The organism is Candidatus Propionivibrio aalborgensis (assembly GCF_900089945.1).
Classification (GTDB): Bacteria; Pseudomonadota; Gammaproteobacteria; order Burkholderiales; family Rhodocyclaceae; genus Propionivibrio; species Propionivibrio aalborgensis.
This window is the reverse complement of sequence record NZ_FLQY01000212.1, coordinates 1-57671: the sequence shown is the minus strand read 5'-3', so window position 1 is coordinate 57671 and position 57671 is coordinate 1. Positions and strand designations below refer to the sequence as shown.

The window sequence follows — 57671 nt, the reverse complement described above, 5'->3', positions numbered from 1 at the left end:
CGACCCGCATCAGGTAGGCGGTAACTTCCTTGCGGATGCGCTTGAACTCGGGCGAATGATTGATCCCGGTGCGATCGCGCGGGCGCGGCAGGGTAACTTCGAACTTCGGCCCGAACGTCGCGCCGGGGCCGGGGTTGAGCGGAATGATGCGGTCGGCCATGATGATGCCTTCGTCCACATCGTTGGTGATGAGCACGACGGTCTTCTTCTCCTGGCTCCAGATGCGAATGATTTCGTCCTGTAGATTGGCTCTGGTAAGCGCATCGAGCGCCGAAAGCGGCTCGTCGAGCAGCAGTATCTCGGGGCTGGCAGCCAGCGCACGGGCAACAGAGACGCGCTGGCGCATACCCCCCGACAGTTCGGCGGGACGCTTGTCCATGGCCGGGGTGAGATTCACCATGGCGACGTATTTTTCGACACGGGCCTCGCGCTCGGCCTTGGGGGAATCCCTGAACACCTGATCAACGGCGAGCGCGACGTTCTGCCGCACGGTCATCCAGGGCATCAGCGAATAGCTTTGAAACACCACCCCGCGATCCGCACCCGGCCCATCGACTGGCTGGCCATTGAGGAGGACGGCGCCGCTGTCGGCAGCGATCAGCCCGGCGATCAGCGAAATCAGTGTCGTTTTCCCGCTTCCGGAAAATCCGACGATGGCGACGAACTCACCGTCCTTGATCTGCAGGTTGATGTCCTTGAGTACGGACGTGACATTTGCGCCGGTTCCGTAGGATTTGGACAGGTTCTTCAGTTCCAGGATCGGAGTACCCGTCACGGCGGCCGGGGTCGCATTGGCCGGCTCGGCGACAGCCAACTCGGGCTCCACGATTTTCAGTTGCAGATTAGACATGGTGAGTCCTTGTTGTGATGGCTGGGTTCTTTAGTGTGATTGCCCGCTGAAACTGACCATTTGCTGCAGCGTGTACATCACCCGATCCAACAGGAAGCCGACGAAACCGATGGTGAATACGGCGACCATGATGCGGCCGAGCGAGTGTGAACTGCCGTTCTGAAATTCGTCCCAGACGAACTTGCCAAGGCCGGGGTTCTGCGCCAGCATTTCGGCGGCAATCAGCACCATCCAGCCCACCCCGAGCGACAGGCGCAGACCCGTGAAGATCAGCTCGAGCGATGACGGCAATACGATTTTCACTACCTTGGTATACCACGGGAGGCGCAGCACCTTGGCAACGTTGATCAGATCCTTGTCGATCGACGAAACGCCCAGCGCCGTATTGATCAGGGTTGGCCACAAGGAGCAGAGCGTCACGGTCACTGCCGAAGTGATGAACGACTTTTCGAACCAGGCACCGTCGGATGTAACGTACACCGCGCTGACGACAAGGGTGACGATCGGCAGCCAGGCGAGAGGCGATACCGGCCGAAAGATCTGGATCAGCGGATTGATCGCGAGCTGAAAGGTCGGTGACAAACCGCACAGGATGCCAAGCGGAACGGCCACCAGCGTAGCCAGCGCAAAACCGGTGAAAACCGTGTACAGGCTGGTAATGATCTGGTCGAGATACGTCGGTTTGCCGGTCCAGGTGCGCATCGTGACTTCGGCCGTCGGGTCTTCAGCCAGGGCCGCGGCAACGCGAGCTTCCTGGCGCTCGTAAAACCCAGCTGCCTTTTCGCGCTCGCTGTAGTGTTCCTCGACCAATCCCTTGGCCTCCGCAACCACCTGCATCGGGCCGGGAATGGTTCCGAGGCTGGTATGCACACCGGCGGCGAGGACGTTCCACACTGCCAGGAAAAGCGCAAATGCGAGAACCGGAACGCCGATCTGCAACAGAATTTCCTTCATCTGCTGGCGCGGGTCTTCACCTGCCGCCAGTCGCAAAAAGGGAACGAACCAGGTCAGGCCCGTCTTGGTCAGAATACTTGCCGTTTCGTTAATCATGACAGTGGTCCTCAAAGTCCAAAAGTTTCGTTCCTATCATTCGGAGTTCACATCGCCGGGGCTGCGTCACAGTCTCGCGGTCTCGCAGACCCACATTCCCGGCGACAGAAGTCATTCCAGCAAAACTACTTCACCGTTTCCTTGCCTTTAAGGCCGATCTTCAGGCTATCGATGTAGGCGTTCGGCTTTGTGCCGTCGTACACCACGCCGTCAAGAAAATCCTTCGCTGGCGGTTTGAATCCGGTTTCCTTGTCGAAGTCGGGGAAGTCGGACGCCTTCATCTTGCCTTCGGCGATCAGCTCCTTCGCCGCGCTGGCGTAAACCTCGGGGCGGTAGACTTTTTTCGCCATATCGAGATACCAGGAATCCGGTTTGTACTCGGGAATCTGGCCCCAGCGGCGCATCTGCGTGAGGTACCAGATGGCATCCGAGTAGTAGGGATAGGTGGCGTTGTAGCGGAAAAAGACGTTGAAGTCGGGAACCTTGCGCACATCACCCTTCTCGTATTCGAAGGTGCCGGTCATGCTGTTGGCAATAACCTTGTAGTCGGCGCCGACGTAGTTGGATTTGGCGATTATTTTCGCCGCTTCCGCGCGATTCTTGTTGTTCTCGGCATCAAGCCAGTAGCCGGCACGAATCAGCGCCTTGACAACGGCCTTGTGCGTGTTCGGATTCTTGTCGGCCCAGTCCTTGTTCACCCCGAAGACCTTCTCCGGATTGTTCTTCTGGATCTCGTAGTCGGTAATGACCGGGGCGCCAATTCCCATGAACACGGCCTGCTGGTTCCACGGCTCGCCAACGCAGTAGCCATCGATGGTGCCGGCTTCCATGGTGCTTGGCATCTGTGGCGGCGGAGTGACCGAAAGCAGCACGTCGGCATTGATCTGACCCGTCGTGTCGCCCTTCAACGGTGCGTAATAACCGGGTTTGATACCGCCCGAAGCCAGCCAGTAACGTAGCTCGTAGTTGTGGGTGGATACCGGGAACACCATGCCCATCTTGAAGCTCTTGCCCTGCTTCTTGTAGTCGTCCACGACGGCCTTCAGATACTCGGCCTTGATCGGGTGCTCCGGCTTGCCGTCCGCCTGCTTCGGCAGCTTCTTCTTCAGTTCGTCCATGACCGCATTCGAAACGGTGATGGCGTTGCCATTCAGGTCCATGCTGAAGGCGGTGATGATGTGAGCCTTGGTGCCGTACCCCATGGTGGCGCCAATCGGCTGTCCAGCGAGCATATGGGCACCATCAAGTTCGCCCGAGATGACGCGGTCAAGCAGCACCTTCCAGTTGGCCTGGGCTTCCAGGGTGACGAACAAACCTTCGTCTTCGAAATAGCCTTTTTCATAAGCAATGGCCAGCGGCACCATGTCGGTCAGCTTGATGAAGCCGAACTTGAGATCCGGCCGCTCGATCTTCGCCTTGGCCGCCATGGCGGGTGCGCCGACGACGAATGTCGCAACGACGGCTGAGGTCAGCGCGCAACGGACAAACCGTGCCGCCCGCAATGACCATTTGTTTTGCATCGCGTACTGTTTCATGAAGTTAGCTCCTGATGAAAAAATCGGCATCCGAGACGCTCTTGCATCTCGACTCATGCCTCTCAACAGCAGACTTCGTGCCAGTTAACTTTTATCGTTTATTTTCAGCGCATTACAAATAGTTTGTATTTTTGCGCAGTACATGCAGCTACCCTGCATGCACTATCCGGGTGCAGATATCGGTGAATTTCCAACAATGGGGAGCCGCACTCACTTGGGGACAGCGTTCGCCAGTGCGTAATGAGCGATCAGGGATTGCGGAGTCATCAAAAACCGCGGGGGCACTCCATCAACATATGATGTTCAACCGGGACCAATATTTCGCGCGCTGGCAGTTCGTGCGCGCTGGTGCTCGATCGAAACGATCAGTCGCTGCCGAGAGTCGCTTTCTGCTGAACCAGGCAGAAGAGCAAATCTCTTGCAGCGATTGCCATCTGAATGTCATCAGCCTCACTCAGACTTTGATCGCCGACGTCGTGCATGTAATGCAGGCGGAATGCCCGTTCCGAAGCTTCCGGCAGGCTCGGATTGTAGCCTAACGCGGCCAGCGCAAGGCCAGAGTCGAAACCGTCCGGAGCCAGCGGATAGGGTGGCGCGCACCACAGGCCGAAGCCGTGCGCGGCAAGCGCCACCCAGGGGAAGAAGTCGCTCGGGTCGACCTTGCGCCCCGGTGCAACGTCCGAGTGGCCGACAAAATTGGCGGTCGGTATGCCGTTGCGCTCTTTGATTTCGGCGAGCAGCACAAGCAGCGCGTCAATCTGCACATCGGGGAAAGGTTCGCTGCCGGTGTTATCAAGTTCGATACCGATCGATGCCGAGTTGACGTCGCTCTGCCCGTTCCACCATGACAGTCCGGCATGCCAGGCACGGTCTTTTTCGTCAACGAGCTGAAAGACCTTGCCATCCCGGCCGACCAGATAGTGCGAACTGACCTTGCGCTCCGGGTTGGTCAGCGTACCCAACGCTTCTTCGGCTGTTTCGTCGGTGGTGTGATGGATGACCACCAGATTTGGCCGGCGTGCGTCAAAGTTGGGCGACGGACGCCATTCGATGCCGGTCTGCGGTGCGGGTGCAGCGCAAGCAGCAAGCAGCGCGGCCATGACGATGGCCAGCGACGGAGTGCGAAGAGAAAAGCAGTACGAGCTCAAGTCGGCGAATCCAACAGGTCGTAATCAGGCGACCAATGCGCTATTTTCGCCGCGAAGGGATGTGATACGCAAATTCCCGTACCCGGCAGAACATGAAAAGAACAATCAGGCCTGCGCATCGCGTTCAGTCTGCTTCGCTTCGCCTAACAGCCATGTGGCAAAACGCTCGACCTCGGGTCGCGCCGATGGCTGCGTGCGAACCAGGTAGTAGCCGCGCGCGGCGACCCGCAATCGCGTGCCGCCGATCAATTGTAGTTTTCCTTCGGACATCATCTGCGCAACCAGCGGACCACGCCCGAGTGCGATGCCACGGCCATCTTCGGCGGCCCGAATCAACTGATCGTACTGATTGAATTGCATCACGGCCTTCGGCGGCGCATTCGCCAGACCCATTCCGGCTAGCCATGGATCCCATGAGAGCCAAGGCGCCTGATGGCCGTGCTCAAAGGCGAGCAGCGATACCTGGGCCAGATCTTCGGGACGCAGTGTTGCAGGCAGACGAGCGGCCAGTTCGGGCGCCGCCACAGGAAAAACCTCCTCTTCGAAAAGCAGCACAGAGCCCGATGGTGCATTGTCAGGCGATACATAGCGCAAAGCGAGATCGATATCCTCGTGGTCGAGGTCTACGATGCGGTTATCCGCCGAGAGCCGCACACCGACATCGGGCTCGATTTCCTGAAACGCAGAAAGACGCGGCACCAGCCACAGCGCGGCGATTCCGACGGCGGCAGAAACGGTCACGCGCGGTCGCCACCGACCAGCACGCAAGCCGGCGCAGACTTCGGTCAGTCGCGAAAGTATCTCGATCACGACGCGATGCAGCAGCTCGCCTTCCGGCGTCAGGACCAGTCGCCGCGTTTCACGGCGAAACAGCCGGACGCCGAGTTGCTCTTCCAGCGTCTGTATCTGGCGGCTGACCGCAGACTGGGTAAGAAACAGCTCAGCCGCGGCCTTCGTAAAACTCAGATGGCGCGCGGCGGCGTCGAAACCCTTCAGCGGATCAAGCGATGGCAAGCGTTGCAAGCGGCTATCCATGCGTTTTTCTCATGCGATACATTCGTAATGATCGTTTGTCAGTATGTAGGGTACGTCCTATCTTTGCAATCAATGCAGAGGCATTCTGTCTATGCATAAAACGCATGGGGGAAAGGATCATGGCACAACAGGCGCAACAAACCAGTTATGAACTTGCCAAGCGCGAACTGCTGGCCCTGGATCGGGCCGCTGGAAATCGCCTGCATTGCACATCCGGGAAAATCTGGATCACACGAGAGGGCAGCCAGCAAGACATCATTCTCAAGCCGGGTGAAAGCTGGCTGATCGGGGATGACGCCGCGGTCGTCGCCTCGGCACTCTGCGCATCGAGGCTGGTTGTCACGCATCCGCAGTCGACCAAGCCAAGAGTGGCGCCTCGCCAGCTGGCCGCTTCGATCTTGCTGCTGGTGCGACGCTGGCAGCACCGACCGCTTTCAGGCTATCCCTCCACGATGTTGCGCTAAGCGCCATTACTTCGCGCAGCGGAGGAGCAATCCGGGACAATGATCAGCAAAGCATCTTTCTGTAGGGGAGTGACGCCCTGGCTGGCCTTCGCCGCCTCGGGGGTGTCACCGCGCGCGGCTACATGGTAAATTTGGCCCTTGATACCGGGCTGGCGGACTGTCCCGTCTGCGGAGTACATACCATGGAGGATTTGGCTTTGAAACGGATGCAAGAAGGCTTCATGAGCGGCGGCGTAATGACTATTCTGATCGGCGGCCTCGCACTCGGCGGCCTGCTTCTATACGGCTCCAAGTCCGGCCAGGAATTACCCCTCTGGCCAGCCCTAGCCGTGTGCCTGGTAAATCTGGTGGCTGCGATAAAGATCATTCTGGATGTGAAAAAGGCCAAAAAGCTAAGGCAAGAGACCTCGTCTAACAAGGCCAAATCGATTCACCCACCCCGTTAGCGTCCATGATCATTGCCATCCCTTCCGTCAGTTTTCTCCAGGAAATTTTCCAGCGCTTCCCGAAGAGATGGAAAGAACTCCGAGGCGCCGATGCGCGCTGAGTAATCCGCGTGCTCAGAAAATGGCGTTTCATGGGGATTGACTTCGATCAAAAGGGCGCCGTACTCCTTCGCTGCCATCGCCAGACTCGCCGCAGGCTGGATGATCGCCGAGGTACCCACGGTGAAGAAAACGTCGGCGTCAAGCGTGGCTTGTGCCGCCAGTGAGAACACTTCCTCGTCCAGAGCTTCGCCGAACCAGACGACATCCGGACGCGCCGGAGCACCGCAGGAGGGACAGCGCCGATGTGGCGTCTGGCCGGCCTCCCATGCTTCGACAAATCCGCAATGATCATGGCAGCGAACGCGCAGAGCACTCCCATGAATTTCCAGGACCCGAGTGCTCCCGGCGGCCTGATGCAGGCCATCAATATTCTGGGTGACTACAGTCACCCGGGCATTCGGCAACAGGCTTTCGAGTTCCGCGATCTCATCGTGTCCGGCATTGGGACATACATCGGCGACAAGCGACCGCATTGACTCGTGCCAGGCCCAGACCTTGTCCGGATCCCTCTCGAAGCCCTCGATGCTCACGACTTCCTCGGGGTCAATGTTGGCCCACAGGCCGGTGGCGCCATCTCTGAAGGTCGGGATGCCGCTGTCCGCCGAGAGGCCGGCACCCGTGAAAACCACCACCTCCCGCGCTTGCGCCAGCGGTTGCAGGAGGTCTGCAATTGTATGCGTCATGGAATCAGTCTCCTTCGGCCGGTATTGTCCGTGCTGCAGGGATAATGCTACACCCACCCGGAAGAACGATAAGCGCCATCCCTATGGAGCCCGTTCAGGCGTAGGGCAGAACCGGTATTGCATTGCGGATCCCTACCAGCCGGAACGCAGGACTTTTTCTGCCCAGAAGAGAGCCGCGATGGTTTTTCCGTCGGTGACATCACCGCGGCGAATCGCGTCCAACGCCTCGTCCAGGCTCAGGTTCAGCACGTCAAGAAACTCGCCGTGATCAAGCTGCTGGTCTGATTCGCGTCGCAGGCCTTGCGCGATATAGATCTCGATGCGCTCGTTGGAATAGCCAATGCAGGGATGCACCACCCCCAGGTAGCGCCACTGGCTTGCGCTGTGCCCCGTCTCCTCAAGCAGTTCCCGCGTTGCGGTTTTGAGGATGTCTTCACCGTCCTCAATCTTCCCGGCCGGCAACTCAAGAAAGGCTCTGCGCAGCGGATAGCGATACTGCCGTTCGAAGATCAACTCTCCACTGTCGAGCACGGGAATGATGACCACAGCACCCTGATGGATGACATACTCCCGTGCGCTTTCGTGCCCATCCGGCAAGCGCACTCGATCAAGGCGCACATCGAGCAGTTTTCCGCGATACACCTGTGTGCTTTCGATCTGGGTCTCTTCCAGGTGTGCGTGCTCATTGGCGAGTTGTTTTTTCATCTGTATCCCCACAAATGAAAACGCCCCGGCCAGCGGGGCGTCCATTGCGTCAAAGTGTAGTAAGCAGACTGATTACAGCGAACGCAACAAGGAAAATGCACAGAGCGACATCAAGGTCTGCGGGAAAACTCCAATCAGGGCGACGGCCAGACCGTTGGCCGAAAGCAGAATTTTTATATCCATTGGCGCTTCGATGCGCGACTTGTCTGCCGGGGGGTCGAAATACATGACCTTGACCACGCGCAGGTAATAGTAGGCACCCACAAGAGAGAAGAACACGGCGGCGATGGCCAGCCACAGATAACCGGCGGCAACGACGGCCTGCAGTACAGAGAACTTGGCAAAGAAGCCAACGAAGAACGGGATGCCGGCCATCGAGAACATCATCATCATCATGAGAGCTGCATACCACGGGTTGCGCTTGTTCAACCCGGCGAAGTCACTGATTTCATCGGATTCAAAGCCGGCACGGGCAAGCAGCAGAATCATTCCGAAAGTACCGGCGCTGGTCAGCACGTAGGTGATGACATAGAACATTGACGAGCTGTAGGCATTGAGGGCGAAGCGCGCATCGCCTCCCACGACACCGGTCACCAAACCAAGCAGCATGAAGCCCATGTGCGAAATGGCCGAATAGGCGAGCATGCGTTTGAGATTGGTTTGCGCGATGGCGGCAAAATTGCCGACAGCCATCGATAGAACCGAGAGGATAAGCAGCATCGTCTGCCAGTCCTGCGCAGCGACAAGCAGCCCGTTCACCAGCAGGCGGATGACCATGGCGAACGCAGCGAGCTTTGGTGCACTGGCGATGAACAGCGTTACCGCCGTCGGGGCGCCGTGGTAAACATCCGGGATCCACATATGGAAAGGAACGACACCGAGCTTGAAGGCAATACCGGACACCAGGAAGACAAGCCCGAAACCGAGGATTGCCTTGTTGACCTGCCCGCTGAACAGATGCTCGGAAACTGCAGAAATCTCCAGCGACCCTGTGGCGCCATAGATCATCGACATGCCGTAGAGCAGCAAGCCGGAAGCCAGTGCGCCCAGTACAAAGTACTTCATCGCGGCCTCGGTTGCAGGGATTGAATCGCGATTGAGCGCGACCAAAGCGTAGAGCGACAACGAAAGCAGTTCAATACCGATATATACCGTCAGGAAATGATTCGCTGAAATCATTACCATCATGCCCAGCGTGGCAAACAGGGTCAGCGAGTAGTACTCGCCCTTGGCCATTTGCGGACGATCCTGGAGATAGCCGCGTGAATAGACCAGCACGACCATCACGGTCACGTAAAGCAAGAGCTTGAGCAGGTCGCCCATCAGGTCGCCGACGTACATGTTGCTGAAGGTATAAACGATCTCTCCGGAACTTGTCAGGATCGTGGCGGCTGCCGCACCGACCAGCGCCAGCAGCGTAAGAAAGAAAGTCACTGTGCGTTTCTTGTCCTTGACGAACAGATCGACGATCAGAATCAGGCAAGCCATCGCCAGCAGGAAAATCTCCGCGCTGGCCAGACGAAGGTCAGGCGGTACAAATTGCATTTCGGCAAGCGTCATAGCGGATACCAATTATAGGATCTTGCTTACAGCGATGTGACGCAACAACTCATTGACGGAGCTGTGCATGACTTCAGTGAAAGGCTGCGGGTAGATACCCATGCCCAGCGCGCCAGCGGCGAGCAGGAGCAGAACGAAAAATTCGCGTGCATTGATGTCGGCAAGCTCGGCCACATGATGATTGCCCACCGCACCGAAAACCACGCGCTTGTACATCCATAACGTATAGGCCGCGCCAACGATCATCGTCGTTGCCGCCGCAAAAGCGACCCAGAAGTTGAACTTGACCGCTGCCAGAATGACCATGAATTCACCGACGAAACCCGACGTCGCCGGGAGTCCGGCGTTGGCCATGGCGAACAGCATGAAGAAGGCGGCAAACTTCGGCATGGTATTGACCACGCCACCATAATCGGCAATCTGGCGCGAATGTACCCGGTCGTACATGACACCGATACAATAGAACATGGCACCGGCAATGAAGCCGTGCGAAACCATCTGCACCAGCGCTCCTTCCAGACCGAGCGCGCTGAACATGAAGAAACCCAGCGTCACGAAGCCCATGTGGGCAATCGACGAATAGGCCACCAACTTCTTCATGTCTTCCTGAACCAGTGCAACCAGACCTATGTAGATGATGGCGATCAGCGACAGGCCGATGATCAGGCCAGAAAGCTCTTGCGAGGCATCCGGTGCGATCGGCAGCGAAAAACGCAGGAAGCCGTAGGCACCCAGCTTTAGAGCAATGGCAGCCAGCACGATCGAGCCGCCGGTCGGTGCTTCAACGTGCGCGTCCGGCAACCACGTATGTACCGGCCACATCGGCACCTTGACGGCGAAGGCGACAAGGAAAGCCAGGAAGATCCACATCTGGGGCACCATGGCGATCGGCATCTGCTGCCAGTCGAGAATCGAGAAACTGCCGCCCGAATGAACAAAAAGGTAGATCAGCGAAATCAGGAAAAGCAGCGAACCCATCAACGTAAACAGGAAAAACTTGAATGCGGCATAGACGCGATTCGGCCCGCCCCAGACGCCGATGATCAGATAGAGCGGGATCAGCGAAGCCTCGAAGAACACATAGAAAAGCATGCCATCGAGTGACGCGAAAATGCCGTTCAGCAGACCCGACATGATCAGGAAAGCGGCGTTGTACTGAGCCACCTTGTTGTCGATGACCTGCCATCCAGCGAGAACGACAATGATGGTGATAAAGCTGTTGAGGATCACGAACAGCATCGAGATGCCGTCAACGCCCAGATGGTAGTTGATGTTGAAGCGCGGTATCCACGGCGACAGTTCGACGAACTGCATCGCCGGCGTCGTCATGTCGAAGCCGGTATAGAGCGGGATGGTGACCAGCAGGCCGGCAACCGCGCCGAGCAAGGCAAGCATTCGCGCCAGCGGTGCATTGCGATCCGATCCGGTCGCCAGCACGACAATGCCGGACAGAATCGGAACCCAGATGGCGAGTGAGAGAAGCGGCAAACCTGACATATCGTTCCCAGTCTCTTTATACAGTTCAGGCGCGCAGCAGCCAGAAGGAAAGGAGCGCGCAGACACCAAAAATCATCGTGAAGGCGTAGTGGTAAATGTGCCCCGACTGGAAGAAGCGAACCATCGTCGAGACCCAGCCCACCAATCGCACCGCACCACCGACGACAAAACCGTCGATTACGCCCGCGTCGCCGCCCTTCCAGAGCCCTCTGCCGAGCAGGCGCGCGCCGCCGGCAAAGACCACCTCATTGAACTTGTCGAAGTAGAACTTGTTTTCTAGCAGGGTGTAGATCGGCCCGCTGGCCACCTTGAGCGCAGCCGGGATGGCGGGCCGCTTCAGGTAGAAGAACCACGACAGTGCAACGCCCGCGAATGCCAGCCAGAACACAGGCGTACTGACGGCGTGCAGTGCCATGGCAGTAGCGCCGTGGAAGTGGTGCGCAAGCTCTTCCATTACCGGATGGGCTTCGGCATTGACGTAAATGGCGTCCTTGAAATAGTCGCCGAACAGCATCGGTTCGATGGCGATGTAACCAATAACGACCGAAGGAATAGCCAGCAGTACGAGCGGAAGGGTCACCACCCAGGGTGTCTCATGCGGTTTCTGGCCGGGCGCCAGACCATGATGCTCTTCATGCGTGTCATCGGCATGATGGTCGTCATGCGCATCCTGCTTGGCATGACTGTCGTGCGCAGCGTGTGCCGCGTCGTGCGGCTTGCCGAATCGCTCCTCGCCATGGAACACCAGAAAGTACATCCGGAAGGAATAGAAAGCGGTGATGAACACACCGGCCATGACCGAAAAGTAGGCAAATCCCGAGCCGGCAATGTCCGACAGCGCAACCGCCTCAATAATTGAATCTTTCGAGTAGAAACCGGCGAAGAATGGCGTACCGATCAGCGCCAGCGAACCGATCAACGATGTCAGCCAGGTAATCGGCATGTACTTGCGCAGACCACCCATGTTGCGGATGTCCTGATCGTGGTGCATGCCGATGATCACCGAGCCGGCGCCAAGGAAGAGGAGCGCCTTGAAGAAGGCATGGGTCATCAGATGGAAGATCGCCACCGAGTAAGCCGAGACGCCCAGCGCCACGGTCATGTAACCGAGCTGCGAGAGCGTCGAATAGGCCACCACACGCTTGATGTCGTTCTGGATGATGCCGAGAAAGCCCATGAACAGCGCAGTGATCGATCCGATGATCACGACAAAGGACAGCGCCGTATTGGAGAGTTCGAACAGTGGCGACATGCGTGCCACCATGAAGATACCGGCGGTGACCATGGTCGCTGCATGGATCAGCGCAGAGATCGGCGTCGGACCTTCCATCGAATCAGGCAACCAGACATGCAGTGGAACCTGCGCCGACTTGCCCATCGCACCGATGAACAGCAGGATGCAGATGGCGCTCATCAGGGAAACGGTGCCTCCCTCGCAACCTTCGTATAAGGTGATTGTGGAACTTGCCAGCGAGGGCGCGTGCTCAAAAACGGTCTTGTAATCGAGCGATCCGAAATGCGCCAGCACCAGGCCGATCCCGAGAATGAAACCGAAATCGCCAACGCGATTGACCAGAAAGGCCTTCATGTTGGCCAGAATCGCGGTCGGGCGTGTGTACCAGAAGCCGATCAGCAGGTAGGAAACCAGGCCCACCGCTTCCCAACCGAAGAACAACTGCATGAAGTTGTTGCTCATCACCAGCATCAGCATCGAGAAGGTAAACAATGCGATGTAGCTGAAAAAACGGTTGTAGCCCGGATCGTCCTGCATGTAGCCGATGGTATAGATATGCACCATCAGCGAAACGAAGGTAACGACCAGCATCATCGTTACCGTCAGTTGGTCGATCAGGAATCCGACCTGAAAACTGTAATCGCCGGAAGTCAGCCATTCATAGACCGGACCGTTGAAGGTATTGCCGGCCATCACATCCTTGAAGATCACTACCGATGCGATGAAGGCAATCGCCACGCCGGAAATGGCGGCCGTATGTGCCACCCAGCGCGGAATCACGCGGCAGAGAAGACCGGCGATGGCGGCTCCGACGAGTGGCGCCAGGGGGACGAGCAGGTACAGGCTTTGCATTTCCATGGTCAACCCTTCAAGCTGTCCAGATCATCCACGTGGATGGTCTTCAGGTTACGGAACAGCACGACGAGAATCGCCAGACCGATCGCCGATTCGGCGGCGGCAACGGTCAAAATGAAGAAGACGAAGACCTGCCCGGCAAGATCCTGCATGTAATGCGAAAAAGCGATGAAGTTCATGTTCACCGCAAGCAGCATCAGTTCGATCGACATCAGGATGATGATCAGATTCTTCCGGTTAAGGAAAATACCGACGATGCTGATTGCAAACAGGATCGCGCCTAGTATCAAAAAATGGGACAGTGTAAGCAAGGTGCCTCCCTGGTTCCTTCTTCATGTGATGGCGCCACGCGCCAGCACGTCGTATTCTTGAATCCCGAATGCTCGGGGATTCGATTTCAATTCTTCAGTAACTCAAACTCAACTCGCTAAAAGACAGTCCGTCTTCACTCGCGCTTCTCGGCCGGCATTTGCAGCACACGAACACGATCCTTCGCTTTGACGAAAACCTGCTGCGACGGACTGACCGATTTGCTCATCCTCTTGCCACGCAGTGTCAGCGCCGCTGCGGCTACGATAGCGACCAGGAGGATGACCGAGGCCAGCTCAAACGGATAGACGTATTCGGTAAACAGCAGGCGGGCGATCGCCTGGACGTTGCTGAAGTTGGCATCCGTCTGTGGAACATTGCTCTCGAACAAATTGAAGTAATTGCCCCAAAGAACCAGGCTCATTTCGGCAACCATCAGCAGTGCAACGATAGCGCCCATCGGCAGGTAGCTCCAGAAGCCCTCGCGCAGCCGATCCAGATTGATATCGAGCATCATGACGACAAACAGGAAGAGGACCATGACGGCCCCGACATAGACGAGAACCAGGGCAATGGCCAGAAATTCCGCCTGCAAGAGAACCCACACGCCGCTCGCACTGAAAAAAGCAAGAATGAGATGCAACGCGGCGTGAACCGGATTGCGCAGGGTCACGACACGCAGACTGGCGTAGACCAGAATCGTGGAAAGAAAGTAAAAAACGAAGGTCTTGAATTCCATCGAGTCAGTGCCTGTTAGCGGTATTTCGAGTCAAGTTCGCGGTCCTCGGCGATCTGCGTTTCGTAGTGATCGCCATTGGCCAGCAGCATTGGCTTGGTGTAGTAAAGATCGCCGCGCTTTTCGCCGTGGTACTCGAAAACGCGCGTCTCGACAATCGCATCGACCGGGCAGGCTTCTTCACAAAAGCCGCAGAAAATGCACTTGCTCAGATCGATGTCGTAGCGCGTCGTGCGGCGCGATTTCTGCCCATTCGCATCTTCGCGTTCCGCCGATTCGATAACGATGGCCATGGCCGGGCACACCGCTTCGCAGAGCTTGCACGCAATGCAACGCTCCTCACCATTCGGGTAGCGGCGCAAGGCGTGGAGACCACGGAAGCGGAAACTCTGCGGCGTCTTCTCCTCGGGATACTGGACGGTAATCTTGCGCGCAAACATGTAACGCCCGGTCACCGACATGCCCTTGAACAACTCCTTGAGCAGGAGGCTGTTAAAAATATCTTTCATTGAACCCATGACTGGCCTCTTACTTCCAAATGTTCCACGGCGACATCATCCAGCAACCGACAACCACCAGCCAGATGAGGCACACGGGTATGAACACTTTCCAGCCGAGACGCATGATCTGGTCGTAGCGATAACGCGGGAAGGTGGCGCGAATCCAGAAGTAGAAGTAGATGATGGCGAATATCTTTGCAAACAACCAGAAGATGCTGTCCGGCAGGAAACCGACGGGCGACAACCAGCCGCCAAGGAACAGGAGCGAGGTCAATGTCGAACACAAGAGCATTGCCGAGTATTCGGCAAGAGAGAATACGGCGAACGCCATCCCCGAATAGTCGACATGGAAGCCGACGATCTCGGATTCGCCCTCTGCCATGTCGAAAGGCGCGCGGTTCGTTTCAGCCACACAGGAAACCAGATAGACAACAAACATCGGCAACAGCGACAACCAGTTCCATGACAGGAAGCCCAGACCCATTTCGGCAAAACGGCCCTGGCCCTGGCCTTCGACGATGTCGCCCAGATTGAGGCTGTTCGAGACCATCAGAACGACCACCAGCGCCAATCCCATCGCTATCTCATAAGAAATCAACTGCGCGGCGGAACGCATACCGCCCAAAAATGCGTACTTGGAATTGGACGCCCATCCGGCAAGGATGATCCCGTAAACGCCCAGTGAGGAAATTGCCATAATGTAAAGCAGACTGGCATCGATATTGGCCAGCACCAGCGTGCTGTTGAAAGGTATCACTGCCCAGGCCATCAGCGCCGGAGCAAAAGCGAAGGCCGGCGCCAGCAGGAACACGCTTCTGTCTGCTCCGGCTGGGATCACAACCTCTTTCAGCATCAGCTTGAGGCCATCGGCAATCGGCTGAATCAGGCCCCAGGGTCCGACGCGATTCGGGCCAATACGCACTTGCATCCAGCCGATGATCTTGCGTTCCCAGAAGGTCACATAGGCGACGATCAGGAGCAGCGGCCCAATGATCAGCATGACCTTGATCACCGTCCACACCACCGTCAGAATGTTCGGCCAGGCGGCGCCGAAGATGTCATGGCCCAAGTCCATCAGCCAGTTCAAATACGGAATCAAGAAGCCCGGCAGCAATTGCTGTAGCGTATCAATCATCACGCACGCTCCACGCTGATCGCACCAAACATGTCACCCAGCGCGGCAGTCGATACGTGCGCCGTTGCGACTCGTACACAACCCGCAGGGACAGTCTCATCCAGGCTGGCTGTCATCAGCGCCTCACCCTGCGCTTGCCTGACACGCACCGATTCGCCGTCGACGAAGCCCGCTTGTGCCAGAGTCGATGCGCACATGCGCGCCGTTGGAGCCGCAGCGTCATGGGTCTGCTGCAGCGAGGCCGCACGGCGCACAAGCGGATCGGTCGCGTAGATCGGTACATCGGCAATGCGCTGCAGGTCCTTGCCGGCTTTGCCGGCCAGTGCATAGCCGCCGATGTCGTTGAGGCCGTTATTCAGGCCGTCAACGAATTGCTGGTCCGGAGCAAGCATCTCGTCACGAACTTGTTCGCTGGATTCGTAATCGAATCCAGGCAGCGCCAGCGTATTCCCCAGAACGCGCAGGACTTTCCAGCCCGGACGGGAATCACCCAGCGGTCGACAGACGCCGACTGTTCCCTGCACACGGCCCTCCGTATTGACATACGAACCCGATGTCTCGGTAAAAGGGGTAACCGGCAACAGCACGTCGGCGTATTCAAGGGCTGCTTCATGCCTGAAAGGTGTCAGCATCACAACAAGCTCAGCCTGCCTGAGTGCTGAAACCGCGAGTTGCGGGTTGTGGCAATCGAGTTCAGGTTCGACGCCAAACAGGACATAGGCCTTGCGCGCTTGCGCGAACATATCGTAGGCATTGAGAGCCGTCGGCAAAGCCTTGGCAACATAGCCACCGACACTGTTTGCTGCTTCGCCGATAAAACCGAAGCTGGCTCCAGTAAGCCTCGCGAGTTCGGAGGCCAGTGCATGAAGTTGAGCTGCCTGCGTGCTTTGCTCGGCAGCGTTACCCAGGAAGATGGCATGCTTCTCGCCCGATAACAGGCTTTCCGCAATGGCTGTACTCGCTGCACTGGGCTCGACGGATTCCAGTCCGGCCGGAGGCGTGGCGCTCTTGAGCTGAGCCACAGCTTTCACAATGCCGGCCAGTGCGAGCGGCAATTCGGCCGGCGACACTGTAATGCGCTCATGCAGCTTGATCAGGGGATCATCACCGGTGACAGAAACAAGGCTGACTTTGCCCGATTTCTTGGCCAGTTGGCGCAGCCGCTGGGTAAATAGTGGATGATCCTTGCGCAAAAAGCTCCCGACAACCAGCGCTGCGTCAAGCTCATTGATCTGTGCAAGCCTGAGGCCGAGCCAGGGCGTGCCGGCCAATTGACCATCGGCTGAAAAATCGCGGCGACGCGGACGAAAATCGACGTTCCCCGAACCCAGACCACGGGTCAGTTTCTGTAACAGATAGATTTCTTCCAGTGTTGCATTAGGCGCCGCGAGCGAAGCGATCTGCTCGCCGCCGTGCTGTGCGGCGATATCCTTGAGTCCATGCGAAACGTAGTCCAGCGCGACATTCCATTCGACTTCACGCAGAGCGCCGTCGACACGAATCATCGGTTTCTGAAGACGATCACCGACGTTCAGCGCTTCATAGGAAAAACGATCCTTGTCGGATATCCAGCATTCGTTGACCTCTTCATTCTCGCGAGGAAGAACTCGCATCACGCGATCACTCTTCACCTGCACCGTCAGATTTGAACCCAGGCTGTCGTGAGGGCTGACCGACTTGCGGCGCGACAGCTCCCAGCTGCGGGCCGAGTACCGGAATGGCTTCGAAGTCAATGCGCCAACCGGACAAATGTCGATCATGTTGCCGGACAATTCGGAATCGACCGTGCGGCCAACGAAGGTTTGGATCTCCGAATGCATGTTGCGGTTGGCCATGCCAAGCTCCATTACGCCGGCTATTTCCTGGCCAAAACGGACACAACGCGTGCAATGGATACAACGTGCCATTTCCTGCATCGACACCAGCGGACCCACGTCCTTGTGGAAAACGACGCGCTTGGCTTCCTGATAACGTGAGGCGCTCCCGCCATAACCCACTGCCAAATCCTGCAGCTGACACTCGCCACCCTGATCACAGATCGGGCAATCGAGCGGGTGATTGATCAACAGAAACTCCATAACGCCCTTCTGGGCATTGACGGCAAGCTCCGAGTGGGTAAACACCTTCATGCCACTGGTGACCGGCGTTGCGCAAGCCGGCAAGGGCTTCGGAGCTTTCTCGACCTGCACCAGGCACATCCGGCAATTGGCCGAGATCGAGAGTTTCTTGTGGTAGCAGAAATGCGGGATGTAAGCGCCGACGAGCTGGGCGGCATCCATGATGGTGCCCCCCGCTGGTACTTGGACCTGTTTGCCGTCGATTTCAATATCAAGCATATCGCTACCTTAGACCGTTGCCTTGAAGAAGCCGCTTCCCGCGCGCTGAACATCCAGCGGAACAAGGCACTTCTTGTGTTCAATGTGGTACGCAAACTCGTCTCGAAAATGCTTGACGAAGCTCTGCACTGGCATCGAGGCGGCATCACCGAGCGCACAAATGGTGCGGCCCATGATGTTGGTGGTCACGCTGTTGAGCAGATCAAGGTCTTCCGGGCGCCCCTGTCCGCTTTCAATGCGGTGAACGATCCTGTAGAGCCAGTTGGTGCCTTCGCGGCATGGCGTACATTGTCCGCAGGATTCTTCGTAGTAGAAGTAGGACAAGCGCTCAAGCGCCTTCACCATGCAGGTCGTCTCATCCATGATGATGACCGCGCCAGAACCGAGCATTGAGCCGGCTTTGCTGATGGAGTCGTAATCCATCGTGCACTCCATCATGATGTCGCCCGGCACCACGGGGGATGATGACCCACCGGGGATGCAGCCCTTGAGCTGGCGACCGCCACGCATGCCGCCGGCCATCTCGAGCAGCGTTGAGAAGGGCGTACCGAGCGGAATTTCATAATTTCCCGGCTTGTTGACGTGGCCGGAAATCGAGAACAGTTTGGTGCCGCCGTTGTTGGCTTTGCCGGCTTCGAGATAAGCCTCGCCACCCAGCTCAAGAATGAACGGAATGGCGCCAAACGTCTCGGTGTTGTTGATCGTCGTCGGCTTGCCGTAAAGACCGTACGATGCAGGAAATGGCGGCTTGAAGCGCGGCTGCCCTTTCTTGCCCTCGATCGATTCGAGCAGTGCGGTTTCTTCGCCGCAGATGTAAGCGCCGTAACCATGGTGCGCAAAGAGATCGAAATCAAATCCCGAGCCCAGTATGTCTTTTCCCAAGAGGCCGGCTGCACGGGCTTCGTCCAGCGCATCTTCGAAACGCGTATAGACTTCCCAGATTTCACCGTGAATGTAGTTGTAACCGCGTGAAGCTCCCATGGCATAGGCGGCAATTGCCATGCCTTCAATCACCGAATGCGGATTGAAGAGCAGGATGTCGCGGTCCTTGAAGGTTCCCGGTTCACCCTCGTCCGAATTGCAGACCACGTATTTGTCGCCCGGAAAGGCACGCGGCATGAAGCTCCACTTCAAGCCGGTCGGGAAACCGGCACCGCCCCGACCGCGCAGTACGGATTTCTTGACTTCGCCGATCACTTGGTCCTGAGGCATTTTCTCGGCAAGAATTCTTTTCAGCGCCGAATAGCCGCCACGCTCGACGTAGCCATCCAGTCGCCAGGCACGATCGCTTTCATAGTCGAGGCCGACGGTGAGCATCGGGTTGATTGCACCGAGGATCGCCATTATTCGAGCTCCGCCAGCAGTTTGTCGATTTGCTCCGGCTGCATAAAGCTGCACATGCGACGGTTATTAACCAACAGCACGGGCGCATCGCCACAGGCGCCCATACACTCGCCTTCCTTGAGCGTGATCTTCCCATCGAGCGTCGTTTCATTGAAACCAACGCCCAGCTTGTTCTTCAGGTACTCGGCCGCATCGACACCACCGGACAACATGCACGGCAGGTTGGTGCAGACAGTCAGCTTGTATTTGCCTACCGGGGTCAGGTCATACATGCTGTAGAAGCTGGCCACTTCGTAGGCAGCCATCGGCGCCATGCCAAGATAGTGGGCAACAAACTCAATCGCTTCGCTCGACAACCGGCCCTGTTCTTCCTGGGCGATCGCCAGCGCTGCCATCACCGCCGACTGCTTCTGGTCAGCCGGATACTTGGCGATCTCTCGATCAATTCTTTGCAAGGATTCTGTAGTCAGCATCAGCGGTCAATCTCGCCAAAAACGATGTCTATCGTGCCGACCATCGTTACTACGTCGGCAATCATGTGGCCACGCGTCAGTTCATTCATTGCCGACAGATGGACGTAACCCGGCGAGCGTATCTTCAGTCGGTAAGGCTTGTTCGCGCCATCCGAAATCGCGTAGATGCCGAACTCACCCTTCGGGTGCTCAACGGCCGAGTAGACCTGGCCTTCCGGGACATGAATGCCCTCGGTGCACAACTTGAAGTGGTGGATCAACTCCTCCATATTCGACTTCATGTCCGCTCGCGACGGCGGCGCCACTTTGTGGTTATCGGTAATTACGGGACCCGGGTTGACACGCAGCCAGTCGATGCATTGCTTGATTATGCGATTCGACTGACGCATTTCCTCGACGCGAACAAGGTACCGGTCATAGCTGTCTCCCGTCACGCCAACCGGAATGTCAAAATCGAGTCGGTCATAAACCTCGTAGGACTGCTTCTTGCGCAGATCCCAGGCGATACCCGAACCACGGAGCATCGGGCCGGTAAAACCAAGCTGCATGGCGCGCTCGGGAGAAACAATACCCACGTTGACCAAACGCTGCTTCCATATCCGGTTGTCGGTCAGCAGGGTTTCGTACTCGTCGAGTATTTTTGGAAAACGGCTGACGAAATCCCCGAGGAAGTCCAGCAGAGAGCCGCTGCGCACTTCATTGATCTTCCTGACTTCTGCCGCGCTCTTCCACTTCGACTCGCGATACTGCGGCATGCTGTCCGGCAGGTCACGATAGACGCCCCCCGGCCTGTAATACGCCGCGTGCATCCGGGCGCCGGACACGGCTTCGTAGCAGTCGACCAGATCTTCACGCTCACGGAAGGCGTAAAGCACCATGGTCATCGCGCCGACGTCAAGGCCATGCGCGCCAATCCATAACAGGTGGTTCAGAATTCGCGTAATTTCGTCATACATCACACGGATGTACTGGGCGCGAATCGGCACCTCGATTTCCAGCAGCCGTTCAATCGCCATGCAGTAGGCATGCTCGTTGCACATCATCGACATGTAGTCGAGACGATCCATGTACGGCACGGACTGCACCCAGGTCTTGGTTTCCGCCAGCTTTTCAGTCGCGCGATGCAGCAACCCAATGTGCGGGTCGGCACGCACGACGACTTCGCCATCGAGCTCCAGCACCATGCGCAATACGCCGTGTGCGGCCGGATGCTGTGGCCCGAAGTTGAGCGTGTAATTCTGGATATCAGGCATTGTCGACTTCCCCGTAACCCTCTTCCCTGACAATTCTCGGCGTGATCTCACGCGGCTCGATCGTCACGGGCTGATAAATGACGCGTTGCTGATCGGGGTCGTAGCGCATCTCGACATAACCGGATATCGGAAAGTCCTTGCGGAAAGGATGCCCGATGAATCCGTAATCAGTAAGAATCCGGCGCAGATCGTTGTGCCCTGGGAAAACGATGCCAAACAGATCGAATGCCTCGCGCTCGAACCAGTTGACCGAGTTCCAGATCGAAGTAATCGAGGGGATCGAGGGGAAATCATCGTCCGGCGCGAAACAGCGGACACGGACACGCCAGTTGTGCGCAATCGAAACCAGATGACTTACCGCAGCGAATCGCTTTCCGGTCCACGCACTATTCTTGTAAGTGGAATAGTCGACACCGCAGAGATCCATCAACTCCTCGAAACGCAATTCGGGTTCGTCGCGCAGTGTCGTCATTACTTCAAGATAATCGCCCACATCGACATCGATCGTGATTTCGCCAAAGGCGATCTGCTGGGACGTGATGCGGTTTCCGCAATGCTGTTGCAGGTTTTGGCTTAGCAGATCAAGCTTGGCGGACATTGGAAATACTCCGGGCTTCTCGTTTGGTTCAGCGGGCGATGGTGCTGGTGCGGCGAATCTTGTTCTGCAACTGGATCAGGCCATAAATCAGCGCCTCGGCGGTCGGCGGACAACCGGGAACGTAGATATCGACTGGAACGATGCGGTCACATCCACGGACAACCGAATACGCATAGTGGTAATAACCGCCGCCATTGGCGCAGGAACCCATGGAGATCACCCAGCGCGGCTCGGCCATCTGGTCATAGACCTTGCGCATGGCCGGCGCCATCTTGTTGGTCAGGGTGCCGGCAACAATCATCACATCCGACTGTCGCGGACTGGGTCGAAACACGATGCCGAAACGGTCCAGATCGTAGCGCGAGCAACCGGCATGAATCATCTCGATTGCGCAACAGGCCAGACCGAAGCTCATCGGCCACATCGAACCGGTTCGCATGTAGTTGATCAGCTTGTCAGCTGTCGTCGTGATGAAGCCTTCCTGGAGAATGCCTTCAATACCCATTTGCTCACTCCCAATCCAGCGCACCCTTGACCCAGGCATAGACGTAGCCCACGACAAGAATGAGGATGAAGACCAGCATCTCGACAAAACCGAACAGCTTGACCGAATCCGTCTGGACGATTTCCTTGAAGATCGACGCCCATGGCACAAGGAACGCCACTTCGAGGTCAAACAGAATGAACAGGATGGCGATCAGGTAATACCGCACGTCGAACTTCATACGTGCGTCCTCGAAAGCCTCGAAGCCGCATTCGTAGGGTGAAAGTTTTTCGCTATCAGGGCGATGGGGCGCTACGATCATGCCGGTGATGACCGGCGCGAAACCAAAAACGATTCCAATCAGGATGAAAACAAGTATCGGGAAATAGTTTTCCAGCATGATCCGCCACACTATCAATTACATTTCAACCAGAGCTTCCCAATCGGGTAACTCCACTTGGTGCCGACGATGAGACTCGAACTCATACGACCTAAGTCACTACCCCCTCAAGATAGCGTGTCTACCAATTTCACCACGTCGGCACTGCTACAGTCAGGCGGCGATGTGCCTGAACGAGGGAAAGCACACCGCCGCTTTCATACAGTCAATCTACTGCGGAATATCTTTGGTCTTGGAGCCTGACTCCACGGGAGTTCCAGCCTTGTCGGCACCGGCCGCAACCGGCTCCTGAACAGCCTGCGATCTTACCGCATCCTGCATCACACTGCCAGTCGTTTTTGGTTTATTGGAGGCGATATAAGCCAACGAAAGGCTGGTCACAAAAAAAACAGCGGCTAGCACCGCTGTTGTCCGGCTCAGGAAGTTGGCAGACCCCGTCGCACCAAACAGGCTGCCCGAAGCGCCACTACCGAAAGCTGCGCCCATGTCAGCTCCCTTGCCGTGCTGAACCAGCACGAGACCGATGACACCGATCGCCGCCAGAATGTGAACGACCAAAACCACAGAAAACAGATATTCCATTTTGTCTCTTTATTGAGCAGCTGCGCGGCAAATCGCCAGGAAATCAGCAGCAACCAAAGACGCGCCCCCAATCAGGCCACCATCAATATCGGCCATGCCGAAAAGCTCGACTGCGTTGTTGGGCTTTACACTGCCGCCGTAAAGGATTTGTAGCCCCTCGGCCACCTTGGCATCAGCAGCGGCAATCTGCGCGCGAATGGCTGCGTGCACTTCCTGCGCCTGCTCGGAAGTCGCCGTGCGGCCGGTACCGATGGCCCATACCGGCTCGTAGGCGACGACAGCACCCGAAAACGCTGCAACGCCCGCACGCTTGAGCACTGCATCAATCTGGGCCGAAACCACGGCAACGGTCTGTCCGGCCTCACGCTGATCCAGCGTCTCGCCGACACACAATACAGGGCACAAACCAGCCGCCAGCGCCGCTGCAAACTTCTCGGCAACCAGGGCGTCCGACTCACCATAGATCGCCCGGCGCTCGGAGTGACCGACAAGTACATAACGACAAGCGAAATCCTGCAGCATCGCGGCACTGACTTCGCCGGTGAAAGCGCCTTGCGCCTGTTCGCTCAGATTCTGGGCGCCCCATGCGACGGGGGTTCCGGTCAATACAGACTGCGCTTGTGCCAGATAGGGGAAAGGAACGCATACGGCTGCCGACATACCGTTGAATCCAGCCACGCCGGCTACGACATCTTTAAGCAACTGCAAGTTGGTCTTCAGCCCACCATGCATTTTCCAATTGCCTGCAACCAGTTTTTGACGCATAGCACACCCCCGATAAAAAGGCGCAATTATAGTCAAACAGTAACGGTATGGTCAATAATTGAGGCTTGGGATGGCGCAGGCAGAGACCATTTTCCGGACGTCCAGAGCTGCGCATGCGACCGGCGTAACGGCATGATCTCCTCCCGGCCGAAAAACGGCTAAACTGATTGCCGCACTAATCTTCCTCCTGCTTCAGGCCAATGAACACTTACAGGACCGGGACCGGCAGCACCCTAAAATCAAGCGATGTCCGAGTTGATAGAACGTGCCAGAACCTTCGCAACGAGCGCACATCAGCGCATCGACCAGCGCCGCAAGTACAACGATCAGCCCTATCGAGTGCACTTGGAGCGCGTAGCGCGCCTGGTTTCCTCGGTCACCCATGACGAGGAAATGATAGCTGCGGCATGGCTCCACGACGTGGTCGAAGACACGCCAGCCACCATGGAGGACGTCGAGAGCGAATTTGGCGCACCGGTTGCGGGGCTGGTCGAGGCGCTGACCGACGTAAGCCGGCCCAGCGACGGAAACCGTGCCGTGCGCAAGGAAATCGACCGCCGCCACACCGCCCACGCCTCGCCTCGCGCCAAGACGATCAAGCTCGCGGACCTGATCGACAACTGCGAGGACATTGCGCACCACGACCCGCGCTTCGCCCAGGTCTATCTGCAGGAAATGGAAGCGCTGCTGGCGGTACTCGGTGAAGGCGAGCCGGAATTGATGAGGCAGGCGCGCGCGCTACATGACAGCACGCAGGAAAAGCTGAGGGCCTTGCAAAGGACCGTACCGCCACCGGCATCTGCGAGTCTGGCGGCCCTGATCCCACACCTGGACAACCCGCAGATCGTGCGCTTGTTTCGGGAGACCTTCAGCGCAAGCGATATCGTCGAACCCCTGCTCTCTTTCGACGACGACAAGGCGCAAAGCGCTGTCGCACGCGTCATGCAATCTCGGCATCTGAACATCGCCGGCATCCGCGTCGATGGCACAGTCCAAGGCTACCTGCGCCTGACCGACATGGCGGCCGGCGACTCTGCGCCCAGTGGGCAGCTAATGCAGCACATCTCGGCCGATCAGGTGCTGGATGGCAGCGCGCCGCTCACCGATGTGTTTGGCATCCTGACACGGCACGAACACTGTTTCGTCTCCATGTTCGATACGATCGTCGGGGTTATCACTCGTAACGCCGTTAACAAGCCGGTCGTGCGCATGTGGCTGTTCGGCGCCATCACCCTCTACGAAATGGGGCTGGTCCAATTCATCGAGCGGTGCTTCCCCGGCAACACCTGGGAAGCTTTACTGGCCCCCGCCCGCCTGACGAAAGCGTGGGAGTTGCAGAAGGAACGGGAGCGCCGCAACTTGCATAGCAACTTGATCGACTGCCTGCAATTTTCCGACAAGATGCAGATCTTGCTTGAGGACCAGGCCGCGCTGGAGGCCCTGGGCATAAAATCGAAGCGGACCGCCAAACTACTCACCAAGGAGCTGGAATCGCTGCGCAATCACCTCGCACACTCCCAAGACATCGCTACCCACGACTGGGTGCAGATCATTCGCATCACCCAGCGTCTGTCGGAACTCGGGCCACAGTGAGCGCCTTTATGCACACAAGAACGGCGGCAGTCCTGTTGGCTACACTGTTGATGCTGGCTTGCGCACCCACTCCACGCCCGACCACGAGCGAGCGTAGCAGCAATCCACCCCTCGCAGGCACGCACTGGGTCTTGCAAGCCCTCGGAAGCAGTGCAGTCGCGAAAACCCCTCCTGTGACGCTCAATTTCGGCTCGGACAATCGTATCGGCGGGAACGACGGGTGTAACCAGTACCAAGGAAACCACACCTCAGGAGACGACTCGATCCGGATTGGCGAAAATCTGGCTGGCACCTTGATGGCCTGCCCGGATCAGCTTGAGGCACAAGCTCGTGACTATCGCCAAGCCTTGCAGCGAGCAGCGCGTTTTGCGCTCGACCGGGACCGGCTCAGCCTGCGAGACGATGCCGGCAACCTGCTCGCCACGTTTGTACCGGCGGTCACATCTCCGGTCGGCACGACATGGGAAGTCGTGCTCTACAACAACGGCAAACAGGGCGCCGTCAGTCTGCTTCTGGGCAGCCGCATCAGCGCCAGCTTTGGCACTAACGGTCGGGTGAGCGGAAGCGCCGGCTGCAACCAGTATTTTGCTGCCTATACGCTGGACGGCCCAAGCATGCGCATCGGCGCGGCGGGCGCTACGCGCAGGTTCTGTGCCGAACCCGATGGGATGATGAATCAGGAACGACTTTACCTCGAAGCACTACAGACGACCGCCACGTTCCGGCTGAACGGTGACCGGCTCGAGTTGCGCACGGCTAACGGCGCGCTGGCAGTATCCTTCAGGCGCGAGACCGGAGAGTAGAAAGCAGTCGGGTCCGGGAAGGCATCGCATTCGACGAGCGAATCTTCAGCGTGCCTGCCAAGCCCGCAGCCTCCGGAAATCAGCGCGAAAGCACGACCTGCTTCCAGGGGACGCTGAATTTCTCCCGCTCGAAAACGCACAAGCAAACGGTTGTGGTCTATCCTTTGAACACCGAAAATACTGCCACGGGAGACTGATTGATGCAAAGCAAAGTCTGGGCGGTTGTTGCCATCGTCCTGTTTGGTGCAGCAATTGCAATCTACATTCCGCTGAATCGGGAAGCCGAGCCGCTCCCTCCTTTGCTGGAAACGACTCCGCCGCTGACTGCACCGATCGCGCAGCCAGAAACAGCGCCCGCTGAACCCGCAATCGCCCATCCATTGGAAACGATAGCGCCGGTTGAACCGTTGCCCGACCTGGAGCAGAGCGATCCGTCAATATTCAAGCCCCTGATCCAGGTTCTGGGCGAACAATGGAAAGCACTGCTCAAGCCCGAAGCCTTGATTCACAAGATTGTCGTCACCGTGGACAACCTCCCACGTAAGGATCTGCCGGCGAAAGTGGTGCCGTTGAAACGCGTGAAAGGTGCTTTCCTGACCAGTGGGAAAGGCAATGCGCTTTCCATCAGTGTGCAGAACCCGCAGCGCTACTCTTCCTATGTCCGGCTGATCCAGTCCGTCGATACCGAGAAACTGGTCGATTTGTATCGCCAGTTCTACCCGCTGTTTCAGCGCGCTTATATCGAAATCGGCTATCCCAAGGGGTATTTCAACGACCGTCTGGTTGAGGCCATCGACGATCTTCTGGCGTCGCCGGAACCAGACGAGCCGATCAAGCTGGTACAGCCGAAAATTCTCTTCAAGTACGCCGATCCGGAGCTGGAAGCACGTTCCGCCGGCCAGAAAATCATGATCCGCATGAGCCGCGACAACGCCGGACAACTCAGGACGAAGTTGCGCGAAATTCGGCAGCACGTCGCGAAGGTGCCACGCACCCCATGAACGATCTACCTTCGAACATGGACCGTTCACCCGCACCGAACCTCCCGGGAAGTTGGAATTTGATCCTATGAATACGAAACCTGCCCTGCTCGTAGCACTCGCGCTATTGGCCAACCCCTCGCTCGCGGAGAATGTCGGCTGCGTGACCACCGAATGGAAGCTGATCGGCGCCAATCACAAGGTATGTGTCGAGTCGTTTCACGACCCCAAGATACCGGGCGTGACCTGCCATGTCAGCCAGGCGCGAACCGGCGGCATCAGCGGTTCGTTCGGGCTGGCGCAGGATCCTTCGCAATTTTCTCTGGCTTGCCGACAAACGGGCCCGATCACGCTGCCCGACAAGCTGCCCAAGGACGCCACGGTATTCACCGAGGACACCTCGATCTTCTTCAAGGAAACACGCGTCATCCGCTTGTGGGACGAAGCCAACCGCACGCTGGTGTATCTGGCGATCAGCCGCAAGCTGATTGAGGGCGCGCCGGCCAACAGCATTTCCACGGTGCCGGTCATGCCTTGGGGCGCCCGCTAAGCTTCAGCCTCAATGGGCGGTCTGTTTCGTAATACGCTGCTTGCCCATTTGACAAACGACTGAACTCGGCTGGGTTTGCGCGCTCTAATGCTTGCCAACTACAGTGCTACCTGCTGCCGAAGGTCTTTTCGTCACCGGCGTGATACGGGAGAGACAGATGAATAACAAGATTTCGTCGAAGTGCAGTTTGGTTGCTATGCCGTACCTGGTGATCCTGGCGTTGCTGGGCGCCTGCTCCACTGAAACTACAATGCCCGCTGACCCCGATCAGTCGGCGCAAAAAGCCGCACCCCCGGCACCCCCACCGCCTTCCCCGATCCTGCAAATCCCAATTCTGCCGCACGATGAAGCCGTCCTCAAGGCCGCCAATACTCTGTTTTCCAAGGCGGAGTTGGCCGGCGATCCAGCGGACAAGACAATGCGTCGGCCAGTCGTCATCGACCCGTTGATCGACGGCGTGTCGCGCATGCAAACTGCCGCGACACGGAAAATGGAAACCAATGTTGCCAATCTGGTGAAGGCGAAATATCCCCAGTTCGAGGTCAAGCCGTTTACGGCAGCCAATCTTGGGCAATCGCCCTTGCTGGTCGTCGGCACCTTCACGCCGATCAATCAGCTGGGTAAAACGGAAGGCGTACGCGAATCGTATCGATTCTGCCTGGCTCTCGTCGACCTCAAGTCAAGGCGTATCGTCAGCAAGGCCGTAGCGCGTTCGCGTATGGAAAATGTCGATTCAGCACCCTTGCCATTCTTCAGTGATGCTCCTGTCTGGACGCGGGATCCGACCGGCGAGGCTTATGTCGCAACGTGCCAGGCTTCCAAGCTGGACGGCGAAGTCAGCCCTGCCTATATCGATTCATTGGTTGCCGACGCACTGATCAACGAAGGCATCCGCGCCTATAACAGCGCACATTTCAAGGAAGCACTGGCGCTCTTTGTCAAAGCCGGGGCCACGCCTGCCGGACAGCAATTTCGCACGCTGACAGGAAACTATCTGGCGGCCAGTAAGCTTGGGCGCCGCCAGGAGAGCGCTCAGGCATTCGGCAGAATTGTCGACTTCGGACTCGATGCGGGCAAGCTCTCTGTTGTGTTTACCTTCCGTCCCGGCGCAACCTCGCTACACGGCGGCACCGCCAAGGAACCCTACGATATGTGGCTGAAGAGCCTTGCGCAGCATGCGGCGCAGCGCAATTCGTGCATGGAAATCATTGGCCACGCCAGTCGTGGCGGGCCGGAATCCGTCAATGAGCGCCTGTCCGCCTTGCGCGCCGAATACGTCCGTCAGCGACTGGTCGATGAGACACCATCCCTGGATAAGCGTCTGATCGCTGCCGGTTACGGGTCGCGTGAAAACCTGATCGGGACTGGAAAGGACAATGCCAGCGATGCACTCGATCGGCGGGTCGAATTCCGCCTGCTCGCTTGCCGCGAATGACTCGGAAATGGTCGTGATGACTGTATCCATATCTCGGTCGGTTGTAGCCTTGTTGCGTAGTGGGCAATCCGTGAGCCGCTTCTGGCTACGCCGCGTCGTCACTGCGATCCTGTTGAGCGCCCACCTGCTTGCTGGGGCGGCTGAAAACGCGCCGTTGTTGCGCATCGAAACTGGTACGCACACGGCGTCGATTCGCAGCCTTGCGGTGGACGCCGACGGACAGATCATGCTCACGGCGTCCGACGACAAGACCGCGCGGCTGTGGCGGCTTTCAGACGGCCAGCCGATCGGCGTCCTGCGGCCCCCGATCGGTCCGGGGAATGAGGGCAAGCTCTACGCTGCGGCGCTAACGCCGCAAGGCGATCTGGCCGCAGTCGGCGGCTGGAGTGCCGACAACGACGTCTATATTTTCCGGAGGGAAAGCGGCGCCATGCGCCTGCGCCTGAGCGGGATGCCCAATGTGATCAACCATCTGACCTTTTCGCCGGACGGAAAAATGCTGGCAGTCGCACTTTGGGGCGGCCACGGCATCCGGGTTTTCACCAGCCGCAATGCCTGGTCGAGTGCGGCGCTGTTGGGTGAAGACAGCGCCTATGGCGGTGATTCGTACAGCGTCAGTTTTAGTTCCGACGGCCGCCGACTGACGAGTACCGCGTATGACGGGTACGTCCGCGTGTACGAAATTACGGCGAGCGGACTAAGCTTGATCGCCAAAACACGCGTCAGCGGCGGCCAGCACCCCTTTGCCGCACGTTTTTCACCCGACGGGAAATTTCTGGCGGTTGGATTCGAGGATGCGGGGCGCGTCGCGGTAGTGAAAGCCGATGATCTGACGCCGGCCTATTCGCCCGACATCCGCGGCCTCTCCGACGGGAATCTGACCAGCGTCGCCTGGTCGCCGGATGGCAATACACTCTATGCTGCCGGCACTTCGCGAAAAAGAGCGTCCGAGCACGTTTTGCGACGCTGGGACGATGGCGGCCGCGGCGCGTTCACGGACGTCACGGTCGCCGGCGATAGCGTCACCGGTCTCGCTGCGCTTCCCGATCAGCGCGTGGTATTTGCCGCTGCGGACGCAAGCTGGGGAATCGTCGATGCCAAGGGTGCAGTCAGCTATCGTCAGACCGTGCCGCTGGCTGATTTTCGGGCCAACTGGTCTGGCTTCGGCATACAGCAAGCGCGTCATGCCATCGGCTTTGCGTACGGCTTTGGCGGGCGGCATCCGGCGCTGTTTGACCTCGACAATCAGGTGCTGATTCTCCAGGACGCAGCGCTTCCCAAGCAGGCAGTTGGCGGCAAGGGCCTGGAGGTCAGCGAGTGGAAGGATTCGCAGAAACCCCTGATCAATGGCCAGGCGGTCGCCCTGGAACCTGGGGAGATGAGCGTTTCGACATCGGTTTCAGCGGCCGGCGATGCGGCAGCCCTGGGCAGCAACTGGTTCGTCAGACTTTTCGATGCAAACGGGCGCGAATTGTGGCGAACCGCGACGCCGGCGCCCTGCTGGGCGGTGGATATCGACAATTCCGACCCGGCGAAGCCCTGGGTAGTCGCCGCACTCGGCGACGGAACCATACGCTGGTACCGACGCCAGGACGGTGCTGAGCAATTGGCGCTGTTTCCGCATGAAGACCGTCAACGCTGGGTGATGTGGACGCCGGACGGACGCTTTTCCGCCAGCCAGGACGGTGATGGCTTGGTCGGCTGGCACGTCAATCGCGGTCCTGATCAATCCGCCGAATTCTTGCCGGTGGCGCGCTTCAGCGAGCGCTATTACAACCCGCCTGCCATCGCCGCTGTCTTGTCGCCGCCGAAAGCGTCTCCAGCTTCCCCGCCACCCAAAATGGCTGACCTGCGCAAAGGTATCAATCTGCCGCCGAGCGTGACCCTGCTTACGCCGGAAGCGGAAAAGCTGGCCAAGAATGGGCGTCTGCGCCTTGAAATCGTTGCCAACGACCGCGGCAGCGGAGTCGACGAGATACGCTTGTATCATAATGGCAAGATCGTTGCCGACACGGCTGCGATCAAAACGACCCGCACCGCGGGCAAGGGACATGTCATCAAGGTTTACGACGTGCCCCTTGAAGCCGGCAAGAATGTCTTCCGCGCACTTGCACTCGGTTCCGACCGAACTGAATCGGAAGCGATCGAACGCGCGATCGAGTATGCAGCCAGTGATCAACGGGCACGCTTGTATGTCCTCGTGGTAGGCATCAATTCCTACCGCAATGCCGTCTTGAACCTGAGTTTCTCGGTACCCGATGCGCAAGGCATGGCCCGATTCTTTCGTAATAACTACGGTCGACTGTTCAAGGATGTCAAAGTTGACGAGATCTATAACAACGATGCCACGCAGACCAATATTCGCTCACGCCTGAAGGAATTGCGCGAGGCCCGGCCGGACGATGTTGTGGTTGTATATCTCGCCGGTCACGGCGAGACGTTGAATGAAGACTGGATGTTCATTCCTTACGATCTGGTGACACCTGAACGCCCGGAAGTATTGCAACGTGACGGGATTTCCTCGCGCGAATTGGCAGAAGCCGTAAAAATGATCCCGGCGCAAAAGCTGATGGTCATAATCGACGCGTGCAAATCGGGTGCTGCGACAATCAGCTTCCGTGGGCTCGAAGAACGACGCGCTCTTGCCCAACTGTCGCGCTCGACCGGCACCCACATGATCGCGGCGACCACCAAGGATCAACCGGCCTCGGAACTGGATGCGCTGGGACACGGAGTATTCACCTATACCCTGCTGGAAGGCCTCATGGGTAAGGCAGCAAGCGGCGAAAAAGATGTAACCGCTCGCAAGCTGATGGTCTTTGTCGAACAAGCAATGCCCGAACTCACGCGGCGCTATCGTTCGGAAGAACAGTACCCGGTGGTCAGCTCGAACGGAATGGATTTTCCGTTGGCGCTGCATTGAACCTGCTAGCTCTGCCCTGTTACACATATGTCATGCGCACTCAAAGACCGTTGCCTCCAGCATCCGAACAAGGTAAAAAGCAAACCTCTGCGTGGAGCCGTAGCGCTAGTTTTAAAAAAACACAGAACTAATACCGTCTTTGAACTTCAAAACACTACGATTGTCACTGACAGATGATCGGGGGCCCGGCGGACCGGGGGATCAGAACGTTGAACGGGAGACAACGAATGAAACGTACATTGCTGGCCGCTATCGCGGCATTCGTGACCCTTGTCGCCGGTATCGGGCTTGTCCAATACCAGAATCTTGGTGCAGCACATGCCGAAAACGCGCCGGCGGCAGCACCAGGCAATCCAGGGACTCCTGGCCGACCACTTCCGGAGGCCGCAGCCGTAGACCAGGATGCGCCCTACTTCGAGGCCTGCGCCCGCGAGGGCCTCAATGAATCGGAATGCGTCGGACGCCTGATCTGGTTCAAGGCGACTGCCGGTAACGACCGTTTCCATACCTATACCTTCCAGCAGCGTGTCGGCGTGCTGGTGGACTGGTTCCGGGTACTGCGCAGCGATCAGCGCGATGACCGCTTCTGGGCCTGGGGCATCATGAACGACCCGTCATGCTGCAAACCGGGCGATCCCGACTGCCCTGCCAAAACTGCGGATGAAACCTTCGGCTTCGACTGGTGTCCCGGAGACGACGTATTGCTCAAGTATGTCGGCAAGCCCGGCTATGTCGACCCGGCTTGCGGGCTCAAGGATGCCGCGCTGGACGCCGACGATCCGCACAGCCAGGGCGGCAAGCTGGATCAGCGCCATTCGGCCTGCGATCTCAAGTTCGGCACATCGACAGGCGCCCTGGGCATCCGCAAGTTCCCCAACCCGCGCTTTGATGCCGAAAAGTGGAAGAAGCTGAACGGCAGTATGGCCACCTGGGCCGGCTTCAACGCCGCCAAATCGGAGCAAACCGGCATCGAATCCGATCAACGGGTGAGCAAGCTGGCCGATGGCTCGGTCGAGCCGCCTTTCCTGATCGGCACCGCCTGCGGCTCGTGTCACATTGCTTTCGACCCCCTGAATCCGCCGGCCGATCCGGCGCATCCGAAATGGGAGAACCTCAAGGGGCTGATCGGCAATCAATACACCCGCATGTCCGAGCTACTGGTTTCCGGCATGCCCAGGAGCAGTCTGGAGTTTCAGATGTTTGCGCACGCCAGGCCAGGAGTCACCGACACCTCGGCCATTTCCAACGACCAGATCAACAACCCGGGCACCATCAATGCCCTGATCAATGTCGCCCAGCGCCCAGTGTTCCAAGGTGAAACCATCACCAAATGGCGCAAAACCAACACCTGCGGCACCGAGAAGGACGAAAGCAAATGCTGGTGCGAACCCGGCCGCAACAACAAATGCTGGTTGCAGAGCACGCGCAACGACGATACGACGCCAGTCAATCTCGGTGGACAGAAGGTCGTGCTGCCCGGTGTCCATCACATACTCAAGGGTAGCGAGGATTCCACCGGCGCCCTGGAAGCCGTCCAGCGGGTCTATTTCAACATTGGTTCGTGTTCCGAGCAATGCTGGATAAATCACTTCTCGGACATGCGGCAGGTCGACCCACAGCAACGCGGATTCAACCAGACATCGTTCGACATTGGCCAATGCCGGCGCGATTGCCCGAACTTCCGCGCCATCGAGGATCGCCTGCAGACCGTCCTGGATTTCTTCGCCTCGGCCGAGTCCGATGAAAGTGACCTCTACGCCGCCCGTGCCAATCTGCGCAAGGCCGGCAATCCTTCGGAGAACTACGGTCGCGCGGATCTGGTTGCCGGACTGGAAGCCGAATTCGGTAGCGGAGCCGTCGGTCGCGGCCAGAGCGTCTTTGCCGAAAACTGCGCGCGCTGTCATTCGAGCATTCCGGAAAACACCGGCGGCGCATTCAAGAATCGCGATTTCGCCGCGCCCAATGAAGCACATCCGCGCAAGGTGCGCGCCGATTTCCTCGGCAACGACCAGTCGACACCGGTTACCGAGGTCGGCACCTTCCGTTGTCGTTCGCTGCACTCCAACCACGAGGCGGGTCGCCTCTACATGGGCTATCAATCCGACAGCTTGCGCCAGCGTCCGATGGTTGCCGACATCCCGGAACGCAACACGCTAAAGGATGGCGGTCGCGGCTACATGCGCAACATCTCGCTGGTCAATGTCTGGGCCACCGCGCCATTCATGCACAACAACGCCATCGGTCCGGAAATCTGCGGCAAACCGGCCAACAAGGAAAACAACTTTGACCGCGTGCGTTACGTCGATGCCGACGGCAAGTTGCTCGCGGAGCAGCCCGAGTGCCTGCGTTTTGACCCGAGCGTCGAAGGACGCTTCAAGCTCTACAAGCTTTCGATGCACGACCTGCTAAACCCGAAGGAGAGGGGTATCAAGCGCACGCTGACCAATGCCGATCTGCTGATCGACGTCGGCATCCGGCCGCTCGACGGCAAGACCGAGAAGCCGCTGCTTGGCTTTGGTCAGGTCAAGATCCCGGCGGGCAGCAGTGTCGGCTTCCTCAACGGGCTAGAGCACAAGCAACTGGTTGCCGACCTTTTCCTCGCCAAGCGGGATCCGGCCAAGCTTGAAGCCTCGGGCAAGAAGGACCTCGTGCCAACGCTGCAGGCCATCGCCGACGATGTCTTGAAGAACCCGGCACGCTTTGCGGAAATCCTGCGCGAGAAGCGCGATTTCCTCAAAGCAAATTACCTGACCTGCACCGAGGAAATCGAGAATGAAGGCCACCGCTTCGGCGAAGACCTTTCCGAATCCGACAAGAAGGCGCTCACAGCCTTCCTCGCCACGCTCTAAGGCTCCGGGAGATCACCACATGAGACTGCCGACCATTTTCCGTCTGCTTACCGGCCGAATCACCTTGGCCGCCCTCGCTGTTCCAGCGCTCTTCCTCACCGGATGCAGCAAACCGGAACCGCCGAACATTGCCTTCGCACCCTACGATCAGACGTACTCGTCGAAGCTTGATCTGGCTCAGGTCGACTACAAGTACCCTATCGCCCCGGCCGAACTGGCAAAGATCACGCCGGATTACCTCGCCACCCTGGATCAGGAACAGCTTGACCAGATCTATGCCCGTCTGACGGCCGGCCCCATACCCGACGGCGCGTTTGATGGCCGAATTCTGCTGCCGCGGGGCAGCAGCGGCAAATTCCGCCTTTCCGAAATCGTCGGCGGCTTTGCCGGCACGGCGCTGCACCTCAAGGGTCTGGTCGTCGAGAATATCGGCGAAGCGCTGTGGCGGGGCAAGGTGTTTTTCCGTGACGAGCGGGTGCTGCGCAACCGCATCGACGATCTATCGGTCCTCAAGAAGATCGGTCTGGTCGAAGGCGAGCCGAAGAAGATGAGTTACGGCGGCAAGGAAACCTGGCTACTCTTCCCGGCCAAGCTGTACTGCGGCCAGAGCCTGCTCGATTCGCGCCGCGAGTCAGTGATTATCGACTACTTCTTCACCGACGAAATCCCGGGGTATCAGGAGAGCCCGGATTTTCTGGCGGGTCGTCGCGGACTGCGCGTGCGCGACGAAATCCGCATGATTCGTCCCGGTTTCTACCTTGGAAGGGCCTACCTTGATCGCGGCTTTGCCCTCAATTTCACGCTTTACGACAAGGCAACCGATGAAAAGGCGCAGGAGGATTTCGTCAAGACCGGCAAGGTACAGGAAGACTGCTGGCCGGGAACGCAGGTGAGAACCGCCGCGGTTGTCGCTGCCGCCAAACCCTGAGCGGTGCTGGCACGTGATTCGGGCAATTCGCCATGAAGTTGTCTTCGGCTCTTCTCGCCGTCCTCTGGTGCCTGGCCCCTTGCAGTGGAACGGCCATGTCGGCCCCCCAGGCTGATCCTCCGGCATGGGTAGTCGATCCGGCAATGCCGGGCGAGAACCTGCCGCCTTCGGGCCGTTCGCTGTTTGATCGCTTGTTCGCCGTCCGCGAGAAGGGGGTTGAGGGTCATGAAACGGCGGGTTATGACATCCCTTTTCCCTTTACAAAGCTGCTCACCCGCCTTGATACCCAACTCAAGCGCGATCCCAACAGTCTGCTGTACCCGGCCAAGCGGGTTCTGATTCCCTTGGGTCGTTCGCTGCAGCGTACCGCGGCAGCGCCCGATTACTTCCTGTTTCCGCGCGTGGTGGTTGCCGTGGATTCACCGCCGTCCGTGCCCTCAGGACTGTTGCTGAAAGACCGTCTGTACATCGGCTACCAGGAAAAGTCGGACGTGCTGGAAGTCATCAGTTACAACGAATCGGCCGGTCGATTTGAGTTCCAGCTGGTCAAGAATTACCGGGCTGGCGCCAAGCCTCAGGTCTTCTACGCCAATCGTACGCTCTGTTATGCCTGCCACCAGAATGGCGCACCCATATTTTCCCGCGCCTTGTGGGACGAAACAAACGCCAACCCCAAAGTCGCCGCATTGTTGTCCGCCAGTGGCAAAGATTTCTACGGAATACCCCCGGAACGGGGCGTTGATATCCCCTACGCCATCGACATCGCGATCAAGCGTGCCAACGGCTTTGCGCTGACTCAGCGTCTTTGGCAAGAGGGTTGCGGCGGGGCGGACCGGCCGGCCTTGCGCTGTCGTGCCGGCCTGTTCACCGCTGCGCTTCGCCATGCCCTCTCCGATGGTCGCAAGGGAACAGTTGCCCCCGCCCAAAGCGACAGCAACTCCACTTTGTTTCGTGCCGAAGCCGATCGACGCTGGCCCGGCGGACTGGCCATCGGCGCGTCGGACATCCCCAATCGCAATCCCCTGCAGGATTTAGGTTCCGGGCCCGACGACATAGCCCGGCGCATAAGCTTTTCGCACGTCCCGGCGCTCTTCGAACCGCTAACCCGGCGCTCGTCCCAGGAAATCTGGCGAGCCGACACGGCTGACGCCATCGACCGAATAACCGGCGGGCTGGCCGAATTCGTTTCTGCCTCAGACCGGCAGCGCCTCGTTGACGCCCTTGCGGCTCGGCCGGCACAAAGCATCCAGTACCATGCCCCCTGCCGTATGACGCCAGGCGCTTCGCGCTGGTCAGTAGGCTGCCAGCCTGGCGACGGCAATAGTGGATTGAAACTGACGGCGACCTTGGACAAGACACGCGCTCACGGTCGAGTCGAAACCCGTAATCAGTCGCCGGGTGGCCGACTGGAACGCCTGACCCTGCCTGCGAGCGGTGCTTTCAATTCAATTGCACTGATGAGTTCGGCGCCCCGTGCAGGCGAACGCGATACCTTCACTCCGGATAACAAACCCCTGCCTCGGGGGGCCGATGGCAACCCGCTGGTACGCATCGCCTTCCAGGTCTCACCGGGGAAACCGGACGATGGGGAAGTCCTTATCGAAATGCGCGAAGAGTTCCCCGCTGTAGAGCAGGCAGTGACCGCCCTCGCCGAAGGCCCGGATGGCCCGGCGCTTGTTCCAGTTGCCCCTGTCCTGCAGGGCTTCTATCCCTATTGCGCCACCTGTCATCAGAGTGCCGAGACTTTCCCCCCCAATTTCCTGACGGGTACCGCCAGCCAGGTGGAAGCTCAGCTACGACAGTGTGCACCACGGCTTTATGTGCGACTGTCCATGGCCGATCAGACGCCCGAACACCGGAACAAGACCCCCATGCCGCCGGAGAGCCTGTTGCCAGCCTTTGGCACCGATATCGCCGGCTGGCGTGCCAGCCCGGCCCGCGCCGCACTGCTCGCTCAGGTTGGTAACTGGTTGCGCGCCGAAACCGGCAAGACACCGGACCTGACACTTCTTCTGGCCGGTGGCTACGAAGCCCTGCGTCCCTGCCTGCCCACCCAGCGCCCTGCGACAAACCCATCACCAAGGTGAACGCCATGCAAGACAAAAACATGCCTTCCGATCCCGCGGAGAACCCCTGGAAACGACGTTTCGTGATTCTCGTCATCGTCACCGTTGGGATTCCGGCAATCGTCGGACTGTGGCTGCTCCAGCGCTTCGGCGGCGATATGCCGGTCGACTACAAGAGCCCAACCGAACATTTCAAGTACGGCTCCACCGGCGGCGAGCATGAAATGGGCTTCCCCTACTGGATATGGAAGGCGCTGCCCGAGGTTTGCCCTCAGTATCTGCCGGGCAAAGGGTATCAGTCGCTGGGCATGGTCTATGAAAAACAGCCTGACGGTAGCGACAAGGATCTGCCTATTGGCACCTCGAAACGCCGCTTCCAGGGTATCGACCGGGTTTTCGTCAATTGCGCCGCCTGCCATGTCAGCACCGTGCGCACCGCCGCCGACACGGCGCCGACCATCGTCCTCGGCATGCCTGCCGCGACCTTCAACATGAAGGGGTTCGAGGAATTCTTCTTCCGCTGTGCTGCCGATCCGAAATTCTCCAAGGAATTCATCCTTCCCGAGATCGAGCGCCAGGGTGCCAACCTTGATCTGCTCGACCGTTACCTGGTCTATCCGGTGGCCATCGCCATCATGCGCGACCGGGTGCTGGCCCTGGCCGGGCGCTTCGACTGGGTCTTCAAGCAGAAGGAGTGGGGGCCGGGCCGGGTCGACACCTTCAATTCGGCCAAAGTCATCTTCAACTTCCCGATGGCCCATCTCGATCCAAAGGAATTCGACGCACCTGCCGACTTCCCCTCGATCTGGCGTCAGCGCCAGCGCAAGGAGCCGAAGGAAATGCAGTTACACTGGGACGGTAACAACACCACCGTCGAGGAGCGTAACAAGAGCGCCGCCTTCGGTACCGGCACAACACCGCCGACCATCGACATCGCCCGCATCCGCCGTGTCGAAGACTGGATCATGGATGTTACGCCACCGCCCTTCAGCGACTTCTTCCCGATCGACGACAAGCTCGCCGCCAAAGGAGCGCCCATCTACAAGGAATATTGCGCCGCCTGCCATGGCGCGTCGGGAAGCGATTTTTCTGGCGAGCATGTCGGCCAGGTGGTGCCGTTGGCCAAAATCGGCACGGATCGCCGCCGTCTGGATTCCTACACCTACACGCTGGCGGTGAACCAGGCCACCCTCTATGCCGGGTACCCTTGGCGTTTCACGCATTTCCAGAAGACCCACGGCTACGCCAACATGCCGCTCGACGGCCTGTGGTTGCGCGCACCCTACCTGCACAACGGCTCGGTCCCCAGCGTACGCGATCTGCTCGAACCGGCCGCAAAACGGCCCAAGTCGTTCTTCCGTGGAAACGACGTCTATGATCCGGCAAGACTCGGCTTCGTCTCCAACGTACCGGAAGCCAACGGCAAGACTTTCTTCCGCCTCGACACCGCGCAACCCGGCAACGGCAATGGCGGCCACGAGGGCAAGGCCTACGGCACCGAGCTGCCCCTCGCCGAGAAGACGGCGCTGGTCGAGTTCCTGAAAACCTTCTGAAGGCGATGACATCATGATTACCACGAAATGCAAGACCTGGCTCAAGATCGGAGGCTTGGCGCTGGTGGTTGTCGGCCTGCTTGGCGCGATGATCGGCTACGACCGAGGCTTCCGCGAGCATCCGCAACCGGATTGGGTCACGGCCACGCCGGAAATGCGCTTCAAGTACGGTTCCATCGGCGCCGAAAACGACGCGGGAATTCCCTACTGGATCTTCTATGTGTTGCCGCGCGTCTTTCCGGAAAAGCTGACTCAGGACGGGAAAGTAATCCCCGGAGGCTATGCGGCGCTCGGTGTGCCCTGGGAGCAGGGCCGTGAACTGCCGACGGGGTTCACCAAAAAGAAAATCGGCTTCGACCGCGTGGCCAACAACTGCGCCGTCTGCCACACGACCAGCTACCGCGAGTCACCCGATGCCAACCCGGTGTTCGTGGTCGGCGGCTCATCGCATACAACCAACGTTGAAAGCTTCTTCCGCTACCTCGTCGACTGCGCCAAGGATCCGCGTTTCAACGCCGACATTCTGATGGCCGAGATCAATCGGGTCACCAATCTCGATTTCATCGACAAGCTGCTGTATCGCTTCTTCATCATTCCCATCACCAAGAAACGCCTGATCGAACGTGAAGAGCAGTTCGCCTGGATCTACCGCGAAGATTTCCCGGAATGGGGACGCGGCCGCGATGACGCCATGAACCTGACAAAGTACTTCATGATCAAGGCACCGATGGACGACACCTTCGGCCCTACCGACATGCCCTCGGTCTGGAATCTGAAAAAATACGTATGGGACAAGGGCCACCGCATGAATTACGCCGGCGACAGCCACGATCCCTACTCGGTGATCATGGATTCCGCACTCGGCCTGCTCGGCGCGGCTCCGGCCGACAAGGCGGATTTTGTCGGACAGGTGCAATGGCTGAAGGACTATCTCTCCGAGCTACCGCCGCCAAAATATCCCTTCCCTATCGATAACGCCAAGGCGGCGGCTGGCAAGCCTCTGTTCGACGCTCACTGCGCCAGCTGCCACGCCAGCGATAAGACCGGCACGCCCCTACTTCTGGCCGAGGTCGGCACCGACCGAGGTCGCCTCGACTCGTGGAACAAGGGCGCCGCCATCAAGGCCAATCAGGTAGTCAAGGACATGGGGCTGGAACGCCGCGGTCTGGTCGAAGAGGACCTGAAAGGCTATGTCGCCGCTTTTCTTGACGGAATCTGGCTCAAGGCACCCTACCTGCACAACGGCTCGGTGCCCACTTTGCGCGATCTGCTGGAACCGGTCGCCAAACGCCCCAAGGTATTCTGGCGCGGGTACGATGTCTACGATCAGACCAAGGTTGGTTTCGTCACTGACACGCCCGAAGCCCAACGCGTTGGAACACGCCTGGATACCGCAAGCAAGGGTGGCAGCAACCAGGGGCACGAGTTTGGAACCGGTTTGTCGGCCACGGACAAAGCGGCTCTGGTGGAATATCTGAAAACGCTGTAGGAGATCCTTGCGCGCATGAAGATGCGCGCAAGAGTGCACGCAAGATCGCTAGATTTCAAGCTGGGTACCCAACTCGACGACCCGACCCGTTGGAATCTTGAAAAACTCGGTCGCACTGGTCGCGTTTTTCGACATTAGCGCGAACAAGCGGGCGCGCAGGCACGTCATGTTGCGAGTCAATGTCGGAACGATGGTTTCACGCGACAGATAGAACGTCGTTTCCATCAAGTCGAAACTCTCGCCGAAGCGTTTGCAGCTCATCAGAGCGCCGGGAATATCGGGGTCTTCCATGAAGCCATAACGGATGATCAAACGGATGAAGCCTTGCTGCATCTGGTGTAGATAGATGCGATCGTGTTCGAGAACATTGGGTGCTTCGGTCGTTTGAACGGTAACCAGGACCACCCGCTCGTGCAGAACCTGATTGTGCTTGAGGTTGTGCAACAGTGCCGCAGGCACGCCTTCCTTGGTACTGGTCATGAAAACTGCCGTACCATGGACACGATGCACATCGAAAATCGAATCAAGGAAGGCATGTATTGGAATGCTCTGCTTGGCCATTTCCTCGCCGACCAGCTTGCGGCCACGCCGCCAGGTGGTCAATACGGTGAATGACGCCAGTCCGATCAGGATCGGAAACCAGCCACCAGCCGGGATCTTTAGGATATTGGACGAGAAGAAGGCAAGATCGAAGATGAGCAGTGAGCCAGCAACAAGCGCAACGATACTCCAGTGCCAGCGCCACATCAGCACCATCACAAACGCGATCAGCACGGTGTCGATCAGCATCGTCCCGGTCACCGCAATGCCGTAGGCGGCGGCCAGATTGGATGAATTCCCGAACCCGATGACCAGGGCGACGACAGCCAGATAGAGCGTCCAGTTAGTGAATGGCACATAAATCTGGCCCTTGGCCTTGCCGGATGTATGAACGATCAGCATGCGCGGCAAGAATCCCATCTGAATGGCCTGGCGCGCCACTGAAAACGCGCCTGAGATCACGGCCTGGGATGCGATGACCGTGGCAACCGTAGCCATGGTGACCAGGGGAACCAGAGCCCAGTCCGGCGCCAGATGGTAGAACGGGCTCGCAATGGCTTGCGGTTCGCTGAGCAGCAGTGCGCCCTGGCCGAAGTAATTGAGCACCAGTGTAGGCAGGGCAAAAGCGAACCACGCCAGGCGAATGGGGAACGGTCCGAAATGACCCATGTCGGTATAAAGCGCTTCGCCACCCGTGACGGCCAGCACCACCGAACCCAAGGCCAGAAAGGCGAGTCCGGAATGGGTATTTATGAAGTTGATGGCGTAAAGGGGGTTCAGCGCAGCAAGCACGCCGGGGTTATGAGCCACCTCCATGGCCCCAAGAATGCCGAGGAGTGCAAACCAGAGAATCATGATCGGCCCAAACAGCATGCCGACGGCTCCGGTGCCCCGTTTCTGAATCACGAAAAGCCCGGTCAGGATGCCCAGTGTTACGGGAATGACGTAAGGCTTCAGAGACGGCGCGATGACTTCCAGCCCTTCAACGGCCGAGAGGACGGAAATGGCCGGTGTGATCATGCTGTCGCCGTAAAACAGGGCAGCCGCAAAGATTCCGAGCAGGGTAACGATCCACGTCAATCCGGAACTCTTGGCGCGATCGGTGATCAAGGCAAGCAATGCCAGCGAACCGCCCTCTCCGCGATTGTCCGCACGCATGATTATTGCGACGTACTTGATCGACACCATCACCATGATGGACCAGAACACCATCGAGAGAATGCCGAGAATGTTTTCGGGCGTCACCGGAATCGGATGATGGCCGTTGAAAATCTCCTTCATCGCATAAAGGGGACTGGTGCCGATGTCACCAAAAACGACGCCGATAGCGCCGACAGTCAGAGCAGGCACGGCTTGGCGAGAATGCATAACTCCCTCGATTGCGCCTTGGGCGCTTATGATTGTGATTGATCGATTCGCCTGTTGATGTTCAGGTTTTCGACCTGATCACTACAGGCAACTTACAATTGGCAGAATTCGTGATTGTATCCAGAGCATGGACAGATTGCCCAGGATATCGGCTAGTCGGTTTCAACCCGGCCGCGTAATACCTTGACCAGCCCGCGCCTGACTTTGTTTTCTATACGTTTTTTCTGTGAACTACGCGTCGGTCGGGTCGGACGCCGCACAACGGGCACAAAGGCCGCACGGGCAATCAGCTCGCGCAATCGAGTCAAACTGTCGATGCGATTTCGTTCCAGACTGCGATGCGCCTGCGCCTTGATGACCACGACGCCATCTGCGCTGATACGCTGGTCGCGCATCTGCAAGAGTTGATTCTTGATTTCTTCAGGCAGCGAGGAGGCTCCGATGTCAAAGCGCAGGTGGATGGCGTTCGACACTTTGTTGACGTTCTGACCGCCGGCACCTTGTGCCCGAATGGCAATGAACTCGACCTCTTCCTCGCGCAGCAGGATTTGTTGGGACTGAACAGACATATGTTGGCGACTTCTCTCCGCTCCCTACTGCACCCTCAAATTGAACAAGCGCAATCCCGACAGGTCACCCGAAAAGAGCGTCAATATCGAAGTCTTCATCGACCGCCGCTTCAACCGCCTTTGCTTTGGCAATTGCGCCTGCGGCAACGAGGCTTTCATAACAACAGACCTGATTCCGGCCATGTTCCTTCGCGTAGTACAACGCCTCGTCGGCACGACCAACAACATCGGTGGGCACGTCGATGTTCGAAACGGCGGTAAACCCGATTGAACAGGTGACCTTTCCGACCTGGGGGAATTCATGGCTTTCGACCGATTCACGGAAGCGGTTGAATCCGGTCGATGCCAGGGCTTCGGTTTCCGCGTTCAGAATTACGACGAATTCTTCACCACCAAACCGAAACAGCCGGTCAGCACCTCGGAAGGTCTTCCGCATGAGCTTGCCCATTCGCAACAGAACCTCGTCACCAAAGAGGTGGCCAAACGAATCGTTAACCCGCTTGAAGTGATCGACATCCACGACACACAGCCACGCCTGCGAACCCATATCAGGACTCGAACGTCGATCGTCGAAGTCATCATCGGGCATATCGGTGGAAGAGACGGTCAACAGCCGGTCGAACGTCTCGTCGAAGGTCTTGCGATTGAGCAGTCGGGTCAGCGAATCCAGTTCGCTGTAATCGAGAAGCTTGATCTGATTGCTATACATTCGCGCCAGGCTGGCGATTTCTTCGGCATGCTCAGCGGCATCAAGCTGATTTACGTCATACGCCAGGATCGTCTGCTCGGAGCCGAGCTCGGAGGATTGCAGCATCAGGGCACCGCAGTTCCGGCCGCGAATGCAACGGGTCACCAGCTTCCCGTCGCTCCTGACATCCTGAAGGAACTCGGGCCATAGAAAAACGGCCGAATTCATTATGGTCACCCCTGAAAACACTCTCAGGACAGTTTCGCCCTGCGCATCGCGCGAAAGAATTCCGACATCCGCCCCATCGCCAAGCAGGACTGCCACCGCACGCATCAAGGCTCGGGGCAATCTGGCCCGATCCCTGCAATACGTAATTTCTTCAATAAAGCGTAACAGGGGCAACACGATTTTGAATTTTCACAGTAGGCCCGATGGGCGAGTAGTACAGAGCAACGGAAACAATCAGAACGATTCTATGTGCGTATGATGCGCTGCACAACTCCAACCAGCATATTTTCGGATATTCCCAATGCGCCTTGTGCTAGATACCAACATCGTAATGGACATGTTGCACTTCGCCGACCGCCACACCCACGCCCTCCGAATAGCGCTCAATCATGGGCACATGACGTGTTTCACCGATAGCGAATGCCTGGCAGAACTGGAAAGAGTAAGCCGCTACCCGGAGTTCGGGCTCGATTTGCCCGCACGCAATGCCCTGATAGAGGGCTACCGAGGAATCGCCACCCTGTGCGACGCCAGCGGAGTCGAGGACTACCTGCTGCCACGCTGTCGCGACCGGGACGATCAGAAATTCCTGGTTCTTGCCGCCCGCAGCAAGGCCGACCTGCTCATAACCCGTGACAAAATGCTGCTCAAACTGGTTCGCAACAGGCGAAATCCGCCGCCCTGCCCCATCGTCACGGCCGAAACCGCCGAAACCCTACTGCAACTTGCGCCGGAAAACCCAGCGGGTTTCGTCTGAAGCCATCGCCGTGTAGGAATAGCCTTCGTCAGCGAAAACTTGCAGGTCTTTCGGTTGCAATAATCGTCCAGTGACGGCAAAACGCGCCATCAGCCCGCGGGCACGCTTGGCGAAAAAGCTGACAACCCTGTACCTTCCCGCACTCCAATCTTCGAATACGGGCTGGATCACTGGCACGGCAAGTCTCCGCAATTTGACCGCTCTGAAGTACTCGGCCGATGCCAGATTGATTAGCGCCGGTGCCTCGACATCCCGCAGCGCAGAGTTCAGCGAATCCACGATGCGATTGCCCCAAAAGGCGTACAGGTCCTTGCCGCGTCTACTCGACAGCCGTGTTCCCATTTCCAGACGATAGGCTTGCATCAGATCGAGGGGACGCAGCACACCGTACAGCCCGGAGAGAATTCGCAAATGGCCCTGCGCAAAATGAAGGTCCGCGGGAGAAAGCGTCTTGGCATCCAGGCCCTCATAGACATCGCCGTTAAAGGCTAGTACTGCGTGTTTCGCATTTTCGGGCGTAAACGGCTGATCCCAAGCGGAGTAGCGAGACGCGTTCAACACGGCAAGCGCGCTGCTCACACCCATCAGCTTCTCGATCTCAAGCGGCGACAAGGTACGCAGGCGCTTGATCAGCAACTGCGACTGATCGAGAAAATCGGGTTGAGTATGATCGGCAATTGTCGCCGGCGTGGTGAAATCCAGTGCTTTGGCAGGAGAAAGTACGAGGATCATGGCCTGTTACAAGAATTTGATTCAGCGATCCGGACGAATCTATTGGCGACCTGCATCCGCCCAACAGTTGGGCGTTTCGTAGAGGCGAACCCGCTCCAGTCGCAAGTGGTTACCATATGTGTCTTGAAATACGCTGTCGAGTATCGAAAACGCTTGTACGGCAAGATTCTCCGAGGTCGGAATGCAGTCCAGGATCACGGTCTTGTGGTCCGGAATCGAGTTCAAGAATTCCACAAGCTGTTTGTCACCGGCGTAAACCAGAAAACTATGATCCCAATGGTCAATGAGGTGCTCTTTCGCCAGTGATTTGACTTCGGAGAAATCCATCACCATACCGTTGGCGGGATCGCCCGCCTGAACGATGATGTCGCCACTGAGGGTAATTTCGAGCGCATAGCGATGACCATGCAGATGGCGACACTGGCTCTTGTGGTCAGGAATACGATGACCGGCATCGAACTCAAGGCGGCGGGTGATGAGCATTGAAAAACTCGGGGAAATGTAGTCGATGATTATATCATTGCCGGATTGGGCACCTTGCTGTGCCTGGAGTACGCAAATTGGCGCGAGAAGCCGTGGAGTTTGCCAGTCATGCTGAATGTCAGGAATCATAGTCGTGACAGCGCGGGGATGACCTATGTCTACCCCGTTCTATCGAGACGGGCGTGCGGCCTGTCGCTAGGCATCAACCTTAACGTCAACAACGCCTGCAACTGGGCTTGTGTCTATTGCCAGGTGCCGAATCTGACGCGCGGGGGCCCGCCCCCAGTGAATCTTGATTTGCTTGAAGATGAGTTACGGCGCTTTTTGAACGGGATCACGACGGGTGACTCTCTACGCCGACTCGCCCCTCCGGAAGCACAGCAACTGGTTGATGTCGCCTTTTCCGGGAATGGCGAACCAACCAGCGCGCCGGAGTTTGCCAAGGCTGTTGAGCGTGTCGGGCGCGTGTTGCAGGAGTGCGGGTTGCTGGAAAGCGTCAAGCTTCGTTTGATTACCAACGGCAGCTTGATGCACCGGCCGGTCGTGCGTCAGGGGATCGCCGCTATTGGTGCGCTCAATGGAGAGATCTGGTTCAAGCTCGATCGGGCCACTGCGATTGGAATCGAGCGTGTCAATGGCATCCATACCACGCCGGAAAAGGTCAGGCGGTCGCTCTTGCAATGCGCGGAACTGGCGCCGACATGGGTGCAAACCTGCTATTTTGCGATCGACGGCGACGAAGCAAGCGAGGCGGAACGGTCGGGGTTTCGCGAGTTTATGAAATCGGTCGCGGGAAAGATAAAGGGCGTGCACCTTTATGGTTTGGCACGCCCTTCAATGCAGCCTGACGCAGGAAGACTATCCAACCTGTCCAAGGAAGACTTCCAGCGCTTTGCCGGAAGCATCTCCGCGCTAGGCATCGAGGTTGTTGCCAACCTCTGACGCCCTGAACATCAACCCGTCTTCTTCTTGGCCTTGGCGGATTTCTTCAGTGTCTTGTAGAGTTCGGATTCTTCACTCTTCAAATACTCGATAACATCCATGTCTTCGCGCTTGATACGCTGGATATCTATCTGCTCGACGTGAACAAGGCGGAGCAACTCACGTACCGGGCGCGGCATATTGCGACCGCTCTCGTAACGCGAGCCACCGCTTTGCGTAACGCCAATTTTTGACCAGAACTGCTGTTGGTTCAAACCAAGCTTGCGACGAATTTCGCGGGGCTCGGACTTGTCCGTGGATTTTGAAGTGTTCATAGCGATCCTTTCGTTTGGCAAGCGTGCCATGGAGAAATCGAGGTTTTTTCGACCCCGGTCGATACTACTGAGTGTATGACTTCCTATGGTGATCACAGTATAGAACAGCTACATATCGATTTGCAAGTAGCATTTTTAAAGACCATGTGACTACAAGGGTTTGAGTCGGCAAGAAAGGATCGCGCTTACGTTTCAACTCGACATTGGGTTAGAATCGCGAGCTTTCATGACCCATAGTTGGATTTTGCATGGCACTGATAGTTCAGAAATTCGGAGGTACGTCGGTTGCCTCGACGGATCGTATCAAAAACGTGGCCAGGCGAGTAGCGCGCTGGAAAGCCCAAGGGAATGACGTTATTGTGGTTCCCTCAGCCATGTCAGGCGAAACCAACCGCCTGATCGGGCTGGCCAGGGAGATTTCTGCCGAACCCGATCCACGGGAACTCGACGTTATTGCCTCAACCGGTGAGCAAGTCACCATTGCTCTGCTGGCCATGGCAATGCACGAAGAAGGTCTGAAGGCGAAAAGCTACACCGGCGCGCAAGTACGCGTGCTGACTGACAGCACCTTCACCAAAGCACGTATTCTTCAAATCGACGACGAGAAGATCCGCAAGGATCTGGCCGAAGGCAATGTCGTTGTTGTTGCCGGGTTTCAGGGCGCCGACGAGAATGGCAACATCACGACACTTGGCCGAGGTGGTTCGGACACGTCGGCGGTTGCCCTCGCTGCTGCGTTGAAAGCCGATGAATGCCAAATCTATACCGACGTCGATGGCGTCTATACCACCGATCCGCGGGTGGTGCCGGAGGCGCGCAAACTTGACACCATCACATTTGAAGAAATGCTGGAAATGGCCAGCCTGGGCTCAAAAGTCTTGCAGATCCGCTCCGTGGAGTTCGCCGGCAAATACAAGGTCAAATTGCGGGTGCTTTCAAGCTTCGACGACGAAGGCGAAGGCACCCTGATCACTGTTGAGGAAGAAAAGAAAATGGAACAACCGATCATCTCCGGAATCGCCTTCAATCGCGATGAAGCGAAACTCACCGTGTTGGGAGTACCCGATCGCCCCGGTATCGCCTACCAGATCCTCGGCCCGATAGCCGAGGCCAATATCGACGTTGACATGATCATTCAAAACGTCGGCCACGACGGAACGACGGACTTCTCATTCACTGTCAATCGCGGCGACTACACGAAGGCACTGGGGGTGCTGGAAACCGTCAAGACCAAACTGGATGCGCGCGGCGTCGTCGGTGACAACAAGACCTGCAAGGTGTCGGCGGTCGGTGTCGGCATGCGTTCGCACCCCGGCGTAGCCAGTCAGATGTTCAGTGCGCTGGCATCAGAAAGCATCAACATCCAGATGATCTCGACATCTGAAATCAAGATTTCCGTCGTTATCGAGGAAAAATATCTTGAGCTGGCCGTGCGTGTCCTGCACAAGGCTTTCGGCCTTGACAAGGCAGACTAATCGCGCTTTTGAGTTTGACCGGGCGTAGTGGAAAGGCTATCATCGCGCCCTTCCGGAGACGTGGCCGAGAGGTCGAAGGCACTCCCCTGCTAAGGGAGCATTCGGGCAAAACCTGAATCGAGGGTTCGAATCCCTCCGTCTCCGCCAGAAACACATCTAAGCCACTGTTTCAGTGGCTTTTTTGTTTCTTTGGTCTGGAAGCCTACCCGACAGTCACCGTTCGAGCGGTGGATTTACTCTTGGGGTCGCGAGCATTGGTCACGTCTAAATTTTTGACGAGTAGCGGTGCGATTTCTGATCAGTAAGTTCTGTAGATCGTTTCCGTTTGCGGTATGTAGTTGATGCGATGGAATGCTTCAGGCAGTACATCAATACGAGACAGAAGAAAACGCCCCAATCCATCCAGCAGGGCTTGATTCACCTGGTCTATTTCAAGGATAAAGGCCGAAATGTAGAACCCCTCAAGGTTGCGGCTCAAGACGTCAATGCGGTGCTCCTTGTAGTTGCCCTTGAAACTTATCTGAACCGGAAAATCAGGCGCCAATTGCACTTCTATTAGCTCCTGCTCGGTTTTCACGTCAAATACGGAATCGTCCAAGGCACGAAGATTGAGTGTGTGCAGATCACGTTTCAGCACTTCCAACTGGTGCCACCGCCGTGTCAAGGTGAGGGGTTGCGCCGCAACCAGCCGCACGCGAAAACTGACGTGAGACAGAAACGACTTGTCGGATGAATCCTGTTTGCGGGAATCGGTGAACGCACCTTGCCAGCGAAGCTTCGTGTAGGCAGCCTGAGAATCAAGGCGATAATATCGTGAAATCTCCGGCTGCAACTCGTTTGCGTGGTGAGACATCTGGTGCAGAAACGAAAATATGCGGGACAGTGCCTCATGCAGTTGCTGAGACCGCCGGAGTTGATCCTGTTGGGTGCTTGTTCCTTGATGGAGTTGTGCAACTTCCCGCTCAAGTTCAGCGAGAAATCCAGAGGTTTTTACCGCATCACGCGCTGATTGCGCGGCATCCGATTCGATAGGAGTCTGGATTGGAGCGTAGATGGGGCCTGCAGGTCGCCGTGCTGTGCTCGGGCTGAGAAATGACTCTGGATATCCCGTAGCCCGACGAAAATGATCCCAACTCTTGTATTGCAGAACATCCTCCGTCAACAGGAGCTGGTCCAACTCATTCAGAGTCTTCTCATCGATTTCATCCAAAACGTATTTGCCATCATCCGCCATATTCTCTCCAGCGATTCTCGTCGTCCGTTCAGGCGATATTATGAAGTACATATTGTCTCACCGAACCATACGCCGCAATCACTCGGGCTGCCACTGACAGCAACAGACCGGGAGAACGCTGGACACGCCGCCAAGGGGCGAACAATCCCGTGGCCATATCATCTGACGGCCTGGTTTGATCACAAGGGGAAACACGACGACGCAGGATACGCGCCCGCGCAACACAGAAACACGATTGAGTTGGGCAAAAAGAAAGACCCCGACGATGCAGGGTCTGTTCGGTGGCCGTTGAAACTAGGCCTTCTTGCGACGCCTAAAGGCGAGTCCGGCCAAGCCAAGGCCAATCAGTGCCAGACTGCCCGGCTCCGGGACCGCCTGAGCAGCAAGAAAGCCGCGTATCTCACCGCTTGGGACAAAAGTTGTATGAATGTTGAAATACGCTTTGCCAGCCGACATGCCCGCGAACAAGGCCGCTTCAGCACCAGCCGCTGTTCCACCGCTGGCCGTGACGAAAGACGCGTTGTACGAAGAGGCCAAGGTCATGTCGAAAGTCGTGTCGTAGGTTCCGCTCGTCACCCCCAAAGAAAAACCAGGGAAGGTCGGCGTTGGTGTAGCTACCCCGACTGTTCCGGTCATGGGAGCCAATGTACAGCAGTGAATGTGTGCAGCGGTGGTGTTACCAATCAAGCCGGAAAACGTCGCCTTGACTTGCATAGTATGCAGCGCATCATCATAGATCACTGTCGCGCTCCCGGTTCCCGGTGATGCATTTGAGGGAGACTCATTCAGTCCACTCAGATCGGCATAGTAGGTAATGATTGTCGCTTGTGCGAGCGGTGCGACGAAAAGCATCGTCGCTGCCATCGTGATGGCACTCAATAGGCGTTTCATGGAACCTCCAGTTGTTCGTTGAGGAGAACTTGAAGAACAGACACATCAGCCATCGGCAGTCGCAGGTTCTCAAACGCCGATTAGAAAGAAGCACGAAACGAGCCAAAAATGCGCATACACATTGAATCAATGTCTTACAAAGAGTACGAGCGTCCGATTACCTCCAAGTGTAAGAATTTCCGACAATTGTTTCCTTGGCAACCTCGATTTCCGGGCCTAGCGCGCCTGGCGATGCTGGCACCAAGTGGCCGTCGCTGAGTTAGGCGGGCCAACGCCTCAAAACGCCTGAGCACTCTAATTTGGCGCCATTGACTCTGGATTTTCCATCAATGGGTACCCCGCTTGCCGGCCCTCCCGGTCCCCGCCAGCTATCGCCTGCCTGAAAGATTTCAGCGCAAACCCAAGACATCCTGCATGTCAAACAGGCCACTCGTCTTATCCGCAAGAAAGCGGGCGGCACGCAGACTTCCGAGTGCGTAAGGCATACGGCTGCCCGCCTTGTGGCTGATCTCGACCCGCTCGCCTGTCCCGCAATACATGACGGTGTGGTCGCCAACGATGTCGCCACCGCGCACGGTAGCAAAACCAATCGTCGCTGGATCGCGCTCGCCGGTTACGCCTTCGCGGCCATAAACGGCACTGGTCTTTAGATCGCGTCCGAGTGCCCGTGCAACCACCTCTCCCATGCGCAGTGCGGTACCGGATGGCGCATCGATCTTGTGTTTGTGATGTGCTTCGACAATCTCGATGTCGTAACCTTCGGCAAGAATGCGCGTAGCCGTATCGAGCAATTTAAAGACCGCGTTTACGCCCACGCTCATGTTCGGTGCAAAAACAACCGGAATCTCGAGTGCAGCGTCAGCAATCGCCTTCTTTCCTTCGTCATTGAAACCGGTTGTGCCTATTACGATGGCGACCTTGTGGCGACGGCAAATGGCGAGATGCTCCAATGTACCCTCAGGGCGGGTAAAGTCGATCAGGCAATCGGCTTGGGCGATCCCTGCCTCGGCGTCGATACTTACCGGAACACCGCAGGGGGTTCCGACCAATTCGCCTGCGTCCTTGCCTATCGCCCCCGTACCCGGCTGTTCGATTGCCGACACCAGCGTGGCTTCGCCGTCCTGCAATATGGACTCGATAATCATCCGGCCCATGCGCCCGCTGGCGCCAACAACGGCAATCTTCATTCCACTCATATCAGAATCCCACGCTTTCCATCATCTTTCCGAAAAAACCTTTTTCTTCAAGGGGTGGCGCCTCACTATCCGCCGAGATCGAACCCAGATCGATCTCGCGCACCTTGCTCTCTACCTCCACAGTTTCATCCGAAGCCTGCGCCGCTGTCACATCACCCGTAACGCGTTCCAACCTGTCGTACGCATCGAAATAAGTAGAGAACTTTCGCATCACGACGGTGCCGGTACTCCCCTTTTTCAGCCAATAAACGTAATCCCACCGATTGGCATGAAACATATCCATCAGTACCGGAGTACCCAGAACAAAGCGGACCTGATCCTTCGTCAGGCCGGGTTTGAGCTGAGACACCATATCCTGGGTCAGAACGTTGCCCTGCTGAACGTCAATCTTGTACTCGTTGACGATACGTGGCACCGAGGAACAACCGGAAATAGCGGCTATCAAGAACACCGTACCGGCAAGTCGTGAAAAAGTCATGCGTTGGATGTTTCTAAGTAAAGTGTCGAATATGGTCTGCTGAATGACGCCAGAGCCTCTTCATGTCGTGTCAGGCGGTATATCATACCCGATAAGCACGCCTCCTTTATCCGACGACAAGGCCTAGCCATGAGCAAATCCACCGACCTGAACAGCATGGGGCTCAAAGCAACCTTCCCCCGCCTGAAAATACTCGAGCTTTTCGAAAATGCTGAAGTGCGTCATCTGACGGCCGACGATGTCTATCGCCTGCTGCTCAACGAGAATATCGAGATCGGGCTGGCGACAGTTTACCGGGCGCTCACCCAATTTGAACAAGCCGGCTTGCTTGAGCGCCACCATTTCGAATCAGGAAAGGCGGTATTCGAAATAAAAGCCGGGACACATCACGACCATCTCGTGTGTATCAACTGCGGTCGCGTTGAGGAGTTTTTCGACGAGGAGATCGAGCGTCGCCAGAAAAAAATCGCAAAGGAGCGCGGTTTTGCCATTCAGGAACACGCACTTTACCTTTATGCGGAATGTACCAAGGTGGCATGCCAGCATAGGGACACGCGCGAGAAATCTCGACACCAGTAAGCTATCACGCGAACGATGGTCAATCCGACGGATCAGGCATAGAGATCCAGGCGACCGCCGAGCAAATCTTTTTCACTCTCACCCTGCTCGACATTCTGGTATAGGCGGGACGTGCCCTCACCCGCGCTTTTCGCTTCATCCCGCTGCTGCGTCGCAAGTTCGATTCGCGCATCACCTTCCATACGGCCTGCCTTCGCTGCGACACTGTGATCCTGAGGAGAAGGGTCGACGGGAGCAAGCGCTGCAGCGCGAATCTGCTGCGCCTTGGGGATCGTTTCCGTTGGTGTCCGGCCGGGTGAAACATCTATTGAAACTTCTCCGGATACGGCATAGCGTTGATTGTCCGGCCCTATTTGATACGTGAAGGACGGTCCACTGCGCACCAGACCGGCTCCAGCCGCGAGGTGAGCCTGCTCGTGAGCGCGCACCTTCCGGTCGGCCTGCTTTAACTGTTGCACCTCCTGCTGCTCTTCGGGCGATAATTCGCCTGTCTTGCCTGACCCGGAAACGCCGGATCTGCCCGAGCGGACACTCGAATCATCTTCATTCGCCGTCGGACTCGCTTTTTGCGCACCGGGGCGCGCGAGATTCTCAAAACCGAAACTTGCCTGGGCAGAACCAATTGCCGTGATCTGAGTCATCGTAGAAACAATCAAGAAGACGCCATGGTGATAACACCTTGAAAACAATGGGCTACGCTATTCAGCCTAGACCAAAAGCGACCGGTTTTCCAGTGACGAAGTTCTGGCCAGCGTATTGGATGCTTCGGGCCAAGGAATTGCGGAGTCCCAACACCGACCAGATCGATCTCAGGCGCGACGCCAAGTGGTTCCCTGCGCACTATCCTCGAGCACCACGCCGGCAGCAAGCAAATCGGAACGGATGCGGTCGGACTCGGCGAAGTTCTTTTCCCGTTTAGCCAGAACCCGATCGGCAATCAATGCCTCAATGCTCTCGACGGACAGTTCCTCGGCACTCTTGGGCGAGGCTTGCAGGAACAGTTGTGGCTCCCGCTGCAACAGGCCAAGAACACCGGCCAGTGAGCGCAATTGCGTCGCCAGAACCGGGGATTTCCCGCGATTGATCTCGGCGGCCAGATCAAACAGCACGGCACACGCTTCGGGTGTATTGAAATCGTCGTCCATTGCCTTACGAAAACGAACGGCATGCTTCTCACTCCAATCGACGGGTTGCACCGAATCCGCCGCAACAGCCTTGAGCGCCGTGTACAACCGGGCTAGAGCATGACGCGCATCGTCAAGGTGCACATCGGAATAATTCAGCGGGCTGCGATAGTGCGCACGCAATATGAAGAAGCGAACGACCTCGGCGTCGTATTTCTTGAGAATCTCACGGATCGTAAAGAAATTGCCGAGCGACTTGGACATCTTTTCGTCGTCAACGCGCACAAAGCCGTTGTGCATCCAGAAATTCGCAAAGTCGCAGTTATGAGCACCTTCGGACTGCGCAATTTCATTTTCGTGATGCGGAAATTGCAGATCCTGCCCGCCACCATGTATGTCAAAGTGTTGGCCAAGGAGATCCGAGCTCATCGCCGAGCATTCAATGTGCCAACCCGGCCGGCCATTGCCCCAGGGTGATGACCAGAATGGCTCGCCCGCCTTAGCGTGCTTCCACAATACGAAATCAAGCGGGTCCTGCTTTGCCGTGTCAACTTCAACACGCTCACCTGCGCGAAGGTCGTCTAGTGACTTGCCGGAAAGCTTGCCGTAGCCGGGGAATTTTCGAACCGAGAAATTCACGTCACCGTCTGCCGCCTGATAGGCCAGCCCGTTCTTCTCCAACAATCCGATCAAACTTAGCATCTGCGGCACATACTCGGTTGCACGCGGTTCGTACTGTGGCTTTTCGACCCCCAATGCCGTTGCGTCTTGATCCATCAGGCGAATGAAACGATTGGTCAGATCGCTGATGCTTTCCTTGTTTTCAAGCGCACGAGCAATGATTTTGTCATCGATATCGGTAATATTGCGAACATAGGTCACGTCAAGTCCGGACTCCCGGAGCCAGCGTTGCACCATGTCAAAGACCACCAGAACCCGAGCATGCCCAAGGTGGCACAGATCGTAAACGGTCATGCCGCATACATACATACCGACCTTTCCGGGCTCGTTGGGAACAAAACTCTGCTTTTCCCTGGTCAGGGAATTGTAGATTCTCAGCATTTTTCAACTCACGAGGGTGCCCCACGGAAAACGGGAGCATAAGGAATACTTTCGATTCGACGTGCTTCTTGTTAGAATTGTTCGGTTGAGTCACCAACCCGACTGAAGTATACCATAACGATGCGTCCAAACTCCCAAATGCCTTCACTGGCGCGCCTTTCGGCCGTTTTTCTTGGCCTGCTCTTAAGCGTTTCCGCCGCCCTCGTTAACGCCCAAACGCTTCCGGATATCCAGCGCCTGATGAAGCAGAATCAGATGCCACAGGCGCTTGAAAAAGTCGATATCTACATCTCAACCAAACCCAAGGACGCTCAGGGTCGTTTTCTGAAAGGCCTTATTCTGACTGAAATGGGCCGCCCTGCAGATGCCATCGCTATATTTACCAAACTGACCGAGGATTTTCCAGAGCTACCCGAACCCTACAATAATCTTGCCGTTCTCTACGCCCAGCAAAAGCAATACGACAAGGCGCGCACAGCGCTTGAAATGGCTATCCGGACGCATCCGAGCTACTCCATCGCGCACGAGAACCTCGGTGATGTTTACGCCAAACTCGCCAGCCAGGCTTATGACAAAGCGCTTCAGCTTGACTCATCGAACACCGCCACGCAAACGAAGCTGTCGATGATCAGGGAAATGATCAGCACATCGTCAAAGCCCGGCGCCAAAGCAGCAACGCCCGCGCGCCCGGTTGCCGAGCCGGCGAAACCGCCGCCAGCAGAGCCGCCCAAAACGGCGCCGACAGTTCCAGCAAGCAAACCCGTTGAGAAAGTACCGGAGCCAGCCGTATCGTCAAAGCCACCCGAGGCCAAACCAGCGGAAACCAAGGCGCCCGTTCAAACCGCCCCTGCAGCCACGGGTGACGAAGCTGATATTACCAAGGCCTTGCAGGCTTGGGCCAACGCCTGGTCCCGCAAGGACGTGAAAAGCTATCTCAGCCACTACGCAAAAGATTTCCAGACACCGAACGGCATGCCGCGGAAGAAGTGGGAGGACGAACGCAACCGGCGCATCGATAAGCCTGGCAAATTGCAGGTCAGTGTTGAAGATGTCAATGTGGCTATTGACGGTGAGGTGGCGACCGTCAAGTTTCGCCAGCAATACACTTCGGCATCGTTCAGCTCGTCGGTCATCAAAACCCTGGTGTTCGTGAAATCCGGAGGAAAATGGCTTATTCAGCAGGAACGCGTCGGCTGATGCGGCGAGCGATGCTCGCCATCACCCTGATCGCTGCGTGCGCGGCAGGTACGGCGGCTTCTGTCGATGGAAATCCCCACCCGGCGGCGACCTTTTCTGATTCTGGCCCGGAGCCACAGCTGTCAAGAATTCTTGTCGAGATTGAAAAAAACCGTCTCGACACCGCGCTTGAAGAAACCGAAGCCCTGCTGAAGCGGTATCCGAACTTCCGCCTGGCGCACCTGATCAAAGGCGATCTGCTGTTGGCTCGCAGCGCTCCTCTTGCAACCTTCGGAAACGCCAGCAATGCTCCTAAAGAGCAGCTTGCCGACCTGCGTGATGAGGTCGTCGCGCGCCTGAAGGCGTACCGCAACCGCACAAACACGTCTAACTACGTTCCGCGTTATCTACTGCAGATGCCCCCCGACCAGAAATACGCGATTGTTGTAGACACACAAAAATCCAGGCTCTATCTCTACAAGAATGACACCGACGCGGGCGGGCGGCCGCGTTTTGTCGCCGACTATTACATCACGCATGGCAAGCTCGGCTCCGACAAAAGACGGGAAGGTGACAAGAAAACACCG

53 protein-coding genes, 2 tRNA genes and 1 pseudogene (1 of these 56 running past the window's edge) are annotated in these 57671 nt (G+C 57.5%); 20 read left to right on the top strand and 36 right to left on the bottom strand.

The window, feature by feature from the left end:
* From PROAA_RS10870 to PROAA_RS10850, 5 genes are all read right to left on the bottom strand, one after another.
* Window positions 1-850: the 5' portion of an ABC transporter ATP-binding protein gene (locus tag PROAA_RS10870; RefSeq protein ID WP_186411359.1), read on the bottom strand. 905 nt of this gene lie to the left of the window's left edge; 850 of the gene's 1755 nt are visible here — the first part of the coding sequence; the start codon lies at window positions 848-850; the stop codon falls past the left edge of the window.
* 30 nt (window positions 851-880) lie between these two features.
* Window positions 881-1900 (bottom strand): ABC transporter permease, encoded by a 1020-nt coding sequence (locus PROAA_RS10865; RefSeq protein ID WP_186411358.1) that lies wholly within the window; start codon window positions 1898-1900, stop codon window positions 881-883.
* 125 nt (window positions 1901-2025) lie between these two features.
* On the bottom strand, window positions 2026-3435 hold the full coding sequence (locus PROAA_RS10860) for a CmpA/NrtA family ABC transporter substrate-binding protein (protein WP_222102216.1): 1410 nt from the start codon (window positions 3433-3435) through the stop codon (window positions 2026-2028).
* Window positions 3436-3800: 365 nt separating this feature from the next.
* Complete coding sequence (locus PROAA_RS10855) at window positions 3801-4583, bottom strand: N-acetylmuramoyl-L-alanine amidase (RefSeq protein WP_222102215.1); 783 nt, start codon at window positions 4581-4583, stop codon at window positions 3801-3803.
* 105 nt (window positions 4584-4688) lie between these two features.
* On the bottom strand, window positions 4689-5618 hold the full coding sequence (locus PROAA_RS10850; RefSeq protein WP_186411357.1) for a LysR substrate-binding domain-containing protein: 930 nt from the start codon (window positions 5616-5618) through the stop codon (window positions 4689-4691).
* Between the two features lie 119 nt (window positions 5619-5737).
* On the opposite strand from PROAA_RS10850, the gene PROAA_RS10845 reads away from it, so the two are divergent.
* On the top strand, window positions 5738-6082 hold the full coding sequence (locus tag PROAA_RS10845) for a DUF2917 domain-containing protein (protein ID WP_186411356.1): 345 nt from the start codon (window positions 5738-5740) through the stop codon (window positions 6080-6082).
* Window positions 6083-6264: 182 nt separating this feature from the next.
* A complete protein-coding gene (locus PROAA_RS10840; RefSeq protein ID WP_186411355.1) occupies window positions 6265-6528 on the top strand; it encodes a hypothetical protein in 264 nt (87 codons plus the stop codon).
* Here the strand turns inward: PROAA_RS10840 and PROAA_RS10835 are convergent.
* The 19 genes from PROAA_RS10835 to tpiA all read right to left on the bottom strand — a co-directional run bounded on the left by PROAA_RS10835 (window position 6525) and on the right by tpiA (window position 24079).
* Window positions 6525-7313, bottom strand: coding sequence for an SIR2 family NAD-dependent protein deacylase (locus PROAA_RS10835; RefSeq protein ID WP_186411354.1), 789 nt, complete (start codon window positions 7311-7313; stop codon window positions 6525-6527). The genes PROAA_RS10840 and PROAA_RS10835 overlap by 4 nt on opposite strands.
* A gap of 132 nt (window positions 7314-7445) precedes the next feature.
* Entirely contained in the window at window positions 7446-8018 is a 573-nt protein-coding gene (locus tag PROAA_RS10830) for an NUDIX domain-containing protein (protein ID WP_186411353.1), read from the bottom strand.
* Between the two features lie 72 nt (window positions 8019-8090).
* Window positions 8091-9563 carry an NADH-quinone oxidoreductase subunit NuoN gene (nuoN, locus tag PROAA_RS10825; protein ID WP_186411371.1) on the bottom strand — a complete coding sequence of 491 codons (1473 nt, stop codon included), beginning with the start codon at window positions 9561-9563 and terminating at the stop codon, window positions 8091-8093.
* Window positions 9564-9590: 27 nt separating this feature from the next.
* Window positions 9591-11075, bottom strand: coding sequence for an NADH-quinone oxidoreductase subunit M (locus PROAA_RS10820; RefSeq protein ID WP_186411352.1), 1485 nt, complete (start codon window positions 11073-11075; stop codon window positions 9591-9593).
* 25 nt (window positions 11076-11100) lie between these two features.
* Window positions 11101-13167: an NADH-quinone oxidoreductase subunit L gene (gene nuoL, locus PROAA_RS10815; RefSeq protein ID WP_186411351.1), complete on the bottom strand. Its 2067-nt coding sequence runs from the start codon at window positions 13165-13167 to the stop codon at window positions 11101-11103.
* Between the two features lie 2 nt (window positions 13168-13169).
* Window positions 13170-13475, bottom strand: coding sequence for an NADH-quinone oxidoreductase subunit NuoK (gene nuoK / locus PROAA_RS10810; RefSeq protein WP_186411350.1), 306 nt, complete (start codon window positions 13473-13475; stop codon window positions 13170-13172).
* Between the two features lie 134 nt (window positions 13476-13609).
* On the bottom strand, window positions 13610-14212 hold the full coding sequence (locus tag PROAA_RS10805; RefSeq protein ID WP_186411349.1) for an NADH-quinone oxidoreductase subunit J: 603 nt from the start codon (window positions 14210-14212) through the stop codon (window positions 13610-13612).
* A 14-nt stretch (window positions 14213-14226) separates the two neighbouring features.
* Window positions 14227-14727, bottom strand: a complete 501-nt coding sequence (nuoI, locus tag PROAA_RS10800; RefSeq protein WP_186411348.1) for an NADH-quinone oxidoreductase subunit NuoI — start codon at window positions 14725-14727, stop codon at window positions 14227-14229.
* A gap of 10 nt (window positions 14728-14737) precedes the next feature.
* A complete protein-coding gene (gene nuoH / locus PROAA_RS10795) occupies window positions 14738-15784 on the bottom strand; it encodes an NADH-quinone oxidoreductase subunit NuoH (RefSeq protein WP_245664248.1) in 1047 nt (348 codons plus the stop codon).
* Between the two features lie 59 nt (window positions 15785-15843).
* Window positions 15844-18180 carry an NADH-quinone oxidoreductase subunit NuoG gene (nuoG, locus tag PROAA_RS10790; protein ID WP_186411346.1) on the bottom strand — a complete coding sequence of 779 codons (2337 nt, stop codon included), beginning with the start codon at window positions 18178-18180 and terminating at the stop codon, window positions 15844-15846.
* A 9-nt stretch (window positions 18181-18189) separates the two neighbouring features.
* Entirely contained in the window at window positions 18190-19524 is a 1335-nt protein-coding gene (gene nuoF / locus PROAA_RS10785) for an NADH-quinone oxidoreductase subunit NuoF (protein WP_186411345.1), read from the bottom strand.
* Complete coding sequence (gene nuoE, locus PROAA_RS10780; RefSeq protein ID WP_186411344.1) at window positions 19524-19997, bottom strand: NADH-quinone oxidoreductase subunit NuoE; 474 nt, start codon at window positions 19995-19997, stop codon at window positions 19524-19526. The genes nuoF and nuoE overlap by 1 nt, the downstream gene beginning before the upstream one ends.
* A complete protein-coding gene (locus PROAA_RS10775) occupies window positions 19997-21250 on the bottom strand; it encodes an NADH-quinone oxidoreductase subunit D (RefSeq protein ID WP_186411343.1) in 1254 nt (417 codons plus the stop codon). The genes nuoE and PROAA_RS10775 overlap by 1 nt, the downstream gene beginning before the upstream one ends.
* Window positions 21243-21848 (bottom strand): NADH-quinone oxidoreductase subunit C, encoded by a 606-nt coding sequence (locus PROAA_RS10770; RefSeq protein WP_186411342.1) that lies wholly within the window; start codon window positions 21846-21848, stop codon window positions 21243-21245. Before PROAA_RS10770 ends, PROAA_RS10775 begins: the two co-directional genes overlap by 8 nt.
* Window positions 21849-21876: 28 nt before the next feature.
* The gene (locus tag PROAA_RS10765) at window positions 21877-22353 is read right to left on the bottom strand and encodes a NuoB/complex I 20 kDa subunit family protein (RefSeq protein WP_186411341.1); all 477 of its coding nucleotides are present in this window, start codon (window positions 22351-22353) and stop codon (window positions 21877-21879) included.
* A 4-nt stretch (window positions 22354-22357) separates the two neighbouring features.
* Window positions 22358-22732: an NADH-quinone oxidoreductase subunit A gene (locus PROAA_RS10760; protein WP_186411340.1), complete on the bottom strand. Its 375-nt coding sequence runs from the start codon at window positions 22730-22732 to the stop codon at window positions 22358-22360.
* Window positions 22733-22790: 58 nt separating this feature from the next.
* Window positions 22791-22875, bottom strand: a tRNA-Leu gene (locus PROAA_RS10755).
* 67 nt (window positions 22876-22942) lie between these two features.
* Window positions 22943-23314, bottom strand: a complete 372-nt coding sequence (gene secG, locus PROAA_RS10750; RefSeq protein WP_186411339.1) for a preprotein translocase subunit SecG — start codon at window positions 23312-23314, stop codon at window positions 22943-22945.
* A gap of 9 nt (window positions 23315-23323) precedes the next feature.
* Window positions 23324-24079, bottom strand: coding sequence for a triose-phosphate isomerase (gene tpiA / locus PROAA_RS10745; RefSeq protein ID WP_186411338.1), 756 nt, complete (start codon window positions 24077-24079; stop codon window positions 23324-23326).
* Between the two features lie 246 nt (window positions 24080-24325).
* Here tpiA and PROAA_RS10740 point away from each other — a divergent pair, with 246 nt between their 5' ends.
* The 11 genes from PROAA_RS10740 (at window position 24326) to PROAA_RS10690 (ending at window position 41248) form a co-directional block, all read left to right on the top strand.
* Window positions 24326-25672 carry an HD domain-containing protein gene (locus PROAA_RS10740; RefSeq protein ID WP_186411337.1) on the top strand — a complete coding sequence of 449 codons (1347 nt, stop codon included), beginning with the start codon at window positions 24326-24328 and terminating at the stop codon, window positions 25670-25672.
* Window positions 25673-25680: 8 nt separating this feature from the next.
* A complete protein-coding gene (locus PROAA_RS10735; protein ID WP_186411336.1) occupies window positions 25681-26475 on the top strand; it encodes an META domain-containing protein in 795 nt (264 codons plus the stop codon).
* A 200-nt stretch (window positions 26476-26675) separates the two neighbouring features.
* On the top strand, window positions 26676-27476 hold the full coding sequence (locus PROAA_RS10730; protein ID WP_186411335.1) for a DUF3014 domain-containing protein: 801 nt from the start codon (window positions 26676-26678) through the stop codon (window positions 27474-27476).
* Between the two features lie 67 nt (window positions 27477-27543).
* Window positions 27544-28005 carry a CreA family protein gene (locus tag PROAA_RS10725; RefSeq protein ID WP_186411334.1) on the top strand — a complete coding sequence of 154 codons (462 nt, stop codon included), beginning with the start codon at window positions 27544-27546 and terminating at the stop codon, window positions 28003-28005.
* A 157-nt stretch (window positions 28006-28162) separates the two neighbouring features.
* Entirely contained in the window at window positions 28163-29440 is a 1278-nt protein-coding gene (locus tag PROAA_RS10720) for an OmpA family protein (RefSeq protein ID WP_186411333.1), read from the top strand.
* Window positions 29382-32363 (top strand): caspase family protein, encoded by a 2982-nt coding sequence (locus PROAA_RS10715; protein WP_186411332.1) that lies wholly within the window; start codon window positions 29382-29384, stop codon window positions 32361-32363. Before PROAA_RS10720 ends, PROAA_RS10715 begins: the two co-directional genes overlap by 59 nt.
* Before the next feature lie 227 nt (window positions 32364-32590).
* On the top strand, window positions 32591-35212 hold the full coding sequence (locus tag PROAA_RS10710) for a cytochrome c (RefSeq protein WP_186411331.1): 2622 nt from the start codon (window positions 32591-32593) through the stop codon (window positions 35210-35212).
* 19 nt (window positions 35213-35231) lie between these two features.
* On the top strand, window positions 35232-36140 hold the full coding sequence (locus PROAA_RS10705) for a hypothetical protein (protein ID WP_186411330.1): 909 nt from the start codon (window positions 35232-35234) through the stop codon (window positions 36138-36140).
* A gap of 95 nt (window positions 36141-36235) precedes the next feature.
* Window positions 36236-38227, top strand: a complete 1992-nt coding sequence (locus tag PROAA_RS10700; protein WP_186411329.1) for a hypothetical protein — start codon at window positions 36236-36238, stop codon at window positions 38225-38227.
* Window positions 38228-38232: 5 nt separating this feature from the next.
* The gene (locus tag PROAA_RS10695) at window positions 38233-39759 is read left to right on the top strand and encodes a c-type cytochrome (protein WP_245664246.1); all 1527 of its coding nucleotides are present in this window, start codon (window positions 38233-38235) and stop codon (window positions 39757-39759) included.
* A gap of 13 nt (window positions 39760-39772) precedes the next feature.
* Entirely contained in the window at window positions 39773-41248 is a 1476-nt protein-coding gene (locus PROAA_RS10690; RefSeq protein WP_186411328.1) for a c-type cytochrome, read from the top strand.
* A gap of 48 nt (window positions 41249-41296) precedes the next feature.
* Here PROAA_RS10690 and PROAA_RS10685 read toward each other — a convergent pair whose 3' ends face one another.
* The 3 genes from PROAA_RS10685 to PROAA_RS10675 all read right to left on the bottom strand — a co-directional run bounded on the left by PROAA_RS10685 (window position 41297) and on the right by PROAA_RS10675 (window position 44746).
* Window positions 41297-43156, bottom strand: a complete 1860-nt coding sequence (locus tag PROAA_RS10685) for a potassium transporter Kup (RefSeq protein WP_186411327.1) — start codon at window positions 43154-43156, stop codon at window positions 41297-41299.
* 152 nt (window positions 43157-43308) lie between these two features.
* Window positions 43309-43725 carry an alternative ribosome rescue aminoacyl-tRNA hydrolase ArfB gene (arfB, locus tag PROAA_RS10680; RefSeq protein WP_186411326.1) on the bottom strand — a complete coding sequence of 139 codons (417 nt, stop codon included), beginning with the start codon at window positions 43723-43725 and terminating at the stop codon, window positions 43309-43311.
* Window positions 43726-43789: 64 nt separating this feature from the next.
* A complete protein-coding gene (locus PROAA_RS10675; RefSeq protein ID WP_186411325.1) occupies window positions 43790-44746 on the bottom strand; it encodes a GGDEF domain-containing protein in 957 nt (318 codons plus the stop codon).
* 196 nt (window positions 44747-44942) lie between these two features.
* On the opposite strand from PROAA_RS10675, the gene PROAA_RS10670 reads away from it, so the two are divergent.
* Window positions 44943-45398 carry a putative toxin-antitoxin system toxin component, PIN family gene (locus tag PROAA_RS10670; protein WP_186411324.1) on the top strand — a complete coding sequence of 152 codons (456 nt, stop codon included), beginning with the start codon at window positions 44943-44945 and terminating at the stop codon, window positions 45396-45398.
* On the opposite strand, the gene yaaA is transcribed toward PROAA_RS10670, so the two are convergent.
* A complete protein-coding gene (gene yaaA, locus PROAA_RS10665) occupies window positions 45357-46130 on the bottom strand; it encodes a peroxide stress protein YaaA (protein WP_186411323.1) in 774 nt (257 codons plus the stop codon). The two genes, PROAA_RS10670 and yaaA, sit on opposite strands and share 42 nt — an antisense overlap.
* A 39-nt stretch (window positions 46131-46169) precedes the next feature.
* Window positions 46170-46613: a 6-carboxytetrahydropterin synthase QueD gene (gene queD, locus PROAA_RS10660; RefSeq protein ID WP_186411322.1), complete on the bottom strand. Its 444-nt coding sequence runs from the start codon at window positions 46611-46613 to the stop codon at window positions 46170-46172.
* Window positions 46614-46721: 108 nt separating this feature from the next.
* On the opposite strand from queD, the gene PROAA_RS10655 reads away from it, so the two are divergent.
* Window positions 46722-47555 (top strand): radical SAM protein, encoded by an 834-nt coding sequence (locus PROAA_RS10655; protein ID WP_186411321.1) that lies wholly within the window; start codon window positions 46722-46724, stop codon window positions 47553-47555.
* An 11-nt stretch (window positions 47556-47566) separates the two neighbouring features.
* On the opposite strand, the gene PROAA_RS10650 is transcribed toward PROAA_RS10655, so the two are convergent.
* Entirely contained in the window at window positions 47567-47869 is a 303-nt protein-coding gene (locus tag PROAA_RS10650) for a helix-turn-helix domain-containing protein (RefSeq protein WP_186411320.1), read from the bottom strand.
* 248 nt (window positions 47870-48117) lie between these two features.
* On the opposite strand from PROAA_RS10650, the gene PROAA_RS10645 reads away from it, so the two are divergent.
* Window positions 48118-49344, top strand: a complete 1227-nt coding sequence (locus PROAA_RS10645; protein ID WP_186411319.1) for an aspartate kinase — start codon at window positions 48118-48120, stop codon at window positions 49342-49344.
* A gap of 54 nt (window positions 49345-49398) precedes the next feature.
* A tRNA-Ser gene (locus tag PROAA_RS10640) sits at window positions 49399-49491 on the top strand.
* Window positions 49492-49642: 151 nt separating this feature from the next.
* Here PROAA_RS10640 and PROAA_RS10635 read toward each other — a convergent pair.
* The 4 genes from PROAA_RS10635 to PROAA_RS10620 all read right to left on the bottom strand — a co-directional run bounded on the left by PROAA_RS10635 (window position 49643) and on the right by PROAA_RS10620 (window position 53143).
* Window positions 49643-50578 (bottom strand): hypothetical protein, encoded by a 936-nt coding sequence (locus PROAA_RS10635; protein WP_186411318.1) that lies wholly within the window; start codon window positions 50576-50578, stop codon window positions 49643-49645.
* Window positions 50579-50872: 294 nt separating this feature from the next.
* Window positions 50873-51469: a CHRD domain-containing protein gene (locus PROAA_RS10630; RefSeq protein ID WP_186411317.1), complete on the bottom strand. Its 597-nt coding sequence runs from the start codon at window positions 51467-51469 to the stop codon at window positions 50873-50875.
* Between the two features lie 389 nt (window positions 51470-51858).
* Window positions 51859-52665 carry a 4-hydroxy-tetrahydrodipicolinate reductase gene (dapB, locus tag PROAA_RS10625; protein WP_186411316.1) on the bottom strand — a complete coding sequence of 269 codons (807 nt, stop codon included), beginning with the start codon at window positions 52663-52665 and terminating at the stop codon, window positions 51859-51861.
* 1 nt (window position 52666) lies between these two features.
* Window positions 52667-53143, bottom strand: a complete 477-nt coding sequence (locus tag PROAA_RS10620) for an outer membrane protein assembly factor BamE (protein WP_186411315.1) — start codon at window positions 53141-53143, stop codon at window positions 52667-52669.
* Window positions 53144-53272: 129 nt separating this feature from the next.
* Here PROAA_RS10620 and fur point away from each other — a divergent pair, with 129 nt between their 5' ends.
* On the top strand, window positions 53273-53722 hold the full coding sequence (fur, locus tag PROAA_RS10615) for a ferric iron uptake transcriptional regulator (RefSeq protein WP_186411314.1): 450 nt from the start codon (window positions 53273-53275) through the stop codon (window positions 53720-53722).
* Window positions 53723-53754: 32 nt separating this feature from the next.
* Here fur and PROAA_RS10610 read toward each other — a convergent pair whose 3' ends face one another.
* Complete coding sequence (locus PROAA_RS10610) at window positions 53755-54363, bottom strand: putative metalloprotease CJM1_0395 family protein (protein WP_186411313.1); 609 nt, start codon at window positions 54361-54363, stop codon at window positions 53755-53757.
* 168 nt (window positions 54364-54531) lie between these two features.
* Window positions 54532-55908 (bottom strand): cysteine--tRNA ligase, encoded by a 1377-nt coding sequence (cysS, locus tag PROAA_RS10605; RefSeq protein WP_186411312.1) that lies wholly within the window; start codon window positions 55906-55908, stop codon window positions 54532-54534.
* A gap of 138 nt (window positions 55909-56046) precedes the next feature.
* Here cysS and PROAA_RS10600 point away from each other — a divergent pair, with 138 nt between their 5' ends.
* Together PROAA_RS10600 and PROAA_RS10595 are read left to right on the top strand one after the other, a co-directional pair.
* Window positions 56047-57105: a nuclear transport factor 2 family protein gene (locus PROAA_RS10600; RefSeq protein WP_245664245.1), complete on the top strand. Its 1059-nt coding sequence runs from the start codon at window positions 56047-56049 to the stop codon at window positions 57103-57105.
* An 11-nt stretch (window positions 57106-57116) separates the two neighbouring features.
* Window positions 57117-57671, top strand: a pseudogene (locus PROAA_RS10595) (hypothetical protein); the annotation flags it as partial.

Bases quoted from the DNA above. Each gene is read 5' to 3' on its own strand.
- PROAA_RS10630 (WP_186411317.1), bottom strand. From the start codon at position 51,469: ATGAAACGCCTATTGAGTGCCATCACGATGGCAGCGACGATGCTTTTC.
- PROAA_RS10650 (WP_186411320.1), bottom strand. From the start codon at position 47,869: ATGAACACTTCAAAATCCACGGACAAGTCCGAGCCCCGCGAAATTCGT.
- PROAA_RS10720 (WP_186411333.1), top strand. From the start codon at position 28,163: ATGAATAACAAGATTTCGTCGAAGTGCAGTTTGGTTGCTATGCCGTAC.
- PROAA_RS10645 (WP_186411319.1), top strand. From the start codon at position 48,118: ATGGCACTGATAGTTCAGAAATTCGGAGGTACGTCGGTTGCCTCGACG.
- PROAA_RS10805 (WP_186411349.1), bottom strand. From the start codon at position 14,212: ATGGAATTCAAGACCTTCGTTTTTTACTTTCTTTCCACGATTCTGGTC.
- PROAA_RS10620 (WP_186411315.1), bottom strand. From the start codon at position 53,143: ATGACTTTTTCACGACTTGCCGGTACGGTGTTCTTGATAGCCGCTATT.
- queD (WP_186411322.1), bottom strand. From the start codon at position 46,613: ATGCTCATCACCCGCCGCCTTGAGTTCGATGCCGGTCATCGTATTCCT.
- nuoF (WP_186411345.1), bottom strand. From the start codon at position 19,524: ATGGCGATCCTCGGTGCAATCAACCCGATGCTCACCGTCGGCCTCGAC.
- PROAA_RS10820 (WP_186411352.1), bottom strand. From the start codon at position 11,075: ATGTCAGGTTTGCCGCTTCTCTCACTCGCCATCTGGGTTCCGATTCTG.
- PROAA_RS10740 (WP_186411337.1), top strand. From the start codon at position 24,326: ATGTCCGAGTTGATAGAACGTGCCAGAACCTTCGCAACGAGCGCACAT.
- PROAA_RS10725 (WP_186411334.1), top strand. From the start codon at position 27,544: ATGAATACGAAACCTGCCCTGCTCGTAGCACTCGCGCTATTGGCCAAC.
- tpiA (WP_186411338.1), bottom strand. From the start codon at position 24,079: ATGCGTCAAAAACTGGTTGCAGGCAATTGGAAAATGCATGGTGGGCTG.
- secG (WP_186411339.1), bottom strand. From the start codon at position 23,314: ATGGAATATCTGTTTTCTGTGGTTTTGGTCGTTCACATTCTGGCGGCG.
- PROAA_RS10735 (WP_186411336.1), top strand. From the start codon at position 25,681: ATGCACACAAGAACGGCGGCAGTCCTGTTGGCTACACTGTTGATGCTG.
- PROAA_RS10700 (WP_186411329.1), top strand. From the start codon at position 36,236: ATGTCGGCCCCCCAGGCTGATCCTCCGGCATGGGTAGTCGATCCGGCA.
- PROAA_RS10845 (WP_186411356.1), top strand. From the start codon at position 5,738: ATGGCACAACAGGCGCAACAAACCAGTTATGAACTTGCCAAGCGCGAA.
- PROAA_RS10770 (WP_186411342.1), bottom strand. From the start codon at position 21,848: ATGTCCGCCAAGCTTGATCTGCTAAGCCAAAACCTGCAACAGCATTGC.
- PROAA_RS10730 (WP_186411335.1), top strand. From the start codon at position 26,676: ATGCAAAGCAAAGTCTGGGCGGTTGTTGCCATCGTCCTGTTTGGTGCA.
- PROAA_RS10760 (WP_186411340.1), bottom strand. From the start codon at position 22,732: ATGCTGGAAAACTATTTCCCGATACTTGTTTTCATCCTGATTGGAATC.
- PROAA_RS10860 (WP_222102216.1), bottom strand. From the start codon at position 3,435: ATGAAACAGTACGCGATGCAAAACAAATGGTCATTGCGGGCGGCACGG.
- nuoH (WP_245664248.1), bottom strand. From the start codon at position 15,784: ATGGACTTGGGCCATGACATCTTCGGCGCCGCCTGGCCGAACATTCTG.
- PROAA_RS10670 (WP_186411324.1), top strand. From the start codon at position 44,943: ATGCGCCTTGTGCTAGATACCAACATCGTAATGGACATGTTGCACTTC.
- PROAA_RS10685 (WP_186411327.1), bottom strand. From the start codon at position 43,156: ATGCATTCTCGCCAAGCCGTGCCTGCTCTGACTGTCGGCGCTATCGGC.
- PROAA_RS10675 (WP_186411325.1), bottom strand. From the start codon at position 44,746: ATGCGTGCGGTGGCAGTCCTGCTTGGCGATGGGGCGGATGTCGGAATT.
- PROAA_RS10610 (WP_186411313.1), bottom strand. From the start codon at position 54,363: ATGACTCAGATCACGGCAATTGGTTCTGCCCAGGCAAGTTTCGGTTTT.
- PROAA_RS10830 (WP_186411353.1), bottom strand. From the start codon at position 8,018: ATGAAAAAACAACTCGCCAATGAGCACGCACACCTGGAAGAGACCCAG.
- PROAA_RS10765 (WP_186411341.1), bottom strand. From the start codon at position 22,353: ATGGGTATTGAAGGCATTCTCCAGGAAGGCTTCATCACGACGACAGCT.
- yaaA (WP_186411323.1), bottom strand. From the start codon at position 46,130: ATGATCCTCGTACTTTCTCCTGCCAAAGCACTGGATTTCACCACGCCG.
- PROAA_RS10695 (WP_245664246.1), top strand. From the start codon at position 38,233: ATGCAAGACAAAAACATGCCTTCCGATCCCGCGGAGAACCCCTGGAAA.
- PROAA_RS10635 (WP_186411318.1), bottom strand. From the start codon at position 50,578: ATGGCGGATGATGGCAAATACGTTTTGGATGAAATCGATGAGAAGACT.
- PROAA_RS10690 (WP_186411328.1), top strand. From the start codon at position 39,773: ATGATTACCACGAAATGCAAGACCTGGCTCAAGATCGGAGGCTTGGCG.
- cysS (WP_186411312.1), bottom strand. From the start codon at position 55,908: ATGCTGAGAATCTACAATTCCCTGACCAGGGAAAAGCAGAGTTTTGTT.
- nuoN (WP_186411371.1), bottom strand. From the start codon at position 9,563: ATGCAATTTGTACCGCCTGACCTTCGTCTGGCCAGCGCGGAGATTTTC.
- PROAA_RS10850 (WP_186411357.1), bottom strand. From the start codon at position 5,618: ATGGATAGCCGCTTGCAACGCTTGCCATCGCTTGATCCGCTGAAGGGT.
- nuoL (WP_186411351.1), bottom strand. From the start codon at position 13,167: ATGGAAATGCAAAGCCTGTACCTGCTCGTCCCCCTGGCGCCACTCGTC.
- PROAA_RS10600 (WP_245664245.1), top strand. From the start codon at position 56,047: ATGCCTTCACTGGCGCGCCTTTCGGCCGTTTTTCTTGGCCTGCTCTTA.
- dapB (WP_186411316.1), bottom strand. From the start codon at position 52,665: ATGAGTGGAATGAAGATTGCCGTTGTTGGCGCCAGCGGGCGCATGGGC.
- PROAA_RS10705 (WP_186411330.1), top strand. From the start codon at position 35,232: ATGAGACTGCCGACCATTTTCCGTCTGCTTACCGGCCGAATCACCTTG.
- nuoI (WP_186411348.1), bottom strand. From the start codon at position 14,727: ATGGGTTCAATGAAAGATATTTTTAACAGCCTCCTGCTCAAGGAGTTG.
- PROAA_RS10835 (WP_186411354.1), bottom strand. From the start codon at position 7,313: ATGACGCATACAATTGCAGACCTCCTGCAACCGCTGGCGCAAGCGCGG.
- PROAA_RS10840 (WP_186411355.1), top strand. From the start codon at position 6,265: ATGGAGGATTTGGCTTTGAAACGGATGCAAGAAGGCTTCATGAGCGGC.
- PROAA_RS10710 (WP_186411331.1), top strand. From the start codon at position 32,591: ATGAAACGTACATTGCTGGCCGCTATCGCGGCATTCGTGACCCTTGTC.
- fur (WP_186411314.1), top strand. From the start codon at position 53,273: ATGAGCAAATCCACCGACCTGAACAGCATGGGGCTCAAAGCAACCTTC.
- PROAA_RS10865 (WP_186411358.1), bottom strand. From the start codon at position 1,900: ATGATTAACGAAACGGCAAGTATTCTGACCAAGACGGGCCTGACCTGG.
- PROAA_RS10775 (WP_186411343.1), bottom strand. From the start codon at position 21,250: ATGCCTGATATCCAGAATTACACGCTCAACTTCGGGCCACAGCATCCG.
- nuoG (WP_186411346.1), bottom strand. From the start codon at position 18,180: ATGCTTGATATTGAAATCGACGGCAAACAGGTCCAAGTACCAGCGGGG.
- nuoE (WP_186411344.1), bottom strand. From the start codon at position 19,997: ATGCTGACTACAGAATCCTTGCAAAGAATTGATCGAGAGATCGCCAAG.
- arfB (WP_186411326.1), bottom strand. From the start codon at position 43,725: ATGTCTGTTCAGTCCCAACAAATCCTGCTGCGCGAGGAAGAGGTCGAG.
- PROAA_RS10715 (WP_186411332.1), top strand. From the start codon at position 29,382: ATGCCAGCGATGCACTCGATCGGCGGGTCGAATTCCGCCTGCTCGCTT.
- PROAA_RS10655 (WP_186411321.1), top strand. From the start codon at position 46,722: ATGCTGAATGTCAGGAATCATAGTCGTGACAGCGCGGGGATGACCTAT.